Consider the following 57,671-nt stretch of genomic DNA (forward strand, 5'->3'; position numbering starts at 1 on the left):
TTAATCGATGCTTCTGGAAAAACCATTTTTACCAAAGATGTTACTGTAAAGTTTGATGCTAATAAAACAAACACAATCAGTTTCGCACAGAATGTCTCAAACCCCAAATTATGGAGCAGTGAAGCGCCAAATTTATACACATTGCTCCTTACTCTGAAAAATGAAAAAGGAAATATAATTGAATCTGTTTCTACCGAAATTGGTTTTAGAAAAGTAGAGTTGAAAAACGGTCAACTTCTGGTAAATGGTGTCAGAATAATGGTTCACGGAGTTAATATCCACGAGCATAATCCAGTGACCGGACATTATCAGACAGAAGATATGATGATGAAAGATATTAGGTTGATGAAACAGCTGAATATCAATTCAGTTCGTTGCAGTCATTATCCAAATAATATATTGTGGGTGAAATTGTGCAACAAATATGGAATTTTTCTCGTAGATGAAGCCAATATTGAAAGTCATGGTTATGGAGTTGAGCATAACGCCAATTTGAATAAAGCGGTACATCCCGGATATTTGCCAGAATGGAAAGCAGCGCATATGGACAGAATTATCAGTTTGGTCGAAAGAGACAAAAATCAACCTTCTGTGATTCTTTGGTCATTAGGAAATGAATGTTCAAATGGACCCGTTTTTCATGATGCTTATAAATGGATAAAAAACAGAGACAAAACGCGTCTTGTTCAGTTTGAACAGGCAAATGAAAATGAAAATACGGATATTATTTGCCCAATGTATCCCAAAATTGAGGAGATGAAGGAATATGCTTCGCGAAAAGAAGTTAGTCGTCCGTACATCATGTGTGAGTATTCACATGCAATGGGTAACAGTAGTGGGAATTTCCAAGAGTATTGGGATATCATTCGCGGAAGTAAAAATATGCAGGGCGGATTTATTTGGGATTGGGTTGATCAAGGATTTGAAGCTACTGATGCAGTTGGACGTAAGTACTGGGCTTATGGTGGTGATTTGGGGAGCCAAAATTATACAAACGATGAAAACTTTTGTCACAACGGATTGATTTGGCCAGACAGAACGCCACACCCAGGCGCATTTGAAGTAAAAAAAGTATATCAGGACATTTTATTCCAAGCTGTCGATGTTAAAAATGGAGTTATTCAGATTATAAACGATTTTGGTTTTACAAATTTGAATTCGTACAATTTCAAATATCAGGTATTAGAAAACGGAAAAGTGATCAAAGAAGGAGCAATTGCTGTTGATTTGGGTCCGAAATCTCAAAAACAGTTTAAAATTGATTTACCAAAATTGGAGCAAAAAGCGGGAGTAGAATATCTATTGAATGTTTTTGCTTATACCAAAACTGGTTCTGAAATAATGCCTCAAAATTTTGAAATCTCAAGAGAACAATTTGTTATTCAAAACGAAAATTATTTTGCTAAAAAAGAAGAAAGTGCTTCCTCAAAAGTTAAAGAAGAGAAAAATGAATTTGTTTTGAATGCTGGCGATGTTATAGTGAAAATTAGCAAAACGACAGGATTAATTACATACTACAGTTCAAAAGGAGCCGAATATTTTAAACAATATCCGGAGCCTAATTTTTGGAGGGCCCCAACGGATAATGATTTTGGGAATAAAATGCCTGAGCGCAACAATATATGGCGAACTGCTGGCAAAAATAGAACTTTGCAAAGTATTGAGGCTATTGAGGAAAACGGAAAAAGTTATGTTTTGGCTAAAATGAAGCTCAATGATATTTCTTCGGATTATTCAATTAAATATTCGCTAAGTAATGATGGCGCTTTAGAAGTGTTGCCTTCCTTCAAAAAAGGGAATAATGTATTACCAGATATGCCACGTTTCGGAATGATTTTTTCTCTTAAAAACAGCCAAGAAAATCTGGATTATTATGGACGCGGACCTTGGGAAAATTATCCCGACAGAAATACTTCATCAATAAAAGGGATTTATCAGAGTAAAGTAGCCGACCAATATGTGCCTTACACGCGACCTCAGGAAAACGGATATAAAACCGATATTCGCTGGTTTAAGCTTTCAGATAACAACGGAAAAGGGCTTGAAATAAAGGGAATACAGCCTATTTGTATGAGTGCTTTGAATAATTATCCAAGTGATTTTGATCCGGGCTTGTCCAAGAAAAATCAGCACATAAGTGATATTACACCACGAAATGAAGTTGTGGTATGTGTCGATCTAACTCAAAGAGGATTGGGCGGCGATAATAGCTGGGGCGAGTATCCACATGAACAATATCTATTAAAAGCAAGTGAATATAACTACGGTTTTGTTATAAAACCAATTAAATAATTAGTAGTGTTCAGTTTTTAGTGTTCAGTTCTTATAAGACTGAATACTAAAAACTGAATACTGAACACTAAAAAAACTGAATACAGAAAAACAAATGAGTGACAATACCAATAATGGAAGGTTAACTTCTTTAGATGCATTGAGAGGGTTCGTGATGTTTTGGATCATGAGCGGTGAACATATCATTCATGCTTTGGCTAAGGCAGCACCAATTCCTGTTTTTGTATGGATGTCGTCGCAATTGCATCATACAGAGTGGGATGGCATTACATTTTATGATATGATATTTCCAGTGTTTCTTTTTGTTGCTGGGGTTTCGATGCCATTTTCTTTTGAGAAGAAAGTGAAAGCAGCTGGAATAAATGTTCCAATGGAATTGCCATCAAAGGAAAAACAAAAAATATACGTTTCTATGTTAAAACGAACCTGTATTCTATTGGTTCTAGGATTTATAGTCAATGGATTATTGCGATTTGATGGATTCGATCAAACGCGTTTTGCAAGTGTATTGGGACGCATAGGACTGGCTTGGTTTTTTGCAGGCTTGATTTTTTTGAATTTTGATTTAGAAAAGCAAATATATTGGTTTATAGGTATTTTGGTTGGTTATTTTTTAGCAATGAAACTGATACCAGTTCCTGGTTTTGGAGCTGGTATCTTAACCAAAGAAGGTTCTCTAGAAGGTTACATTGATCGACTGTTTTTACCGGGACGATTGCATAGTCAAGTATACGATCCTGAGGGATTATTTTCGACTATACCAGCGATTGGAACAGCTTTACTCGGAATGTTTCTTGGAACTTTTTTAAAAGGAAAGAATGATTTTTCAGCAACTCAAAAAATATTGATGATGATTGCTTCGGCAATTATTTTGATAGTTATAGGGCTTCTGTGGGATTATAGTTTTCCAATTAATAAACATTTGTGGACAAGTTCATTTGTTTGTTTTGTGGGCGGATTTAGTATTTTATTTTTTGCTTTTTTTTACACTATAATTGATGTATTGCATTTTAATAAATGGGCATTTCCTTTAATCGTAATTGGCTCAAATTCGATTTTGATTTATATGGCCTCAGAAGGTTTAGTAGATTTCAAGTTTACAGCAAATTATTTGTTTGGAGGACTTATAAAATTCTCTTCAATAGATTGGCAACCTGTATTTACTACTATTTCAGTCACAGTTGTTCAGCTTGCTTTGCTTTATTTTTTATACAAAAAGAAATGGTTTCTAAAAGTCTAAAATGAACTGAATAAATTTTTAAAGATTAAAAAATTATGATGAATACAGTCTTTTAAAAAAAAGACAAAACTTTACTATACTAACCACAATCAACCACCAAAAGATGAATACATTAACAACTGCAGATTACATCGTTTTCCTCATATACTTTGTAATCGTTACTTCCTACGGCATCTATATTTACAGAAGCAAAAAAAATGCAGCAACAAGCTCAAATGATTATTTTTTAGCCGAAGGATCACTTACATGGTGGGCAATTGGAGCATCGTTAATTGCTTCTAATATTTCTGCAGAACATTTTATAGGCATGAGCGGATCAGGCTTTGCACTTGGTCTAGCAATTTCTTCTTATGAATGGATGTCGGCTGCTACATTAATTATCGTGGCTGTTTTTATTCTGCCCGTGTATCTTAAAAACAAGATATTTACTATGCCACAATTTTTGGCAAAAAGGTACAATGACACCGTAAGTACCATTATGGCGGTAATTTGGTTATTGATATATGTATTTGTAAATCTTACATCGATTATTTATTTAGGAGCTTTGGCCATTTCATCAATTGCACCGTTGAGTTTTGAATTTTGTATTATAGCGTTGAGCCTGTTCTCTGTCATAGTTACTTTAGGCGGAATGAAAGTTATTGGTTATACCGATATGTTTCAAGTTATAGTCTTGATATTAGGCGGTTTGGTGACAACTTATTTGGCTTTGACTTTGCTTTCAGAACAATTTGGTTTTGGCAAGGACATTCTAAAAGGATTGGCAATCATAAAAGACAAAGCGCCAGACCATTTGCAAATGATATTCAATAAATCGAATCCGCATTATGCTGAATTGCCTGGGACTTCGGTAATTATAGGAGGAATGCTAATCAATAATTTGGCATATTGGGGATGTAATCAGTACATTGTGCAAAGAGCATTGGGAGCCGACTTAAAAACGGCTCGTAAAGGAATTTTGTTTGCAGCCTTTTTAAAACTATTAGTTCCAGTTATTGCTGTTTTACCGGGAATTGCAATGTATGTAATGCATCAAAACGGAATGTTTCAGCATGAAATGCTTGATGCAACCGGAGTTTTAAAACCAGATCGTGCGTATCCAACATTAATGAATTTATTGCCTTCTGGATTAAAAGGAATTGCTTTAGCCGCTTTAACAGCAGCAATTGTGGCTTCTTTGGCTGGAAAAGCAAATAGTATTTCGACTATTTTTTCATTAGATATCTACAGAAAATATTTCAACAAAACTGCTTCTGAAAAAAAACTAGTACGTATTGGAAGAATCTGCGTAGTTGTCTGCATGTGTATTGCTGCTTTCGTAGCACCTGCTTTAAAATCATTAGATCAAGCTTATCAATTTATTCAAGAATATGTAGGTTTCTTTTCACCTGGTGTTCTTGCCGTATTTTTATTGGGAATGTTTTGGAAAAAGACTACTGCGACAGCAGGACTTGCCGGCGCATTGCTGACTGTGCCAATCGCTGCAGTTTTGAAATTTTTGCCAACTTTGACAAATGGGTCTTTTCCAGATTATCCATTTTTAGACAGAATGAGCATTACATTTATTGCTATTGTACTGATTATGGGAGCCATCAGTATTTTAAAACCAGAACCAATTTTAGAGCATGAAGCGCATAAAATTGAAGTTGATAAATCGATGTTTGGAGTATCTTCAGAGTTTGTTGTTGGATCATTTATCATTTGTGGAATCTTAATCGCATTGTACACTATTTTCTGGTAAACCTTTTTTGTAAAATTTCGATTTTATAAAAATTAAAAAATATTAAAATGATTAATAAAAGATTTTTAAAGAAAAGTTCTGCCATTTTGCTTTTTCTATTATGCTATAACATTGGAGTTTACGCAAAAGGAAAAGATTATTTGGTTACAGCTTATGGTGCTGTAGCCGATGGAAAAACATTAAATACAACAGCAATTCAAAAAGCAATTGATGTGGCGTTTAAAAATAAAGGTGGTAGAGTTATTTTTTCAAAAGGAAAATTTCTATCTGGAAGTATTGTATTAAAAGATAATGTTGAATTATTTTTTGAAGATGGTGCAGTACTTTTAGGAAGTATAGACCCAAACGATTACCCTAAATATGAAGGAATAAGAGCATTGGTTTTGGCTTATAATTCTAAAAATATTGCGATAACTGGAAAAGGAATTATTGATGGTCAAGGAAGAGAATTGGCATTAGCGGTCGACAGTTTACATCATTTTGGAATAAAAATCGATCCTAATTACAATTATAGAAGAATGCGTCCCTCAGATGGGAGAGGAAAATTAGTTTCTTTCGTAAAATGCGATTCAATAAAGATGACTGACATTACATTGAAAAATAGCTCAGGTTGGGTACAATGCTTTGAACAATCTAAAAATATTGTTGTTGATCGTATAAAAGTCGACAGCAGAGCGTATTGGAATAATGACGGAATCGATATAAACGGTTGCGAAAATGTAAGCGTAACGAATTGTGATGTAAACGCAGCAGACGACGGTATTTGTTTAAAATCAGATTCTCCGGGATTACAAAATAATAACATTTATATCGCAAATTGTACCGTGCGTTCAAGTGCAAGTGCAATTAAGTTTGGAACAGGTTCATATGGAAGCTTTAAAAATGTTACTATTGATAATATTCAGGTTTACGACACTTTCAGATCGGCAATCGCTATTGAATCTGTAGATGGTGCTGAAATTGAGAATGTTAAAGTATCAAACATAACTGCCGTAAATACAGGAAATGCAATTTTAATTCGCTTAGGACATCGAAATGGAGACAAACCGGGTTATATCAAAAATGTATCGATTAAAAATGTGAAAGCTCAAATTCCGTTTGGTCGTCCAGATATTGATTATGATTTGCGCGGACCAGAAGTTGATTATTTTCACAACCCTTTTCCGGCTGTGATTGCTGGAATTCCGGGATATTCTATTGAAAATGTAGTTTTAGAAAATATTGAAATTACGTATCCGGGACGAGCTTCAAAAGGAATGGCTTATTTGCCTTTGACCCGATTAAAAGATGTTCTTGAAAATGAGAAAGGATATCCTGAGTTTACCATGTTTGGAGAATTGCCTTCGTTTGGATTTTACGTTCGTCATATCAACGGAATTGAAATGAAAAATATCAAAGTAGTTCACGAAAAAGAAGATTTTCGTCCTGCATTTGTATTTGATGATGTAAAAGGACTTTCAATGGAAAAGATTGATGTTCCTTCTGATAAAATAAATCAAATTATTTTTAAAGATGTTCCGTCGAGCAAGCTGGATGCAAAGGCATTAAAGCGAAAAATTGAACCTGCGCAAAATACATTTGTATTGCCGGCTCATTAATCTAGATTGCAAGTTGACAGACTTTCGTGAAATATCGAAATTTTAAAAAGTTTTTAATTGGAAAAAAATGATAAAGAAATTTATAACCGCTATAGTTGTTTGTATTTCATTTACTATGAATGCGCAAAAAGTATATGATGTCAAAAAATTTGGAGCCAAAGGAGATGGCAAAACTAATGATGCAGCGGCGATTCAAAAAGCAATAGATGCTTGCAGCGCAACAGGAGGTCAAGTATTAATTCCTGCTCCGTTTACGTTTTTAGCAGGGCCTTTTAATGTAAAATCAAATGTGGATTTGCATATTGAAGGAGGCGCAAAGATTTTAGCAAGTCCAGACGAAAAATTATATACAGAAAGTGCTTTTCGCGAAAATAAAGGTGAAGGCACAGTTTGGATTGGAGGAAAGAATGTTGAGAATTTCACCATTAGCGGAAGCGGAAAAATTGACGGAAACGGAATTTCTTTCATGGGAGAAGAATTGCCAGATTCATATGTTTTGAAACCGTTTAATATTCTTGATCCAAGACCACACGTTTTGACTTTAATTGGAGGAAAAAATATCCGAATTAAAGACGTTCATATAGGAAATTCAGCCTATTGGACTGTTCATCTCGTAGGTTGCAATGATGTTGTTATTAGTGGGATTACTTTGCTGAACAGCTTAAAAGTTAGAAATAGTGACGGTATTGACATTGATCACTCAAAAAATGTTCGCATCAGTGATTGTTATATCGAAAGCGGTGATGATTGCATCTGCCTTAAAAACAGGAGAGAATTTGAGGAATTTGGTGCCTGCGAAAACATTACAGTAACAAATTGCACAATGACCAGCAGCAGTTGTGCGATCAAAATTGGATCTGAAAATATGGATGCAATCCGACAAGTAGTTTTCAATAATTGCATTATCAAAAACAGCAACCGTGGAGTCGGAATTCAAAATAGAGATGAAGGAACGGTGAGTGATGTGATTTTTTCTAATATTATTGTTGAAGGTCGTTTTACTACAGACACTTGGTGGGGAAAAGCAGAACCCATTTATGTAACAGCGTATAGTCGAGCAAGTGGCAATCATAAAGATGCAAACTGGCGTTTTCCTAAAGGAGCAACCGAAGGAAAAGTGGGCGCCATTAGTAATATTTATTTTACCAATATTCAATGTACTGGCGAGAATGGAGTTTATGTGAGCGGTGAAACTAGAGATAAAATAAAAAATATAGTTTTTGAAGGGGTGAATGTTTCGATTGATAAAACATCTAATTTTCCTGGAGGAATTTATGATCGCCGTCCGTCAAAAGTCGATGGTTTTGTTAAAGGAAGTACTTCAGGATTTTATTTTGATACAGCAGAAAATATTAAAGTTCAAAATTGCTTTGTGATTTGGGGAAACAATAAGCCGGATTATTTTAAATATGCAGTTGAAAGTAAAAATGTAACGGTTTTAAAAGTCAATAATTTAGACGGAGAAGCAGCTTTTCCAGATAAATATGAAGCGGTGAAAAAATAATATGATTAACCACAAGTTTTCGGATAGCCAGATAAATAAGAAGCAGTGAAAAAAAACAATAAACAGGGTAGGAAAGGATAGTTGGAATACAGGAAGTTTTTAAATTAGCAAATGAAGCATATTTCGACGCAACACATTTCAACGTAAAAAATAAATAATGAAGAACAACATAATTATAAAAATTATTATTGGCGGTTTGCTATTCAATAGCTTTTGTGGACATGCCCAAAAGACAGTTTTAGAAGTCGATGCCGCTAAAACCATTACCAAAATTAAGCCTACGATGTTCGGTCTGTTTTTTGAAGATATCAATTTTGCTGCTGATGGAGGTTTGTACGCCGAAATGATTAAAAACAGATCTTTTGAGTTTGACAAACCTTTGATGGGATGGGAGCAGCCGAATACAAAAAGATCTTCTTTAAATATGAATTCGGGGGTTGCTACGCCTATTAAAGTGTTGGAAAATAAAAACAATTCTAATTTTTGCCGAATCCTTGTAAACGATCCAAAAGGATATGAAATCATTAATGAAGGTTTTCGCGGAATGGGCGTCAAAAAAGATGCAAAATATAATCTTTCATTAAAAGCAGCCAACCATGAAGGTGGTATCAAAAAAATAATTATTCAGTTCATTGATAAAGACAAAAAGGTTATTGGCGAAACGAATATTATACCAACATCTAATGAATGGAAAAATTATTCGGCACAATTTACAGCAACTCAAACAGAAGTAAAAGCTAAACTAAGAATAACTTTTGAAGGAAGGGGAACTATTGATTTAGATATGATTTCAGTATTTCCAGAAGATACTTGGAAAAATAGAAAAAATGGTCTGAGAAAAGATATTGTACAACTTTTATACGATATGAAACCAGGATTTTTGCGCTTTCCGGGCGGTTGTATTGTTGAAGGAAGAACCTTAGCAGATCGTTATCAATGGAAAAAATCAGTAGGGGAAGTTGAGAATAGAAGAACAATGATTAACCGCTGGAATATGGAATTCAGCCATAAACAAACACCAGATTATTTTCAAAGCTTCGGACTTGGTTTTTATGAATATTTTCAGCTTTCAGAAGACATTGGCGCGACACCTTTGCCTATTTTAAGTTGCGGAATGGCGTGTCAGTATAATTCAGGAGAGTTAGCTTCAATGGAAGAATTAGATCCTTATGTGCAAGATGCGTTAGATTTAATTGAATTTGCAAATGGTTCTGTGAATACAGTTTGGGGAAAATTACGCTCAGATATGGGACATCCTAAACCATTTAACTTAAAGTTTATTGGTGTTGGAAATGAGCAATGGGGACCTGCTTATATTGAAAGGTTTGTAGTTTTTGAAAAAGCCATTAAAGTTAAATATCCAAATATTACGATTGTTTCAGGCAGCGGACCATCGCCAAATGGAGAGTTTTTTGAATTCGGAATGCAGGAACTAAAAAAATTAAATGCAGAATTGATTGATGAGCATTATTATGAAAGTCCAAAATGGTTTAGAGAAAATGCAACCCGTTACGATAAATACGATCGAAAAGGGCCTAAAATATTTGCCGGAGAATATGCAGCACAAAGTGTTTCAGGGGCTAATCCTAATAACAGAAACAATTGGGAATGTGCATTTTCTGAAGCTGCTTTTATGACGGGATTGGAAAGAAATGCCGAAGTAGTGAATATGACTTCATACGCTCCATTAATGGCTCACGAAGAAGCTTGGCAATGGACGCCGGATATGATTTGGTTTAATAATTTAACCGCATTTGGTTCTGCTAATTATTATGTACAGCAATTATTTTCAACAAATAAAGGAACCGATTTATTAGCTATTACAAAAGATGGAAAAGCAGTAACCGGTGAAAACAATTTATATGCATCTGCAGTAAAAGATGTCGATAAGAAAGAAGTAATTATAAAACTGGTAAATACATCAGCAGAAAAGCAAGAAGTTGAAGTTCTTTTGAAAGGCGAAAAATTAGCTTCAAAAGGTTCAATAATAACACTTTCAAGTCCGAATTCGCAAGATGAAAATACCTTTAGTGAACCTAAAAAAATAAGTCCAAAAGAAACAGAATATAAATTGAAAGGCGATAAAGCAATAGTAAATCTTCAGGCTTTTTCTGTAACAGTTTTGAAATTGAAGTTGGTTAATTAAAAGTAATAATAGTTTCAAGTTTTGTAGTGATTTTGTTTTTCTGTATTTTTCTATTAAGTTTATAATCAGATTGTTTTGAATGAATGTTCAAATAAAATGATTAAAAAAGAATGGGAAAATTTAATAGCTAGAAAATGAGAAAACTATTATTGATTGTTTTTTTTGCCACTATTTTAGGAAGCACAGCACAAAATTCTGCTTTAATAAAAAGGCTCGATGGAAGTACAATTTCTGCCGACAGCTTGACCAGAAAAATTGAATTATTAATGAAAAACGGCGATGTTAAAGGCTTAGGCATCGCCGTTTTTAATTCGAAGAAACCAGTTTACCTCAAAACTTTTGGTTACAGCGATGTCGAAAATAAAAAAGAACTGCAAATTACTACCAACATGTACGGCGCATCATTCAGCAAGGCTGTTTTTGCCGTTTTGGTTTTAAAACTTATTGAAGAAGGCGTTTTAGAATTGGATAGACCACTTCAAAGTTATCTTCCAAAACCAATTTATGAATATGAACATAAAGTCTGGCATGAAGATTACAAAGATTTGAAAGACAATCCGCAATACACAAAAATAACAGCCAGAATGTGCCTTGATCATACAACGGGATTCCCAAATTGGCGCTGGTTTGAACCCGATGAAAAACTCCGAATAAAATTTGAACCCGGAACCAGATACAGTTATTCTGGCGAAGGCTTGACGTATCTTCAAGTCGTAATAGAGAAAATTACAGGAAAGCCTTTAGAACAATTAGCTCAAGAAAAAATATTCAAACCGCTTGGCATGACTTCTTCAAGTTACAAATGGCAGCCACAATTTGAAAAAGATTACGCTTACGGCTACGATCCTGCGGGAAAGAGACAGGAAAAAGACAAAGACAATGCACCAAGAGGAGCTGGAACACTAGAAACTACGGTTGAAGATTACAGCAAGTTTATTGCTGCGATTTTGAATAAAAAGATTCTGAAACTAAAATCATATAAAGAAATGTTCAGTCCACAGATTCGTATTCGGTCCAAAAATCAATTTGGACCCGGAGCTTTAGAAGACGGAAACTGGAACGATGGAATCGAACTTTCGTACGGCTTAGGCTGGGGAGTATTAAAATCACCCTACGGAATTGCCGCTTTTAAAGAAGGACAGGGCTCTGGTTTTCAAAATTACAGTATAGTTTATCCAGACAAAGGCACGGCAATGTTGATAATGTCAAACAGCCATAATGCAGGAAGTATTATTAAATATTTGTTAGAAATTGGAATTGCAGATGTGTACACGCCGTGGGAGTGGGATCAATATATTCCGTATGATGTTAAAAACTAATCTTAATCATTAAACAGAAACACTATGCCTTGGAATCCTGAAGTATATAATAAATTTAAAGACATACGATTTAAGCCATTCGTTGATTTGATGGAATTTATAAAACCAATTAAATCTGGAAATGCTATTGATTTGGGCTGTGGAACAGGGGAGCAGTCTATTTTTTTAGCCGAAAAATTGAAGAAAGTAAATATTTTAGGCGTTGATTCTTCGGAAGAAATGCTGGAGAAATCAAAAGCTTTTGAAAGCAGTAATCTTCATTTTGAAAAAGCATCGATTGAAGAGATTGCCGGTTCTAATAAAAAATGGGATTTGGTTTTTAGCAATGCCGCATTGCAATGGTCGGACAATCATGATGTTTTATTTCCGAAATTGATTCATTCGCTAAATTCTGGTGGACAATTTGCTGTTCAAATGCCGGTTCAGAATCAAAATAAGCTCAACAAACTTTTGTATGAAACTGCAGATCAAGAACCTTTTAAAAGCTATTTGAAAGGCTGGAACAGAGATTCTCCAGTTTTGAACATGGATCAATATGCGCAAATCATGTTTGATGGCAATCTTGAAGGCATCCAAATTATGACAAAAGTATATCCCATAATAGCACAAGATCATGATGCGCTTTACGATTTTATTTCGGGTTCGGCATTGATTCCTTATATGGAGCTTTTGCAAGAAGATCAAAAGCAGTTTTTTGCCAATGAATTTAAAGAAAAAATAGCAGCCAATTTTGCGAAATTGCCTGCTATTTATGCTTTTAAAAGGATTTTTCTGTATGGTGTTAAAGCTTAAAATTATAATTTAGCCAACTCATCCATAGTGTAAAATTTGAGACCCTTGTTTTTGGCATATTTACAAAGATCTTCTAAAGCAGAAAGCGGGGTTTCTAGCTTTTCGTCGGCGTTTGAAACGGTTTTATGTCCATAAAAAATCACTATTTTGTTATGTGCTTTTGCATAATCCATTAGACTTTTATAGTAAGGAATATTAAACTGTTTGTAGTCGTCGTCAATTCCCAAGCCATATACGACTCTGCTGTCATCATAGTAGCAAAATTGTGATTCTGGCCTAATTTCCTCATAAGTTGTACCTCTTATGATGTCAAAATGTTTGAGTAATTCGGTATCCAATGCCGCATCTCGCGCGCCGTCAGGATAAGCAAAAGTATGTATATCGAATCCATCTTTTTTCATAGCAGCTTTCAAAGGCAAAATATCATCATTAATGTATTTTTCGATGCCAAATTCCTTTGAATATTTTAGCGCATTTAGATGATTATAACCGTGACCGGCAATTTCATGTCCTCGGTCTTGTAAATAATGAAGTTTCGATTTTTTTTCTTTATCCAAACTGGCATACCAGCAAACAAAAAAAGTTCCTTTCCAGTTGTAAGGATGCAATAATTGATCAGCTTCATACCAATCATCGATATAATCATCATCAAAAGTAAAAAGGACTCCGGGTGGATATGATTTTTTTAGTGGTTTTGGTGCAGAAGATTTTTCTTCTGAATACATTTTAAAGAATAAAACAAAAACGGCAATAGCTATACAAAGAGTTAGTGCTATTTTTTTAGAAAATAAGTGCTTCATAAAAAGGAAGTTCGATTAGTTTTTAACTGTAATTTGCTGTTTTTTTTCCTCTTCATCTTCTTTTGTTTGGTGCGATATAAAGGTAATTTTTAAAAGTTAAATTTATAAGTTTTCAATTTTCTTTTTTAAGAAATGAACAAATTTTTTATAATTCTTAATAAATTTTTAAAAGTAAATTAGACAGTGAATTGTTTTTTTTTAGTTTTGTAAACTCAATACTATTTTCAAAGATTTATTGGGTACAAATATAAAATCCTAAGGCATGAAATCGTATACGTCAATATTTTTATTTTTAGTGTTTGTCTGTTCAAATTCTTATGCGCAGCTTAGTTCAGATAAAATATTCGAAAGTTTTAAGCAAGGAGAACGCACAAACTGCTCATCTATTGCTTTTATTAAAGCTTCTTTAAATATTTATGGTCTAGACAACCTTTTTGTGACCGAAAAAATTGATGACAATCTGCAGAAAATAACATTAAAAAACAACGAATCTTTTAATCTGAATAATGAAGAAATTAGCAAAGCAAAAATCTCTGCCGATTTTGTTTGCATTAAAGACAATTGCGAAAACGAAAAAATCATTGAATACGCAATATTGACTTATGCTGTAATGGCAAAATACAAGCAGATTATTGATAAAGAAGATACATTTGATAAAGCGTTGGAAGATTTAGAAAGCGGTGAAGTTTATACACCAACGATTTACAAATATTTAGGTTTTCAAAAAGGCAAGCAAATCGAGAAATTAAAACGAGAATCTGGAAGTGAATTTTGCGGAGTTGTAGCATGGTCAACGGCGCATGCAGTATTTGTTTGCGAAGATTATATGGATTATTACGGCAACAAAAAAAGCATCTGGATAAAATACCCAGGCCGTTTTAGAATCATTAAATCGTAATCATTCAATTGATCATTTTGAGTAAAATGTAATATTTTACTTACATAAAAAATAAAAAGAAAAAAATATTGCAAAAAAGAAATTAATACAGTTGCAATTTAAGTTAAATTATATATTTTTGTTTCCATCCAACTAACCAAATCTACTAACAAATGAAGAGCAAGATTTTCTTACTAAGTTTCCTTTGCTTCATGGCAACTGTAGCTGTATCAGCACAGGCTAAAAATGCTCCAAGAAGTATTATCAGTACAACAGCGTTAATCCGTAAATACCACGATCAAAAAGAATTGAGCGGTATGCAAAAAGGAGAGCTTTTAGAATTGTACATCGAGCGTATTAAAGTATTAGTAAAAACATTGCCTTACATTGCTTTGGTTACAAAACCAGGAGTTACGATGGCAGATTTAGGTATTCCAGACGATAGTGAGCATAAAAAAGTATTAGATGCTCAAGCAGAAGGCACAACTACATTCTTAGATACTACAGTAGATTTCCAAAGAAAAATGATGCCTTACTCTGATAAAGGAAACCTTATTGCAGCAATTTTATTCTACGAAAGCACATTAAAATCTTTACACGAGTTCAATGACTTAAACGAAATGTAAGATTTAAAAAACACAATAAAAGAAACTCCAAAGTCATTTGATTTTGGAGTTTTTTGTTTGTTATAGCCCTAGAGCGTTGCCTTTCAGTAAATTAATGCTGACAGTCGCAGTATCGGCATCTGGAAATCTTCTAAAAAAGGATTTGTTTGGAAATAATCCGGCTTCGGCAGCAATTTTATTGAAAACATCAATTTCGACAATATATTGATCTGAAAAACCATGCGTTGCATCATAAGCAGTTGCGGGCGTTTTTCCGATGTTGCTAGCCGTTAGTTTTGGATTTATCGTATGCAGTTCAATCAACAGAAGACCAAATTTACGCACATAAGGCGACCATTTCTGCAAATGTTCTAATAGATTATCTTCCACTAAATTATTGCTGATTCTTCTTCCTCTAAAGACAAATGCGCCAGTAGAACTACTGATTCGGTTTATATCGATATGTTTTGGTTCTTCCCAAATTCGGTTGTGGTCTAAAAAAGTTCGAACGTTCAGCAAATCTCTGAGATCAATATTATAATTTTCTTTTAAGTCTTCAGAAAGCAGATCAGGACGACCAATATCGCCCCAAATTACTTTTGCCCAAATATCAGCTTTAATAAGATTAGCTCGAGTTACTTTCAAAGCCGCTTGATTATAATCGGCTCCAACTAAAAACAATGGATATTTATCGAGCATTTTGCCTCTTAAAGTTTGTCTGTCTATCACTTCAAAAATATGCTGCAGAAACGCGCCATTTCCACAGCCCATGTCTAATATTCCTTTTGGCTGTTCTTCAATTGGGAGATTAAAAAGCTTGACGATAATCTCATCTACAATTTTAAAATAGGTATCGTGAGCGCCGCCACTTCCCCAAACATTCATTTCGCGATCAACATGAATTTCGTTTTCGCTCTCATGGCTCCACAGAATATTTGGATTGCCAAAAATGAGTTCTTCAACTTTCGCAAATGTGGGCAAATAAGATACTGTAACGCCATAAGCGCTGGCTCTTTTAGCAAAAAACAATCCGATTTCTGTAAATTGATAATTCCCTTTTTTTTCTGTAAACCAACCAAGATGGACAAAAAAGTCTAATATTTTTTTGAAATTTTCAGGTGATTTATGAAACTCTTCTGGCTTAAAAGAGGTTTCCATGAAATATTTATGAAACATTCCCTTCATTGCTAAACGGACAATTGTGGGTCCAATTAAATAACCTTCAATATGTTTTAAAATCTGTTCTTGAATGGAATTTCGTAGAACATCATCAGAGGGTTGGATTCCGTAATTATTCTTGTATTTTTCAAAAATCAAATCGAGTTTTTCAAAAGGCGCATCTTCAAAAAGACGTGGATGAAAATGAGCGGAAAACTGAAGCAAATCGACAACATCCTCATAAAGATAAAAGAGTGAAAAGGCGATCTCGGTTTTTTCATTCACAGAAATCGTAATGATTTGTACATCATTATCAACTTCATAATCTAAAAATCCCTGTGATGCTAGAATCCTTAAACCCACATTCAAATAACCTTCATTTGCTTTAAAAACCACTATAAGTTCTGTAAGCTGTGTTTGCTTTTTCTTCAGAATAAACTCCAAAACAGCTTTGTTTTTCAATGCAATTGCGACGGGAGCAACCGCCAGTCCGTCGAGATGTCTGAATATGGAGCTTCGGAGTTGTGATGTATCGGTCATAGTAAAAGAATGAAGTTCGTTAAAAACTGTTTTTTAACTTGGGGCACTTTTGCTTTAAAGCTTTTATTATTTCTTTGTTTTTTTGACAGAAAGCCGTTTTGTTAATCTGCTCCGCCATCAACGCTGTCAAAAGTTTCTCTTTCTTTTGGACGAATACTGTATTTTACTGAAAACACGGGACCGTAATAAACATCAAATTGGGTTCCGTTGGTACGAAGCTGCATCTGACCAATTATACCGGCCAAGAAGTGGATATTCGGCGTAATTCCGGCACTATAATACGCTGACATTCTGAAAATATCAAAATGTTCTTCCGCATAATCTTTAGAAGCAAATTTCAGCATCAGCTCAGCATAATAACCAATATTTGGTGCTCGTGACAAAGGCTTTCCGTTTCCGTCTAAATAATGGTTAACACCAAATCTTGCACGCAGTCTGGGAACCGTTTGATGAGTTCCATTTCTGTCATCAAAAAACTTAGTTTCAAAACGCACTTGCTCAAAAATAGTTCCTTTGGGCATTTCCTGCGAAAAAGTTCCCATAACAATCAATCTTTGCTCAAGGGTTTCATAATTTCCGGCTTCTTCAACAGCATACTTTTGATTGTGCGCATAACCCAACCATAATTTTACGCTCTTAAAACCCGAATATTTCAGCCAAGGCCTAACAACCACGCGCTGCGTAAAAGCAAAAGGATTACTAGTTTCATAAGAGCCTTGCGTTACTAGTTGAAAATCGGCTTGACCGCTCAAATGCCATTTATCATACAAAGGAAATTCGACATCTCCTTCTGCAATAGATGCCGGAATAAAACCGATTGAATAGGGAGCATCCTGAGCATGTATAAATTGCAAGGTTAATATACTTAAAAATAGAAAAAATCTTTTTTTGTTTAGAGGCATATAATTTCAGATTAAAATGATTATTGTTATAATAAAAAATGAAGATTTACTTTGAAAATCAGACACATAAAGCAATTATTTATAAATTGTTAGGTGTAAAGATTTAGAGACTAATTTCGTTAATTTCTGCTATAATTAGATTTAAAACTTCGTTTCATATTATAACATGAAACAAAATTGAAGTGCATGGTGGCGTTTAAATTTATTCGGGGGTAATAACTTTGATATTCGTTTGAAATTTAACCATCTAAAACCACTTTGTATGAAAAAACTAGTTTATCTCTTTTTTCTGCTTACTGCTTTAGTAGGCTGTAAAAAAGAAACAGAAGGCACGAAAAATACTAATAGTGAGACTTCTTCGACGTCAGACTATGAATTTGTTGGAGGTTACCCTACAGAAGCAACAATCAAAAAAGCTTATGATGATGCCGACTTAACCCGCGCAATTCAAGCGTATAAGTTTTTCTATCCAACGGTTTCAGGAGAAGGATTGGTTAAAGGCAATGATAGCATAAAAATTGTTCCAAATAAATCATTCGGGACTTTAGATACTAAACCGGGACAAATTGGATTTACATTAAATTCGGACACACCTTACGGACCAATTCCGATAGATTTATCGACAGGTCCAATGATTATTGATATTCCAAAAGGCCCACTTATTGTGGTTGCAATGGATGTAAATCAGCGTTGGGTTGCTGACATGGGAATTCCGGGACCTGATGCCGGAAATGGAGGAAAACATCTTCTTCTTCCGCCAAATTATAAAGGTTCAGTGCCTGCTTCGGGTTATCATGTTTGGAAATCTTCTTCCAACAATTTAACAGTCGGCATACGTTCGCTTCCTGTGGCTGGTGACGTTAAAGCGGCGATGGAACGAATTAAAACCGTAAAAGTATATCCGTTAAATAAGCCAGCTGACTGGCTAGAACCAACTTGGCTGGAACTTACAGATAAACCGCAAAATACAACTCCGGTGGCTTGGGAAACCAATATAAAATATTGGGAAAGTCTAAACGATGTAATTCAGAGAGAACCGGCGTATGAAGGATATCGAAATTATTATGGAGAACTCGCTGTTTTAGGTATTAAAAAAGGACAACCATTTAAACCTGATGAAAGATTAAAAGCAATCCTTGAAAAAGCAGCTAAAATAGCCAATGCTCAAATGCGAGTTCAATCGTTTGCTGACCGCCGTCCGGACCGCGTTGTTTGGAAAGATCGTCAGTGGGAATGGGTAGGATTACGATTTGAAGATGGCGATTTCAATACGCCAAATTATGTTGATTTGGATGCGCGCGAAACATGGTTTTATCAGGCGATTGGCGCATCTCCTTCAATGTTTAGAAGAAAAGAAGGAGGGGGATCTTTGTACTGGCTCGGACTTAAAGACAATACAGGCAAGTATGTTGATGGAGGTAAAACGTATAAATTAACAATACCTACGCCAGTTCCTGCAAAGCTTTTTTGGTCCATTACCATTTATGATGCGCAAACTAGAAGTCAGGTTATTACTGATCAAAATAAAGCAGCACTTCGTTCTTTGTTTGAATTAAAAGATAAAATAGGAGGGCAGAGTGTAGACTTATATTTTGGGCCAAAAGCACCAGAAGGAAAAGAAGGACAGTGGATCAAAACTGTGTCTAACAGAGGATGGTTCGCTTACATTCGTATTTATGGTCCAGAAGCTGGCGCATTTAACGGAAGCTGGAAACCAGGAGATTTTGAAGAAGTTAATTAGTAACTCAAACTTAAAATTTAATCTTCAATGGACATCATTTGTAAAATGCAAAATATAAGTTTTGCGACGATTAATTTTTTAAACAAAATAAATTATAGTACTAATAATTAAATTTTAAAGCAATGAAGAAAAATACCTTACAATTAGTTTTTGCATGCTTGCTCTGTTTGGCGTTTGCCAGCTTTGTCAATGCACAGACAAAGAAAAAGCCAAACATCATAATGGTTATTTCTGATGATACTGGCTGGGGAGATTTAGGTGTGTACGGAGGAGGAGAAGGAAGAGGAATGCCGACACCAAATTTAGATAAAATGGCTAAAGAAGGAATGCAGTTTTGGAATTTCTACGGTCAGCCGAGTTGTACGCCTGGTAGAGCAGCAATGATTACAGGACGTATTCCTAACCGAAGCGGTATGACAACAGTAGCGTTTCAAGGTCAAGGAGGCGGACTTCCAGCACCAGAATGGACATTAGCCTCTGTATTAAAGAAAGCCAATTACAAAACGTATTTTTCAGGAAAATGGCACTTAGGTGAAGCAGATTATGCGATGCCGACAGCACATGGTTTTGATATTATGCAAAATGTAGTTTTGTATCACTTAAATGCTTATACGTATGCTTTTCCGTCATGGAATCCTGATATGACTCCAGAAATGCTTGCTTTCTTTAAAAAAGTAACAACAGGAATTCTTGAAGGTGAAGCAGGAGGAAAAGTTCGTGAAATATCTAAGGTAACTGAAGATAATATTGCAGAATTAGATATGATGATGACCGAAAATGTATTGAAGCAATTAGATACCTATGCAAAAGCCAAAGATCCGTTTTTTATGTGTGTGAATTTTGCTAAAAACCACCAGCCAAATTTACCTTCAAAACAATTTAAAGGAAAATCTCCAGGGGCAAGTAAATATGCAGACTGCGTTATGGAGATGGATTACAATGTTGGACGCGTAATGGATGAAATTAAAAAACTTGGAATTGCGGATAACACAATTGTAATTTACACAGTTGACAATGGCGCTTGGCAAGACGTTCATCCAGATGCAGGTTATACGCCATTTAGAGGTTCTAAAGGAACCGACAGAGAGGGAGGAAGCCGTGTGCCAGCAATCGCTTGGTGGCCAAGACAAATTGAAGCAGGAAGCCAAAATCACGACATTGTTGGCGGACTTGATTTAATGGCAACTTTTGCAGGTCTTGCTGGTGTTGAATTGCCTAAAAACGACCGAGAAGGTAAACCAATGGTTTTTGACAGTTATGATATGGCAAATGTTTTGTTCAAAAAAGGAAAACCGCTTCGTGACGCTTGGTACTACTTTACAGAATCAGAATTGTCTCCGGGTGCAGTTCGCGTGAGCCATTTTAAAGCAGTTTATAATACTAGAGGTGATAATGGAGCACAAGCGGGAAGCGATGCGCCAGGACAACAGCTTGGATGGAGAGGCGATGAGACTTATGTAGCGACAGTTCCTGCAATTTATGATTTGTGGCAGGATCCTCAAGAACGTTATGACTTGTTCATGAATAGCTTTACAGAAAAAACATGGACTCTTCCTATTTTCAATAAAGCAATTCAGGATTTGATGAAGACATATGTTCAATATCCGCCAAGACCATTGCAAGGAGAAGTTTATTTGGGTAATGAAACCATATCAAGGTTCAGAACTATTCAGGAAGCACAAAAAATGCTGGAATCAAAGGGTATGAAATTACCTGAGGATGTGAAATATTAGTAAAAAAGGATTGATTTACAAAAGGGCGAAACGTAATTTTCGCCCTTTTTTTTGTTGCCTCAAAAAATACAATTTATCCTCAAAAAGTTCAAATCAATATTATATCTTTATCGACAAGTATGGATAAATTTATAGAGATTTTTGGCGCAATTTTCGGCTTTTTGGCCGTTTATTTTACAATCAGACAAAACATTTGGTGTTGGTTTTTTGGTTTAATTCAGGTGATGTTGTATTGCTTTGTCTTTTATACCTCAAAATTATATTCTGATATGATTTTGCATATTATTTACATATTTCTTCAGGTATTTGGTTGGTACAGTTGGAAATACGGCGGTGCTAATCAGAGTACATTACAAATAACCCTCTTGACCAGAAAAATATTTTGGATTGGCTTGACGGTTGTTGGATCAATACTAGTGGGCTATTTTATGGACACAAGAACTGATGCGGCTTGCCCTTACATCGATGCTTTTATAATGGTTGCGAGCTTGGTTGCTCAATATTTAATGATTATAAAAGTGTTGGAATCTTGGTTCTTTTGGATCATAGTCGATGTTGTAGCAATTGGCATCTATAGCTATAAAGAGTTGTATTTCACTTCAGTATTATATGTGCTTTTTTTGATCATGGCAATAGTTGGTTACTTGGAATGGAAAAAAGCATACAATCAAGAATTTATTTATGAGCGTTAAACCCACACTCGGACTCACATTAGGAAAATTTGCGCCCTTTCATAAAGGCCACCAATTGTTAATAGAAACTGCTATGAACGAAGTGGACGAAGTGATCGTTTTGGTTTATGATGATCCGATTATTAATATTCCTTTATCCGTGCGAGCGGGCTGGATCCGAGAAATTTATCCAAAAATTACTGTTATAGAAGGTACAAATTCACCAAACGATAGCGGTTATACAGCCGAGATAATGAAAATTCAGGAAAATTATGTTCTGAAAATTCTGGATGGCCGTGTAGTTTCTCATTTTTATTCCAGCGAACCTTACGGCGAACACATGAGTATTGCCTTAAAAGCATTGAACAGACAGGTTGATATTAGCCGACATCAGATTCCAATATCGGCGACGAAAATCAGAAATGATTCTTTTAAAAATAAAGAGTTTTTACATCCAAAAGTGTATAAAGATTTGATTACGAAAGTGGTTTTGCTTGGTGCGCCATCAACAGGAAAAACGACTTTGGCAGAAAAACTAGCGATTCATTTTGACACACAATGGATGCCGGAATACGGAAGAGAATATTGGGAGAAGCACCAAGTCAATAAAAGGCTGACTTTAGAAGATCTTTTGAAAATTGCTGAAGGTCATATTGAAAGAGAAGATGCTCTTGTGTTAAAGTCAAACCAAATTTTATTCTCTGATACCAATGCCATTACGACGTATTTGTTTTCATTAGATTATCATGGAAAAGCGCTGCCAGCTTTGGAAAATTTAGCCAAAACAGCCGAAAACAGACACGATATTATTTTTGTTTGTGATACCGATATTCCTTACGACGATACTTGGGACCGATCTGGCGATGTGAAAAGAAAAGAATTTCAAGAAAGAATAATTGACGATTTAAACGCAAGAAATCTTAAATATCATATGCTTCGAGGCACTATTGAAGAAAGAATTGAACAAGTGTCAAAAGTATTATTTGCTAAAGAAAATGATAAATTTAATCTAACATAGAAACCAAATATAACCATGTCTGACTTAATAAATAAAACCATGGGATTTTTCAAGAAAGTCCCAGAATCGCCTACAAATCCTCAAGAAACTCATAAAACAACTAAATTTCAGATTGAAGATCTTTACTCAAGCGATACAGATCAAAATGACTTGAAAGATGCTGTGACATTGGATGAAAAATTGCGTCAAGCGTATTTTTGGATCACAAATACAGCCGTTATTAGTCCGTATTATGATATCGAATTCAATGATGGCGACCCTAAAAAGTTTTTATTTGGAGACAGCAAAGTGCCCGTTTACTTGCCAACAGATCAAAGTTATTCGAGTTTTGTTTTGATGCCTTTACTGAATCTCGCATCATTAGGAAAATGTCTTATTGTTGGTGGCCCAGGCCGCGGAAAAACAGCAACTTCCGTATTGATGGGATTGTTGGCGGGTTATGAGAAAAAGGATGTAATGCGTGCCATTCAGCACGGTCAGCCACAAATGACGATTTCAGATTTGTTGGGTCATCCATTGCCTTCAGACATGGTAAAAGCTGAGAAAACTTCAGACATCAGAATTGCTTGGCGAAAATGGCTCGGAATGCGAGTGAAAATCATTGATGAATACAACCGAATTCCAACCAGAACTCAGTCGGCTTTATTAACCGTTTTAGCAGATAATTACGCTGAAATCTTCGATCAGATTTATGAATGTCCGGAAGGCGCATGGTATTTGACTGCCAATGATGATGCGGGTGGGGGTACATACCAAGTGATTGAAGCCTTAAAAGACAGAATCGATATTGTCATTAGAGCGATGCATTTTAACACCAGATTTATTGACGATTTATTGCAGCGTATCGAACTCAACTTTAAACCTGAATCGATAATTCCGGAAGAAATTATTTTTACTGAAGAGGAGCTAAATACAATAAACAAACAAATTAGAGGTATAAAAATCGAACCCGAATTGCGCAAACGCATCGAGTTTTTTTGCCGTCAGTTTGAGTTTTTTGAACCTGCATCGAACCGATTGGAGTATATGACAAAAGACACGGCAAAATTGTCGGGAATTGATATGCGTTCACTTTTCAGAAAAGAGACAGGAAAAGATCCAGTCAAAGATTTAGGTTCGCAGGCAAAAAACGGTTTATCAGTTAGAAAAATAATGACTTTACTGATGTTCTCTAAGGCGATGGCTTATTTTAGAGGCAATAAAAGAGTAGAATTAGAAGACGTGAGACAAGTTTTGCCATTTGTTTTACACGATAGTTTAACACCGCATTTAGAATCTCCATTTTTCGATCAAACTGGGAACGAAGTGTATCGAGTTGACCGAATTGTGTGGCTTCGCGAATTGTTTGATTTGTCTTGTGATGAATATGTGAGCCAAGATTTAGACCGAAATGATCCGGTAGATAATTTTGAAGCCGAATTTAAAAAAGGACTCGAAAACATCTCTTCAAAAGAAATTGACAACCGACTTTTAAATATCGAAAAGCAGCTTCAGCTATGGTCGCAGGAGAAAAAACTTTATGGCTACAGAGCAGATGATATTTTGAAATTGAAATATTTGCATCAACGTTATACTAACTACAAAAGATGGTTGCAATGGAAAAAATAACTTTTGAGCCACTCATTGCAGCATTAAGCGATCATAGTGCATTGTACAATCAATGGTACAATGAAAGTGAAATAAAATTTGGCAGTTTGGATGCGCACGTTATCGCCAATTGGATGGTCGAAGTCATTGAACCGATCGTTAAAGCCGTTGTTGCCGAAAATACGGCTCCAGAAAAAATTCATGAAGTTGTAAAAGCACTTTACTTGGAATCATTGAAACTAATTGGAAGTGGTATGGCAATTCGGTATAAAGACGAATATAAAGAAGCTTGGTTATTATTGTCCAAAATACCAAATCTTGCTTTAAAATTTCCACTAAAAACCATTTCATTGCTCCATGATGTACTTTTGAATCTTGAAGTTTATGCTCCAGATAAAACTTTGCAATGGTGCAAACTTGTTGAAGTTAGCAGCGCTGAGATCAAAACAATTGAAGATTTTAAAATAGTTGGACGTATTTATGCGTGGAAATGTGGTTTGGCGCATTTAAGAGTTCGTTTGAAAGCAGATTTTGAAACGCTTTCCGAAAATCTGCAGCAAACAATTATAAAAGCCATCGGTAATCCTGTAAAATCAAATCAGTTATTTGAAAATCCATGGGCAAATAATAGTACTAAATTTGAAGGCGTTCAAGGTGGTTTCAAAGGAATGACTGGTTTTTTTGAAGAACCGCCAGTACTAGCACAAATTGGAGAATATATATTTGCAACCGATTCAAATAGTAGTTATGCATTATTTGCAGATCAATTTGGCAAGGTCTTAATTCCTGCTAATACTGTTGATACAGTAGATATTACGTCAAATTCTAAGCGAATTACAAACGTAGAAAAATGGCTCGGAAAAGAAGCCAATGAAATCGATACAACGGCAATTTCATCTGTTGTTGCAACACAAGATACGTTGGTTTTTACTTTGCAGAATTCCTATTTTATATATTTATACAGCCTTGGAAATGAATAATCAAGCCAAAATAGAAGAAACGCTCGCACTATGGAAATCACATTGGCAACAGGCAAAGTTGGAGTGGAATCCTATGTTGCGTTTGCAAGAACCTATTTGGTGTTTATCAAACGAAGACGCTTATAAAGAAGGACTTACAGGCAGTTTTGCAATGATTCGGTTAACCGATCATCGCATCGTGATTAATTTAGAAGAAATTGTAGAACGCAATATTATTGATTATCCACTTGAAGTGCTGGCGCATGAAATTGGACATCATATTTTTACGCCTGCCAATTTATATGACAATGCAGTTTTGTTAAACAGAATTCGTTTTGGTTTGCCCGGAATTGAAGATCGGGCGCCAATGGTTGCTAATTTATACGCTGATTTTTTAATAAATGATAAATTACAGCGCATCAATAAATTAAGAATGTCAGAGGTTTATCAAGCGATTAATTCAGAAGATAGTTTTTCTGAGTTTTGGACGTTGATGATGCGAACTTACGAATACTTATGGCGATTGAATAGGGGAGAATTGGCAACAAAATCATCTCTTCATAGCAAAAAAATAGATTCTGATGCTTCGTTATTAGCCTCTTTGATAAGAAGTTATTCTAAAAATTGGATTCATGGCGGTGGCCGTTTTGCTGTAATGGTATATCCTTATTTGATGGATGACAAAAAATTTCAAGATGCACGCAAAAAGATTTTAGTGCTATTGGACGCCGAAGATGCTGGAAAAGGAGCAATGGATATTTCTGGTATGACCAAACTCGATTTAGAAGGTTATGACGAAATTATTGATATGCGAAAAGAAGCTATTGATTCGAAAGAAGAAAATGGCGATAAAAGTAAAAAGGAAAGTTTAGGTTTTGAAAAGAATGATTTTGGCGGACACGGACCAAGAGAAGGCTATATGGGGCCGGGAAATTACATTGATTTGATGCAGCAAGCTAATCCAAATGCTGATGAACAACGTTTGATCAATACTTATTACAAAGAAATTGCTTTGCCGTATTTAATTGATTTTCCGGTAGAAATTTCTGAAAATGTATCTTTCGATTTACCGGAAGGACTAGAAACTTGGGATATTGGCGATGCTATCGAAGAAGTCGATTGGCTTCAATCTGCCATTTTATCGCCAGAACTTATTCCGGGATTAACGACTCAAAAGAGAACGTTTGGTTCAGATTCAGATAATTCTATTTCGAAAAAACCGCTAAATGTTTACCTCGGTATCGATTGTTCAGGTTCGATGGGAAATCCAAGACACAACTTTTCATGGCCAATTTTGGCAGCCACAATTATAGGATTATCTGCTTTGCGTGCAGGAGCCTCTGTTATGGGATGTCTTTCTGGCGAGCCTGGAAGTTATTTGGAAACAGATGGTTTTATTACAGATGAAACCGATTTGCTGACTACCTTGACTTCCTATTTAGGAACTGGTTACGCCTACGGAATTGAACGATTGCGAAAGCCTTTCGAAACAAAACCAGATAAAAAGTCACATATTGTCATTGTTACAGATAATGATATTTTCAGCATGTTGGCCGCTGATACAGGAACAAAACAATCCAATTGGGAACTAGCTGAAATTGCATTAAAAAATGCTGGCGGACACGGAACAATGGTCTTGCATTCTCCACCTGATTATAATAAGGATTTGGTACTTAGGTTGGTAAAAATGGGATGGAATGTTTACTATGTTACAAACGAGGCCGAACTTTTGAAGTTTGCGGCAGAATTTTCACAACAAAATTATGCTTATGTCTAAATATGATGTTTTTGAACTGGTTGCGCATTTAAGGAAATGCCCAGATTCTTATTTAAAACCTTCTGATTTTTTTGCCGAAGACGGGCTAAATTCCCTTGCTTTGATTGCTGATACATACAGGATTATAAGTAATAATTTTTTGAAAAAGGATTTTAAAAATCCAACAAATTTCGACTTAAAACTAATTGACGATAATCATTGGCGCGCCATTCATATTTCGACTTGGCTGTTATGCCATACTGATTTTAAAAATAATCCTCAAATAGAAAACAAATTGCAAAAATTTTGGTTTGAGGAACTGCTTACGACAACAGTTTACGTAAAATACAATGATTGGATTTCTGACGACGAACGTGCCGAGGAAATGGTGCGATTGCTTTTATATTGCTGTGAAGTCATGCCTTTCGGCGAAAGCCATAACGAAGCCGCCGATAAATTAGCATCAATAAACAGCGCAGAAAGATATAAAGTTTTAAAAGAATCCTACGAAGCGCACGAACGAATAATGAACATTAAAAGAGAAATGGCTGAAAAAGCAGCACGTGAAGCCGCAAATGTGTATGGACGCGAATAATGGCCCACAAATAGCATTGACCGACAAGGAACGTTTTCCTTTGCTTGATGATTTAAGTTTTTTAAATGAACTTAGACAAGATGCTTTTGCGCCAAAATTTAATTTTAAAAGTGGTGACCGGTTAAATGCAGAACAGCTTTTAAGAGTTAACTCGTATAAAAATAAATATTACGATAAAAAAGTATTTTGGAACGAAGGGCAAGTTCCAACTTGGTTAGAAACTTACTTTAAATGGTGTATTCAAACAGTGCCTTTTTATCAGAATAAAGGAAATGACTTCGATTCTTTTTTAACGATTTCTCGCGAAGATATTCGGAAATTTCCTTATTTGTTTGTTTCGAATGAGGCTAATTTAAAGGAACTTTTGGTTTATCATACTTCTGGTTCAACTGGCTCAAAATTAGACGTACTTTTTGATTCGGTTTCGCAGGCAAGTTGGTTGCCACAAATAGAATCGGTTCTTGCGGAGTTTAATATTTCTATAACCAAAAGCAATAAATCAGCCGCAATTGCTTTGATTTGTGCGCAGGAAAAAACGTTGACATACGCTTCATTATCAACATATTTAGAGGGCGCTGGAGTTTTAAAAATAAATTTGAATCCAACTGAGTGGAACCATCCTGACGATGCTAAAAAATACCTCGAAAAATACAATCCAGAAATATTGACAGGCGACCCAATTGCATTTTTGGCTTTGTTAGATCTAAAACCGCAATTAGCTCCAAAAGCACTTGTATCTTCAGCAATGAAGTTGACAAAAGGCGCGAAAAACAAATTGGAAGCGTATTTTAAATGCCCTGTTATTGATCTTTATTCAATGACAGAATGCAGAAATATTGCTTATGCGACTGAAAACGGACATAAAGTAATTCGTCCCGATTTGTACTTGGAAATTTTTGATGAACATACAGATGTCAAACTTCCTTATGGCGAAAGAGGCGAACTCGTTGTGACCGGAGGAAGCAATCCGTTTATTCCTTTAATTCGGTATCGAACGGGTGATTTTTGCAGTTTGAAAATTGAAGATGGTGTTCCGTTTTTGGTTGATTTAGAAGCTCGAAATCCAATAGTTTTTGTGACAAAATCAGATTTGAAAATTAATAATATTGATATTTCGAATCGTTTGTCTGAGTTTCCGTTGGCTGGTTTCAAAATGCATCAAAGAAAAGATAAATCAATTGAGTTTGTTGGCTATTCGAATGAAATCACATCGAAAGAAATTGTCGATGCATTGAGTGTAATTTTTAAAAACGACATTGAAATTGAGGCAGAAATTCAAAAGATAGGTCAAGATAATTCGGTAGAAAAAACGAAGTATTCTTCAGATTTTATTTAGATATTTTTTATCTCTTTTCCAACCTTTTCAAAGTTTAAAGCATCTATAGTTATAGGAATAATTGCCAAAGAATAGCCAAAATAGATATAATCCAGAAACAAATGAAACACGCCAAACCACTTTTTATAATTTTTACATTTCTATTTTTTACTAATTTCTTACTTGCGCAAACGGAAGAAGGATATACTAAAATTCCCGATTCAAATTTTGAACAATGGCTGATTGACAACAAATACGACTCGGGCAAAATAGATGGTAAAGTACTTACAACTAATATTGTACATATAAAGACAATGGATATTTCAAAGCAAAAGATAGCAAGTTTGTCAGGAATTCAAGATTTTTTAGCATTGACAAATTTATATTGTGATGAAAACAAGTTGAAAAAAATTGATGTAAGCAAAAATGTAAACTTGGAATATTTGAATTGTTCAAATAACAAGTTAAAAATTTTGAAATTAAAAGAGAATAAGGCTTTATCTATTTTGCAATGCTACAATAATAAAATATCCAACTTAGATTTGACGGCAAATACGAATTTAATTCAGTTGAATTGTTTCGAAAACAAATTAGAAAAACTTGATTTAAGTAAAAATCAAAATATGCAAATGTTGCAATGCAGTAATAATTTTTTGAACGATTTGAATGTAGCTCAAAGTTCTGAATTAGAATATTTAGAATGCGATCAGAATCAATTTGCTTCTTTGGATATAACTAAAAATCTAAAACTGACTACGCTAAAATGTTCGAAGAACAATTTAAGAACTTTGAACATTAGCCAAAATAAGGTTTTGACATCTGTAGAATGTTCTGAAAATCAGTTGACACATATTTCTTTTTCAAAAAACGGTGCTTTAAAGTATTTAAATTGCGCTCACAATCAATTTACGGTTTTGAATGTGAGTGAAATCAAAGACTTAAAAGAATTGTCATGTGATTATAATTTTTTGGAAAAATTAGATTTCTCAAATAATACAGAATTGAAAGGATTTGATTGTTCTTATAATAAATTGAAATCCCTAAATATTAAAAATTGCACGAAACTGAGTTATTTTTATGCTGATGAAAACTCGGATTTAAATTGCATCAATGCTGATTTTGATGGAAAAACGCGTCCAGAAAGCGGTTTGGTAGATTTTTCTAAATGCAGGATTTTATGCGTCAATTAAATCCAGAAAACGAAGATCTTTTTACTATCATTCTAAATACTGCCATGAATTTATGTTAAATTCGGGCAGTATTTTTTTTGTACGCGTTATAAGTGTTTATTTTGCATATTTTTGGATAAAATCTTAAGAATTTTCAAACATAATGACACGATTACTCTCTTTTTTCTTCGTTTTTTCATCTTTTCTTCTTCATTCGCAAACATCAACAAAAGAAATGATTGATCGTTTAAATACGATTGACAACCATGAACAGAAAGTTGAATTATGTCTTAAAATTGCTGAAAAACTACAACATTCAGATTGGGAAAGAGCGATAAAATATGTTGAATCGGCAGAGACAGAAGCAAAGAAAACTGAAAATCCAGATCTTGCTTTGGCCAAAGTCTATGTCGCCACAGCCGATTTATACAATTCAAAAGATGTTATAGATGTTACGCTTCAATATTATCTAAAAGCGTATGAAATTTATAAAAGCAATAAGAATATTCCAGAAGCTTCTAAAGTTGAAAATAATTTGGCCATTATTTATGCAAAAAGCAATAACGAAGAAAAAGCGTTGCAATATTTTTTACATGTTTATCACTACCAAAAGTCTAAAAATGAACCTGACAAGCTTGTAAAAATATTAAACAACATTGGTACAACGTATTTGGGCAAAAGCTTGGACTCGTCGTTGTATTATTATCACAAAGCCGATGCAATTGCTTCATCATTAAAGGATAATTCACTTAAAACTTATGTTTACACCAATTTAGCACGTGCATATGGTATCAAAAAAGACAATAAAAAGGCCGATTTTTATTTTGAAAAAGCACTTTCGTTTGTAAATTCTCCAATTGATAATTCATTAAAAACCTTTGTTTATGAATCGTTGTCGGATTACAGCTTAGGGCAAAACAAATTCGATCAAGCAATTGCAAATGCCAAGCAAGCTTTAGAATTATCAAAAGAAAACGAATTTGGTTTTTCGGCGCTTCGGTTAAATAAAATTTTATATCATGCGTATTTGAGTAAAGAAGATTATAAAAATGCGGTTCATTATTTTCAGAAATACAACGAAATCAGCGACAGCATCAATATTGAACAGAAAGCTGTAAATCTTGAACGAATTCGTCTGGAACAAGATTATAAAGTGCGAACGCAGATTCAGGAACTTGTTGAAGAGAAAACAAGATTTAAATATTATGTTATTGGCTTGATATTGGTTATCGGTATTTTGACTTTGATTATTTTATTGATCCGTTATCGAAATAAAAACATCAAGAATCAGCTTGAAAAAGAAAAATTAAAGGCCAAAGAGCAAGAATTGAAGCAAAGCCTAGAATCCAAAAATATGGTTTTGATCGGAAAGGCAATGTCTGAAATTCATCGAACCGATAACATCAACGAAATCTTGACCGATCTTAAAAAGATAAAACTCAAAACGGCCAACAAAGAAATGCAGCAGGCAATTGATATTGTTTTGAAGCGATTGGAAAAAGATTTAAATACCGATATCTGGAAAGAATTTGAATTGAGTTTTGAACAGGTTCATAAATCGTTCTTTGATAAACTTACTGTTGATTATCCTTCACTAACTCCAAAAGACCGCAGATTATGTGCTCTTTTGTATCTTGATTTAACTACAAAAGAGATTTCTCAAATTACTGGACAATCGTTTAAATCAATCGAAAATGCACGAACAAGGCTTCGTAAAAAGTTCGATTTAACGAACGAAAAAGTAAATCTTTCTACTTATTTGAACACTTTCAAAGGTGATTCAATGTAAAATTATTATTAAGCTAATGTTTTGATTTAGTTAATGTTGTATTTAAAAGAGTGTTTTTTTGGCAGCACTTTTTTACCGCCGAGTGTTTTTGCAATAGTCCTTTTTTTTATTGGCGCCTGCTTCGCCTTCTATATTTACCAAAAAAATATCAGAAGTTAATTTTAAATGAATGCGAAGAAAAAGAATGTACCTCTCAAAAGTTTAGAAGAACTTTTAGAGGAAACTCAAACAAAAAAAAGCGCGCTCTTAAAAATTCTACAAAAAATTACGAAACCAGATTCTAAAGATCAACCGCCCAATTGATTTAGAAGAAGCTTTTTTATGCTTTTGTACGAAGAACTAAAGTGCACTCTTATTAACAATGCAACCTTAATACTAATTTAAATTTTTAAAAATGAACCAAACCTACTTTAAGTCCAGGTATTTGTTTCTTTTGCTGAGTTTCTTAGTCTGTTCCTTCGGAATGGCTCAGTCTCCGCTGAAAAAAACAAATCAGGCTAATGTTCAAACGGCAATTCAAATGCCAGGCACAATTGCCACAAAGGATCAAGTTTCTAAAAAAACGACTGATCCAAATGCTATTCCGGAAACGGATGCCGACAATCCCTTTCTTCAAAAAGAACAGGATATAAATGGCACAAAACTTTCGCAGGAAGAAAGCGCGGCAGTGACCAGACAAGCGCAGGAAAGTCAAAAACTTTTTGGGCAAAACGCAAGTTCTTCAACAAATAAAAGAATTGTTCAGGACAGTACAAAGGTTAAAACGTTTGCAAAAACAGGAAATTTAACCTCAAAAAATGTCTTTGAAGTTAAAAAAGAAGCTTTTGGATTGGCTAGTTCAGACAAAATGCAATTAAAATCTTTTTCAGATAAGCATGGCCGAACTTTGGCTACTTATCAGCAATTGCACAATTCTATTCCGGTTGAAGGATCAATTTACAAGGTTAGAGAAAACAAAACTAAGATTGATGCTTTTGGTGAAATCAGAAAAAAATTACCAGAAAGCGGCAGCTACAAAATGAATGCTTCGCAAGGTCTTGAAAGTGCTCTTAGAACTGTAAATGCTAAAGAATATGTTTGGCAAAGCAAAAAAATGAGTGCTTTGGTAAACAAAAATATTAGCAAAAAACCTGAAGGCGAATTGGTTTATGTTGGACCAGATTTTTCTTCTCAATTGAAAGAATATCATTTAGCTTGGAAATATGATATTTACGCTACAAATCCGCAATCGAGCCAAACTATTTATGTTGATGCAAATACTGGTAAAACAATTTTAAAAATTGATTTAAGCAGAGATCTTCGTTCGGCTGCTGATGCTGACGGAAGACCAGCTATTGGTAAAGGAAAAGCAAGATTTGCTGGAGATGTAACTTTTGGAACCACTCAATATGCAGATGGTTATAGATTGGAAAGCTTGGTAGGAAAATACAAAGTGCCAATGTATACTTTAAATATGAATCATGCCGAGCATGCATCTGACGATGTGCTTACAGAATATATCGATGAAGATAACAACTGGAATGATTTGTATAATAAAGACCATGATGAAGCTGCAATTGATATTCATTGGGGAATGCAAACAACCTTGAACTATTATGAAGAAAAATTTGATCGTAATAGTGTTGATGACAAAGGAATGACCATTTTTGCACTGGCACACTTAGGAACTAATGTTGAAAATGCTTCTTGGACAGGAGGATGGGCGCAATTTGGAGATGGTATTGACCAGCCTTTTGTAAGTTTGGGAATTACTGGACACGAAATGACGCATGCTATAACACAGTTTTCTGCTGGATTGATTTATCAGGGAGAATCTGGAGCAATGAATGAATCTTTCAGTGATATTTTTGGAATTTCTATTGAGCTTTATGCTGGAAAAGATTCAAAAAGTGACATTTGGATGTTAGGTGACGAATTATACAAACACGGAAGTTTAAGAAGTATGGCCGACCCAAAAGCGGCTGGCCAGCCTGATACTTACGGAGGAGAATATTGGGCAGATCCAGCAGCTAGTTCTGACAATGGTGGTGTGCACCAAAACAGCGGAATTACCAATTACTGGTATTATCTTTTAGTTGAAGGCGGAAAAGGGGTAAATGACCTTAATAATAGTTATGATATTAAAGGTATTGGTTTAGAAAAAGCGGAGAAAATCGCTTATGTAACGCTTACAGAGTATTTATCGCCTTCTTCAAATTTTAGAGATATGCGTAACGCCTCTTTAATGGCAACAGAAGATTTATACGGTCTTGGATCTGAAGAATACAAACAAGTTACAAATGCTTGGTATGCAATTGGTGTTGGTGCCCCTTATTCAGATAAACAGTTGTCAATTGTTTCGGTACAAAATCCGTCTTTGCCATGTGGGCAATTGAAAGGTGACGAACCTTTTTATATAACTTTTGAAAATACAGGATCTACTCCAATTAAAGCATATGAAGTTTTAAATTACAAATTGAGAGCAATGGCAAGTGCTTTAGGCCGACTTATTGTTTTCTATTCTAATGATGGTAAAATTTATTTCCCTAAAGATTTAGCTCCTGGCGAAAAAGTGACTTTAGAGCTTAGAGACAAAATACCATATCAGACAGGAGGACCTACAAATTACATAGAAGTAAAATTAGATCTTAATCCAATTACTGATTTTGGTCAAAAAGATGGTTATACTTTTACTTCACAAATCGTTGTTCCTGTAGCTCAAAAAGATTTTGATATTAAAGTAACAAATCTTGAAATTCCAGATTATAATGGAGGAGTACAGCCTGCAAACCATACTTTAGCAATTTCGCTTTATAATTTAGGTTGTCAGGATATTCCAGCAGGAACTAAATTAAAAATTGGATATGCTGATACAACACTAGGAAGCGTTACAGTTTGGAAAGATATTATTTTAGAAACTGCTTTTAAAGGAAAATCAGAAATCAAAATTCCTTTTGACGGAACCATCGATTTATCTGGGCTAGGTTTGCATACCTACGAAGCTTATGTAACATACGACAAAGATCCTGTTACAACAAACAACAGTATTTTGAACGCTGCTTACAGTGGTGTTATAACGCAATTTCCATATGTTCAAGGTTTTGAAAGAACGCCGGGAGGATGGAATACAAAATCGTTAAACACAACAAATCAAAAGTTTATATTTCAAAATTATCCTGCAGCATTTAGAACTGTTAAATCGCAATATATGTGGGGAATGGTAGATTTTAAATCAAATGATAGACCGGCTCTTAATTCAGATTTTGTATTAGAATCGCCAATCTTTGACTTTACAAATGTTGTTTCTCCTTATGCTGAATTCGATTTATATTATTTATTCCACAAAGGATATGACGGACTTATAGTTGAATATTCTGAGGATAAAGGTAAAAACTGGAAAAAAGTTGAAGACGTAAATTATCCTGAAACAGTACATGCTAGTGATTTGTTTGACGGAGGTTGGTTTACAGGAGTAAATACGGTTCTTAAAAAAGATCCTTATCAAATACGCTTAAATGCTCTTGCAGGAAAAAAAGTAGCACTTCGTTTTCATGTTAAAACAGATGATTATAATGATGGTTTCTTAGGAGGATTTTTAGACAACATTCTTGTGGGTGATGCTCCTTATGATTTAGAAATACTTGCTGCAAAATTAGATGCTGGCAAATGTACAATTGACAACACTAATACTACGGTGACTGCTAAAATTACCAATAATTTTGCAACAACAAGCCAAGTAGTAAATGTTACTACTAAAGTTTTAGATGCGGCAAAAAATGTGGTTTTTTCTCAAGTAGAGAAAAGAACTTTGGCTTTTGCTAAATTCAAAGACACCATTTCAATCAGTGTTCCAAATATCAATTTAAAAACTGCAGGAGAGCATACTGTAACAGTTTCAGTTTTCCCAGAAGATATGTTGCAAGATGTTAAGCTGGCCAATAATTCTTATGTATTTACATACGACAATTGGAACAATGAAGATATGAAAGTAGCTGTACTTCCATACAAAATGGATTTTGAAGATGCGTCTAAATACAAAGGCTGGAGAACTTCAGAAAATAGAGGTTCAGCAGGCTGGAAACAAGGACTGAATACGGATTTAGGTTCACCTGGTTGGCCAATCCTTACAGATCATACCAAATTTATGGCGAGTAATGATGATAAATGTAACTGTGACGAAGCAAACGATATGCTAGTTTCGCCAGTATTTGATTTGACAAATTATAAAGAAGCACATTTATCATTTGAAGGTCTTGGTGATAGTCAACATCTTTCTGACGGCTATGTAAAAGTAAGTACAGATGGAGGTGAGACGTGGAAAGAAGTATTCCACATGCCATATTATGGATCTTGGTGGGAATATGGTGTAGATTTAACAGAATATGCCGGAAAATCGTGTGTAATGATAGCATTCGTACACAATGATAATGGATTATTTGCGAACGGTTTCGCAGTAGATAATATCGAAATTAAAGGAGCTAAATCGAATTTGAGACCTTCTAATTTAGTTGTTCCAGAAACGGTTTATGAGGATGTACCTTCGCACGAGTTTAATGTAAACTTTAGAAATTCAGCTTACACGGCATTAGATAAATTTACAATTGAATATCAGATTTCTCAAAACGGAACTGCAGTTGGAAGTCCTATTTTAATTGAAAAAACAGGAGAAATATTAGTAGGACAAACTATTACATATAAAATCGATAATTTACCACAGTTGGCTGTAGGTAAATATGATATTGCGGTAAAAGCCTATACCGCTACTGAACCAAAAGATCAGGCTCAGGTTATAAAAGGATCTTTTGAAGTTATTGCAAAAGCACCAGATTTTAGTGTAGAAACTTTCTCAACTATTCCAAGTGGTTCATTATTTGGTCAAAAAGGTTTTGTTTCTAGTTTAAGTGATGATAATTATCCTTGGAGAGTTGTAGCTACTGCGGACAACGTTAACTTGACACTTCCTAAAAAAGACCATACAGGTGGAACTAATCCGAATATGCTTTATAGCCAGTTAGAGAATTTATCTTACTATAGCGAGTTAGTTTCTCCAATGTATAAATTGGGAGATAATGCAAGTGCTCTTGAATTTTACTACGCTATGCAAAGTAATGTTAATGACATTTTCCTTGTAGATATTAAAACTGTTGGAGGTGCTTGGACAGAATTATGGAGAGCAAACAAAGAAGGTTCTTTTGTTGATACGGAGTGGAAGAAAGTCGATTTGAATATTATGAAATACAAAGGTAAATCAGTAATGTTCCGTTTCAGACACTCTAAAGCAGCAGGATACTCTTATATGGTTATGGATGATTTAAAAATCTATAATGAAGCCGTTACAGATATCTCTATGCAAATTTTGTCACCAAAAGATGTTTGCGGAAGCGAAGAATACAAAGTAAGATTGACTAATGAAGGTCAAATTGCTATTAAAGAAAATTCTATTCAGGTAAATGTAGAGTATCAAAATACTTCAGAGAAAATCTCAGAAGCGGTTGCTGCAGGAATTCCTGTAGGCGAAAGTATCGAATATACTTTTAAAACAACACCTAAATTAGTTGATGGAGATTCTCACGTATTTAATTTTAGTGCAATTGTAGAAAATGACATCATTACTCAAAATAATACAATCGAAGATTACACGTATCAAGGAGTATCTGGAGATTTCAAATTATTTGACAATACATCAATTCACGGTTATGCAGGCAAAAGCGTTTATCTTAATGCTCAATCTAATTTGTTAAGCAAAGAAGTTGATGCAGACTCATTTATCTGGAATACTGGTGAAACTACAAATGCTATCGTAGTAACGAAACCTGGAGATTATATTGTAACAGCGGTTTTGAAAAATGGCTGTTCAATTACAGGGAAAGTAAAAGTAACATTTGATACTTTCAATTCTGAATTAGTAAGTGGTAATGTTTGTGGACCAGAAGTAGTTTTGAATCCAGGAAATTATGCTACATACGAATGGTTTGACGGATCGACAAATCCGACTTTCACAGCAACAGAAAGTGGTGAATATTATGTAACCGTTTATAACGAAGACGGATTGGGTAAAATTTTCAATACAAGTATTACAGTTCTTGAAAACAATAAACCATCGATTGGAGTTTTAGATGACAAGAAAATTGTAGCTTCAGATGATGCGACAGCATATCAATGGTATTTGAACGGTAAACCGATTCCAAATGCGACAGAAAAAGCAGTTGCAACAATCTGGGAAGGTACGTATAGCCTAAGAGCAACAAATAGCAACGGATGTGATAGCATGTCTGATGAATACGAGTCAAAAGGTTTGATTATTGGAAAATTGACAAATGCTTTCAGAGTTTTCCCGAATCCAGCAGTTGACAATGTAAATATTTTCTTGGCAGATAAAGTAGAAGGCCAAACTGAACTTAAGATCTACTCAATGAACGGAAATGCAATTTGGAGCAAAACATACAGCAGTTTACCTTCAAATATAAGTGTAAGCGAATTAACAACAGGAGTTTACATTTTAGATTGTACGGTTCAAGGTAAAAAGTATTCAGCTAAGATTATCAAGAACTAATAGAAATTAGAGATAGAATTGGTGGCTTTTATTTTGAGAGTCACCATTCTTAAAACAATAAAAATTATGAAAAAATCCATGCTCGTTTTATGTACACTTTTTATGTGTGCAGCAGTTACAGCCCAAACCGAAAAGGTAAAGCTGGGAGTAAAAGCAGGTTTAAATATTTCCAATCTTACTTTTGATGAAAACGCAGTGAATTCATCAAGCAGAACTGGCTTTGCAGCTGGTTTGATGGCCGAAATTCCTTTAGCGAAAAACTTTGCAATCCAGCCGGAGTTATTATACAGTCAGCAAGGAATGAAGTTTTCGTATTCAGATCCAGATGTTACAAATTCAGATTACAAAAGCACAGTTAAACTAAACTATTTAAACATTCCTGTAATGTTGAAATATTATGTCGCAAAAGGATTCAGTCTTCAGGCAGGACCTCAAATTGGGATACTTTTAAAAGCCAATAATGAATATCAGGATAATTTTTTAGGTTACGAAAACCGCGAAACGCTTAACTTATCTGATTATTCGACTGGTATTGATACCGCAGTAAATTTCGGATTAGGTTATCAATTTCAGAATAAATTTTATGCAGATGCCAGATATACGATTTCGTATTCAAACGTTTTTAAAGACGCAATTTCAAGCGGCAATTATGTTATAAACAGCGATATGAAGAATAGAGTTTTTCAAGTAACATTAGGTTATTTTTTTAATTAGAGTTAGTATATTTCATATCTTTCTAAAACCACTCTTAACGGAGTGGTTTTTTATTATTTGGCAAGTCAATAAAAGATTTTACGAGCTTTCAAAAATGAAGTTCGGTTTACTATAAAGCCAAATGATACAAAAATTTGTTTCAAATTATAATTTGCAACATCTTTTAAAAAATAAAGTAAACTCATGTTTGTAAATTAGTGCTCACCGCTAAATTTATACATATGAAATCGTTTACTAGCCCAAAATTCCTATTGATTTTGGCAGTGTTTTTTTTCAGCTGCAATCAATCAAAACAAACTGATACGGTAACAGAAACAAATACTTCGGGAGATTTAGACCGAACAATATTGCCAATTCCAGAGCCACCTTTTGGCGGTAAAATTGGAAAAACGTACAAAGAATCTAAAGAAGAATGGCCAAAATTGGTTACGCCTCCGCAAGGTGCGCCAAATGTCATCATTATTATGCTCGATGATGTTGGTTTTGGGCAAGTAAGCACTTTTGGAGGACCTGTTCCAACACCTGAATTGGACAAACTTGCCGCAAATGGATTAAAATACAATCGTTTTCATACGACTGCAATTTGTGGTCCTTCGCGAGCAGCTTTGTTAACTGGAAGAAACCATCACAATGCTGGTTCAGGCTTTTTGGCAGAATGGGCGACAGGATATCCGAGTTACAATTGTATGATTCCGAAAAGTACAGCAACTTCTGGCAGAATTTTGAAAGGCAACGGATACAGCACAAGCTGGTTTGGTAAAAATCACAATACACCAGACTGGGAAAGTAGTGTTGCTGGACCATTTGACCGCTGGCCGACAGGTTTAGGCTTCGATTATTTTTATGGATTTATTGGCGGTGAAACACATCAATACTATCCTGTTCTTTTTGAAAACACGAAAGCAGTAGAACCAGATAAATCGCCAGAACAAGGTTATCATTTTATGACCGATATGACGGATAGAGCTATTAATTGGCTGCAATACAGCAAATCTGTCGCGCCTCAAAAACCAGTTATGATGTATTTTGCACCTGGAGCTGCGCACGCTCCGCATCATGCACCAAAAGAATGGCGTGATAAATTCAAAGGACAATTTGATAAAGGTTGGGATGTTGTGAGACAAGAAACCTATGAGCGTCAGTTGAAAATGGGAATTATTCCTCCGGGAACAAAATTAACTCCAAGACCTGACTGGGTTACGCCTTGGGACAAACTTTCGGCAGATCAGAAAAAACTTTTTGCACGTTTGATGGAAAATTATGCAGGATATCTTTCGTTTGCAGATCATGAAACAGGACGACTTTTAGATGCGATCAGTAAACTCCCAGATGCTGACAATACGCTGATATTTTATATTGTTGGAGATAATGGGGCAAGTTCAGAAGGAGGAATGGAAGGAACAGTCAACGAGATAAAAGCATTGAGCGGTATTTCAACTCCATTGGCAGATAATTTAAAACATCTTGATGAAATTGGCGGTCCAAATACCGAACCACATTATCCTGTAGGATGGGCATGGGCAGGAAATGCTCCTTTTCAATGGGTAAAACAAGTAGCTTCTCACTTTGGCGGAAGCCGAAACCCAATGGTTGTGAGCTGGCCAAAAGTGATAAAAGACAAAGGCGGTATGCGAAGTCAGTTTATTCATTTGATTGATGTACTTCCTACTGTTTTAGATGCTTCTCATCTTCCGGCTCCAAAAACGGTTGATGGCGTTGAACAAAAACCAATGGACGGCGTTTCGTTCTTGTCCACTTTTACAGATAAAAATGCTAAACCTGTTAGAACCAGACAATATTTTGAGATATTTAGTAATAGGGCTATTTATGATAATGGCTGGGTTGCAGCTGCACAGCATACTTACCCGTGGAGACAGGATTTTGCGCCTGGAAACTGGGATAAAGACAAATGGGAACTTTATAATATCGATGAAGATTATAGTGAATCAGTGGATTTGGCTAAAAAATATCCTGAAAAATTAGAAGAACTGAAAGCCATTTTTGATGAAGAAGCCAAAAAATATAATGTTTATCCGTTAGACGATAGAGGTACAGGACGATTGATTTCACCAAAACCTACGCCGTCAGATCCTAAACGCAAACATTTCACTTTTTATGCTGGAGCAATACGATTGGCTGAAACAGCTTCGCCAAATACTAAAAATAAATCGCACAGCATTACGGCTGAAATTGAGCTGAAATCAAAATCAGACAGCGGAATTATTGTCGCTTCGGGTGGAAGTTCAGCAGGATTTGCATTGTATGTGCAAAACGGAAAATTGGTGTATCACTATAATTATTTTGATGATGCGCGTTATGTGATTACTTCAAAAGAAGCGCTTCCGATTGGAAAAAGCACCGTACGATTTGATTTTGCTTATGATGGCGGCGGAACCGGAAAAGGCGGAACAGGAAAACTTTTCATTAATGATAAATTAGTCGGTGAAGGACGAATTGACAAAACAGTAGCAGCCCGTTTTGGAATTGATACTTTCGGAATTGGCGAAGATTCGGGTTCACCAGTCGCAAAATCCTATAAACCTCCATTCAAGTTTACGGGAATAATTGACAAAGTCGATATTGACTTGAAGTAATTGTGAATGGTGAATGGTGAATTGTTAATTGTGAATTGTGAATTGTGAAATGTGAATTATCAATTATCAATTATCAATTATCCATTATCCATTATCCATTATCAATTAACCATTATAAAATCTGAATTTTAGTTTTAAATAAATAATTATGAAAAAGTACTTTGTTTTATTAGCCGTTTTAGCTTTTGTTGCTGAAATTAATGCGCAGCAAACTTATTTTAATCCAACAGTTAGGGTGAAAGAATATTTGGAACCTGCAATTCCGCATCCGGATCAGGATAAAGAAATGAAAGATAAAATGAGCAAGCTGAAAAAGAAACCTAATATTTTGATCATCCTAATTGATGATATGGGATATGGAGATATTGGTGTTTATGGTGGAGGTGTTGCGATTGGTGCGCCAACTCCTAATATTGACAAAGTATCGCACGAAGGATTACAGCTTACATCGACGTACGCACAGCCAACTTGTACGCCAAGCCGCGCTGCAATTATGACGGGGAGAATTCCAGCAAGATCCGGATTGACAAGGCCAACTTTAACAGGTGAAAATCCTAAAGTAAATCCGTGGGCTTCTGAAAATACTACGGCCAAAATACTTTCACAAAATGGTTACAAAACCGCTATTTCAGGAAAATGGCATTTGGGCGAAAGCAAAGGAAGTCTTCCTAACGATGTGGGTTACGACGAATGGCTTGGTTTTGGTTCGGTTCAATCAGAATATGCGCAGTTTGTCAACGAATGGATTTACCCTGATTTGATCAACAAGCCAGAACGTTTGGCAGCGATGAAAAAATTGGTTGATCAGAATATCTTAACAGGTAAAAAAGGTGGTGAAAACAAAATTGTGCAACCAATTTCAAATATCGAAGAATTGTCTAAAGTTGATCAAGTTTTTGCTAATTACAGTGAAGATTTCATCAGACGTTCGGTTAAAGAAGACAAACCTTTTTATTTGATTCATTCTTTTTCTAAAGTGCACAATGACAATTACGTGTCTGAAGGTTACAAAGGAAAAAGCCCAGCTGCTTTCCCTTACAAAGATGCTGTAGTTGAAGTTGATGATATCGTTGGCCGACTAATGAAACTTTTACAAGATTTAAAAATAGATGAAAACACATTAGTTTTCATTACTTCAGACAATGGACCAAACGAAGATGTTTGGCCAGATAGTGGTTACACACCATTTAGAGGAGGAAAAGGAACAACTTGGGAAGGCGGTGTAAGAGTACCAGGAATTGCGTACTGGAAAGGCATGATTGCACCGGGACGCATCAGCGATGGATTATTTGATATTTGCGATATGTTTAATACTTCTCTTTCAGCAGCAGGGGTTTTAGATAAAATTCCTTCTACCAATTATATTGATGGAGTAGATCAGTTATCATTTTTTTTGTCAGATAAAGGGGTGTCGAATCGAAACGCCGTTTTTATGTATTCTGAAACCAAATTCATGGCGGTGAGATGGCAGGAATACAAGGTGCATATGAATGTTTTCAATACATCGGCAGAGCGAAGAAATCTGGATCAATCTACAATTCAAAGCATCGGTATGAGTCCGTGGGTTTACAATCTATATACAGATCCAAAAGAACAAGTGAGTTCAGGACACCGTTTCTTCGAATGGGGAATTCCGGGTGTAATGGGACTTATTTCGGCACATTTGGCAACGTATCAAAAATATCCAATGAAAGACATCGGTTTGAAGAAACCGGGCGCTGAATAAAATATTTTCAGAAATTAATAAAAACAGAAACTCCTCAATTTTGAGGAGTTTTTTGTTTTTAGAAACAGGAATTTTGCAAACCATTCAAATGATTAAATATCAAATCTACTGGGAATTTTGTAACATCCGACTGAAATTAAATACTTCTGACGATCAGCTCATTTGTACCTTTAATTGAACATAAAAACTATTATAAAATCAAAAAATACGTTATGGCAGAAATTAAGATTGAGAAGAGAAAGCCTATATGGCCGTGGATTATAGCACTGCTGATCATTGGAGGAATAATCTATTATATTTATTGTGTAGACCACGATGTTAAAGGTGAAAGAAATGTAGAAATCCAAGATACTACAGCAGTAGATAATACAGTAGATACAACTGCGGTAAATACAGTTGATACTACAACCGTGAAATAAAGAACAAGTTTTAGAAAATTCGAAAACTATTAAAAACGAAATTATGGAAAAGAATCGAAATTTATATAAATTGGACGAACTATCAGATTATAAAATTGCATCAAATTACTCAGATGTAAGAGGTTGGAAAATAGTTGATTCCGATAACCGAACTATTGGCACGATTGATAATCTGTGGGTAAATAAAGACATGAAGCGCGTTGTTTATTTGGATGTAAAAGTTGCCAAAGAATTACTTGAAGACAATCACAAGGAATTGCATGATGTTATCGAAAATGATAATGGAAAAGAATATATTTATAAAGAAGGAGACAGTCATATTATTATACCAATTGGGTCTGTAAGCATTAATAAAGACACTAAAATTGTAATGGCAAACAGTATTGGCTACGATACTTTTAGAAATACAAGCAGGTACCATAGACAGCACCAGTTTGACAGAGATTATGAGCGAAAAGTCATGAAATCGTATTATCCTGAAAATGATCCTGATTCCACTTATTACAGCGACGATGACACTTTTTATGACCGCAGAGAATTTGACGACAGGTAATAATTTTATCAAAATTTCTTCGTAAATTTTCTTCGTAAATTGTTTAATTAATTTTTGGAGATAATTATGGAAACACAAATTATTGAACTGGAGAAAAAATATTGGCAAGCAATGCAGAATCATGATTATGAAACCGTTAAAAAGCTTACTTTTTTTCCCTGCATGATTGCCGGCAAAAGCGGGTTGCAAAGCGTAGACGAATCTATGTTTAAAAAGATGTTTGACTCTGTTGAAAGCGGCAAAATAAAAGTATTGAATATTTCTGATGTGGATGAAAAGCCAATTAGTGAAAATACCACAGTACTTGGATATTTGATAACATTAGAAATGGCCGACGACAAACAAAATTCGCCAATGAAATGTGTGTGTACTTCTACTTGGATTAAAAAAAATAATAATTGGGTTTGTGCACTGCATACAGAAACAGAATTGTCTCAGTAATAAAACAGTGAAGATTAAAAAAGCTCTAATTGATATGAATTAGAGCTTTTTTATTTTTAAATAATACTTATATTTTCCAATTAACCTTTGTTAAAACCTATTGTATCTCTATACAATTGAGGCGAAATATCGGTTTTGCCTTTAAATACTCGGCTGAAATAATATTCATCATCATACCCAAGTTCGTAGGCAATCTCTTTTACGGTTTTGTCTGTTAGATACAATTCTCTTTTGGCTTCAACAATGATTCTTTCTGTTATTAAATCAGAAAGTGTCATATTGAAATGATTTTTTGCTGTTCTTGCAAGCACAACCGATGTTACATGCAGTATTTCAGCATAATCGCTTGCAGAATGTTTGGTTCGGAAATTATCTTCAATTGCATTTCGTAAGTTTTGTACAATGAAAAGCTGTTTGTCATTTGCCTTTATTTCCTTGATTGATTGCTGTTCCAATTTTATTCGCGTAGCAAGAACTAAGAATATTTTAAGATACGAAACAAGAACTTCATCTTTTCGCAGCGCTTCCATTTTTAGCTCATTGACAATTTCTCTGATGATATTCATTAGCGTTTGTTTATTATTTTGATCCAAATAAATAAACGGCTGTTGATAGACATTATTGAACAAGATTCCGTTTGCGGCAATTTCTTTATGATGTCTGTAAATGCAGAAAAACTCGTGGTGAAACTGAATAGAAATACCCGTTATAGGTTGTTCTGAAGCCAGCATAAAAGGTTGATACGGATAAAAAGCAAACAAAGTATTTTCTTTGAAAGCATATTCGGAAAGATCCACTTTGGCTATTCCTTCGCCCGAAGTAATCAAGATTAAAGTAAAATAATTATTTCGTTGAATATGATCAAAATAACTTGTATTGTCAAATTCAAAAACTTTAAATGACAAGTTTCCATTTTGTTGATTAACAAGCGTATGTACAGATTGTGATAACATCGATATTATGATTTGCCTAATAATTCTAAAAATTGTGCATTAAGTTTCTGGCAATCGGCTTCACATACATTGCCGATAATTGTTGGTTTATTTCCCCATTTAGGAACATCTTCAGCACTAAGAATTTTATAATTTGAAGTAAAACCGCCAACATTAGGAACTGCAATCCCAAAAATGATTTCAGCTATTTTGTGATGCCGAATCATATACGAACACATAATGCACGGTTCATGAGTTGTGTACATTTTTGCGAGATGCAATTTATCTGAAAACCCATTTTTTACGGCATCTCTTACAGCTAATATTTCTGCATGATTCGTAATATCTCCAGTTGATTTTCCAGATTCAATTCCCGTACCGATTATCTTTCCATCAATCACAATCAGCGCACCTACAGGTGGATTTCCGGCTTTAAGAGCAGTTTTGGCAAGCTCTAAACATTGATGCATATAATGTTGAAATTCTTCTTGCATAATGAATTAAATTTGAATTTATGAAAATATCCATTTCCTGCTAAATTACTCAAAAAGCAGCTGTTTTCGATAACTGTTTATCGTGCTAAAAATTCGATAACATTTAAAAAACTGCCCTCGTATAAAATAGAGAGCAGTTTTTAGTTTTGGTTTAGAAAATCAAAATATCGTAACCTTCTTTTTTTAGGTTGACAAAACTCGGAAGTCCTGGAGTTCCTGGCACTTCGTTGTCATTTAATAATTCATAACCAGAAACTTCAGTGCCAAATACAGCAACACAGCCTTTAGAAAGTCCGTGAACATGATCTTTTACTTCTTTATAAAGAGCATTTACGGGATGCTCTGGTTTTTCAAGCTGTTCTGGCCATCTTATGCCTGTGCCTTGAAAAATAATTTTCACATCTTCACCTTCGTGCTTGAATTCATATGCCGATGCTAAAGCATTGAATACACGTCCTAGCGCTTCTTCTGAACCCGCTTTTGGATCAGAAAGAATAATAATAACTGTTTTTTTCATTTGAATAAATTTTTAATAACATCGCAAAGATCTGACAGCGATATCGGCTAGAGAATGGAGGAAATTTACTTTATAATGGAGAATTTTTTGCGTCTAAATTCAGGTTCAAAACCTCCATTATAAAGTAAAAATCATCCATTTTTCACAAGAGTAGTTCGTGGCAACTTTGCATCAGATAAAATTGATTTAAGTAGAACATTAAAAAATAAACAAAATGGCAGTTTCTGATTTATTCAAACCGCTTACCTTGCTGCATGGTCCAGCAATGAGAAACCGTTTTATGCTTGCGCCTTTGACGAGCCAACAAAGTGATTTTGATGGTACAGCATCTGAATATGATCAATATTGGATGAAACAACTTGCGCAGGGCGGTTACGGATTAATTCAAACCAGTGCCGCAACGGTAGAAGCAGGAGGTATCGCGTTTGAACGCCAACTAGGAATTCACAGCGACGATCATTTATCGGGTCTAACTGAAATGGCTTCGGTAATTCGTAAAGGTGGCGCGTTATCGGCAGTACAATTGTATCATGCAGGACATCGGGCAAAACCATCAATAGGAGGAATCCCGGCACCGGCTTCAAGCAAAACTTTGGAAGGAATAAAAGCAATTACAACGGAAGAAGTAGAGAGAATTCGGGACAATTTTATAGCTGCCGCAAAAAGAGCACAATTAGCAGGATTTGACGGAATCTCAGTTCACGGAGCTTTTGGATGGATTCTTTCCGAATTTATGTCACCAAATTTGAACGATCGCACAGATAAATATGGAGGAAGTCTTGAAAATCGAGCTCGTTTTACGATTGAAGTTATTGAAGGAATTCGCAAAGCTTGTGGTCATAATTTCCAGATTGGCTGGAGATTATCGATTGAACGCTACGGACTTCTTCTGGAAGAATTACGAGAAGTGACAGCCGATATTTTCGATCGAGAATTGATTGATTATTTGGATTTAGCACTTTGGGATTCGACACAAATTGTTCGTGAGGGAACTTTTAAAGGAAAAACCATGCTCAGCGTTTTTACAGAACTTCCGCGAAAAGGTGTTCGTTTAGGCGCAGCAGGAAAAATAATGAGTGCCCAACGTGCCGGAGAACTTCTTGATGAAGGCTGTGATTTTGTACTTATTGCTCGAGCGGCAATTTTGCAGCGTGATTTTCCGCTTCAGGTAAAAGCAAATCCAATGTACGATAGTCCGCAATTGCCTGTCGTGGCTGACTATCTTCGTCAAGGCGGACTCAGCGAACGTTTCATTGAAACCATGCGTGGTTGGCAGACTTTCGTAAAAGCCGGTTCGCTGTAGATAATTATACAAAAAGATTCCTGAAAAATAGTTTCAGGAATCTTTTTTTATGAAAAGGATGCTAAGCCTATTTTGATAAAATGTCTTTTAAAAGCTTGGTCAATTCTGCTGGTCTAGAGATAAACGGGCTATGTCCAGAATCGATTGTGTACGTATTTGTAATGCCTGCTGCTTTTGCCATTTCTTGCTGAAAATTGTACGTAATCGTGTGATCTTCTATTGTGAAGATGTAGTATTTTTTGCCTCCCAAATTATAATCTTCTGTTTTGTAGTTCAATGGAGTTCCAAGTGGAATTGTTGGCTCGGCTTTGTAACGTGCCACAAGAAATTGTTTTTGAGCAACTGTAGCATCTTGAGAAAATATTTTTGGAAGATTAACTTCTGGATTTACGATTCCTGCCAAAGTCTGATCCTCAGATAATTGTAAAGATGCCGGCAAAAGTGATGCTTTATCCATTTGAGAATAATCCAAAACGCTTTTTCCGCTTTGTGGAATAAAGCCAGCCACATAAACCAACTTTTTGATTTTTTGAGGAACCTCAGCAGCAGTTTGAGTAATTACAGCGCCGCCTAAACTATGTCCAATTAAAATTACCGGTTCATTATAAGAATCGATTGCTTTTTTAACCTCATCAACATACGCTTTAAAAGAAACTTGATAAGCGGGAGTTGCATCCTCTCCATGTCCAGGCAATTTGACAACAGAAACCGTATAGCCCGCAGCTTTTAAATCGGCTTCGGTTTGATCCCAAACGTAAGATGCTTGCCATGCGCCGTGTACGAGTACGACAGGAGATTTTTTTGCAGAAACAACTGTATTTTCGTCGTTTGAACATGACGCAGTTGAAATGGTTGTAAACAATAGCAAGAATAGTTTTGAAATTGTTTTTAAAGAGTTTTGCGAATTAATTTTTGATTTTTTCATTGTTTTTAAAATTTATTATTTGTGTTGTTTTTTATAAAAATTGGACGTCTTTTTCAATTTATGGAAGAACATCAAAACCATTTAAAACTGTAGCAAGAAGTGTATAAGCGCCAACTAAAAAGATGAGTTCGGCGAGAGTCTCTTGCCCTAAAATTTCCTTTGCAAGATTGTAAGAAGCGTCAGGAACAATTCGTCCTTTTGCTAGAATAGAAGCGATTTCATAAGCTATGGCTTCTTCCTGATTTAATTCAACAGGACGAAATCCGGCTGCGAGTGACGCCACCGCGGTTGCAGAAAAGCCAAAATGTTTTGCCATAATTTCGTGTGCATAAAGTTCGAAACGCGCACCAAATGCTGTACCAACAGTGAGAATCGCAACTTCGCGGACTTTTTTAGGAAGCGTAGCATAATTATCCAATGAGCGTACAAAACTCAAAGCCGGAATTCCAAATTGAGGAAAAGCAAGCATCGGCGGAAAAGGTCCTGTCAAAGCACCTTCGTTATTCGTCATTACAACTGGGCCTTGGCTGTTTGTAATCAGTTTAAAAACTTCATCATGAACATATCGAACTTCGTCGTTCATTGTTTCTGGGTTTATCGGATTTACTCGCATTACAATTGTTTTTAAGATTTAGCGAAGATTTTCTTCAAATTCTCCATCAATTAAAACAAAGACAACACGACATACTTTTCCAGATTTATTGCTCCAAGCATGATTTGTTCCTCTTTGCACGATAATGTCGCCGGCTTTTGCAGTCGTTTCGCCTTCGTCAACGATCAAGGTCAATTCGCCATCGAGAACAATTCCGTAATCAATTGTTTCGGTTTTATGCATTAAAGGATGTGGTGCATTTCCGCCAGCTTTTGAAGCATGCTCGCCGCTCATGGTTTTAAAATGTTCAAAAGCCTGTTCTTTGGTAAGATTTCGAATTTCATCACTTTCTGGCGGAAAATCAATAACTCGTATTCTTGTTCCGTGTTTTGGAGGTCCCAGAATAAGTCCGTTTTCTTCTGGATCTTGAGAAATGCTGCCTATTAAAGCAGGAGTTTGTTTTGTGTTCCAAACCTCATGGAATTTGGCTCCGTTTGGCCCGCCTACCATATAAGTTCTTGCTGGAATTTCGTCTGAAACAATAATGGCTTTGCCTTCTGGATTATGTCCTGTCACAATTCGTCTAAATGTTGTAGTAGTTTCCATGATTTCTTAGTTTTTGATTTTATTTTTCCCGAATACAAATACACCTAAATAGTGAAAAAGAACTCCAATTGCCCAAGCTGCTGTAGACCATATTGGCCAAGGATAAGTTGTGTCTGTCAAATACCAAATAATAAAGATTACTGGTGTAGCTAGTAAAAAGACAAGAAGGTGAATTTTGAATCCTAATTCTGAATTTTTGTGTGCTTTTCTGTCGATGTTGAATCTAGTTTTCATGATTAAGTTTTTTAATTATTAGTAATAGTTTTTTAAAAGAAATGTTTTTAATTGTTTGATTATCAATTTATTTACATGACAAAGGTAGAGTCGTTATGTCGATAACATCATTGACTTTGGTTAAGAAAGAATTTTGTATTTAGCAGAATAAAATCTAATTTTAGGGAAGTTATTTTCTCTTAATGTATTGCTATGGACGCTATTAAAAATGTCATAACCTCATTTGTTCCCATGTCTGATGAAGAGTATAATTCGATGCTTCCAATTATCGAAAGAAGGGAAGTGCCAAAGGATACTGATTTACTTCAGCAGGGCGAAATCTGCCGACATATTTATTTTATCGAAAGTGGTTTTTTTAGAATGTTTTATGTAGATTATAAAGGAAACGAGATCAATTGCAGATTTGCGAAACCAAATGATTTTTTGGTTGATTTCGCTAGTTTTATTACGCAAAGAACAGCTCAATATTATTGCAGAGCGATGGAAGACTCGCAAGTAATTGCTTTAGAATATGAAAAAGTCGAAAGTTTGTACAATAGCTCGGCTAATTGGTCAAAATTTGGACGATTAATAGCTGAATCTGCTTACCTGATTATTATCGAAAGAGAAGAAATGCTGCATTTTCAAACTCCCGAAGAACGATATAAAACTATATTAAAAAAAGAACCTCATCTTTTTCAGATGGTATCGCAGAATCAGCTTTCATCGTATATTGGCATTAAACCAGAATCCTTAAGCAGACTTCGCAAAAGAATGATTGGCAAGTAAACGATTTTTTTTTTTTAGCGGAAAACAAAATTGCATTCCGCTATTTGCAGATTGTAAATGAAGAAATTATTTTTTTGCCAACCAGCTTTCAACTGCTTTTGAAAAATCGGCAACATCAATAGGGTGTCGGCTTGTAATAATATTTGCATCTACTACAACTGGCTGATCAGAAACGATTCCGCCTGCATTTTTAAGATCGCTCTGAATGTTCCAGTATCCAGTAAGTTTTCTTCCTTTCAGAATTTCGGCAGAAGCCAATACAACCGGCGCATGACAAATAGCAGCAATCAATTTTCCAGATTTATTAAAATCCTTAATGAATTTTATAACATCTTTGTCATAACGAAGATTATCTGGATTCCAAGCACCTCCCGGAATAAACACAGCATCATAATCGCTCACTTTGATCTGATCTGCTGTTTTATCAAATTTGATCCACCCAACAGGTTGCAAATATTGAATTGCCATAATATGCGTCTGCGCCATTTCGGGACTGCTCAAGCCATATCGCGCCGGAGCAGGGTTGTATTTTGGAGCGACAATATCAACCTGAGCGCCCAGTTCTCTAAAATACCAAACAGGTCCAGTTAACTCTATTTCTTCAAAACCGTCGGCGGCAAGAACTGCGATTTTTTTGCCTTTCAAAACGGTTTTGTCTTTTACAGGAGTAAAAAAGAAGTCTCTTAAGGCTTCATTTCCAGGAGCATTCAATAATTGTGAAACGGGCATTACGGAAACATGGGAAGGCGTTGCCAATTGGTTCATTACATCAAGCTGATGATCTTTAACCTGTGCATTTAATGCTGTTGTGCCGATGACACCTGCTGCGATAATTTGTTTTAAATTTTTCATGATTTCTAAGTTTTAAAATATTTATAATTGTTTTTTAGGAATGAAATCCCGTGGATTATTCTCTTGTAAGTGGTGCGAATTCAATTAGGTTATGAATTCCGTTTTGAAAAGGCGGTTTCTTTATGTTAGTTTCTAGATATTCGATTACTGGTTGAATAGGAGGAAAATTGAGATGATAGTGAAAAGCTTCTTGGCTTCTGAATTTTTCATAGGTTACAAACTGTGTTCCATCTCCTTCAATTTCAGAAAGCTGATAAGTTACCACGCCAGGTTCGTTTCGAAATTGAGGCATTGCAATATCATACGTGTCTTTAAAATTTTGTTCGGTACCTTTTTTTCCGTCCACAAAAAGCATTATAACCAGCTGATTATCTTCTTTTTTAGAGGTTTTTCGCCATTGTTCTTTCGTTAAAGGTTCAAGATCATTGACGTAATAGATTTTCGGAACTATTTTTAATTTTTCAGTTAAAGATTGCAGTGCTTTTGCTTCTTTACTTTTACTGAAGCTTTCCAATTGTTTTTTTCCATTCCATCGTTCAATCAGCCAGAGAATATTGTTTTTGTCTTGTTCAAAAAAAGCTTCTGCCATAATATTTTCTTTTGATGAAAGTGAAGCCGTAACATATTCTGTCATTGCTTTTCGAAACTGTGAAACATATTGTTCTTCTACTTCATATTTCGTCAGTTTAGACGTTGTTTCGCTTAAAACTTCTGTTTTTATTCTGATGGAATTTTGAGCTTTTACATTGCCTGTTATAAGTGTAAAAGCGGACACGGCTATTGCGAGTCCTGTTTTAGAAATTGATTTATACGCTGTTGTTTTCATAATTTTCTTTTTAATTATTTGAATGTGTTAGACTGTTAGCATTTTGAAAAAGCTAATAATTTAGATGATTTTACGAGGCAAAATTAGGTTGGCAATTCCTGAGGAATCATTGACTTGGGTTAAGAAAGATTTTTTCCTGTTTTGAAGTGAAGAAATAGAATGTTGCAGAAAAATTTTAAAATTTCGAGTTTAGATTTTTGAGTTTTCGGCATCAATAATCGATTTTAGATCATGATAGATATTGTCGCTGTTTTCGAAAATGCTTTTAATAATACCGTTTTTGTCAATCACAAAACTTGTCGGAAAATAGAAAATCTTATACTTGTTGTTTATTTCTCCTGCATTTGGTAATTGAGTGTAATTAAAATCATGTTTTTTTAGAAAAGCTTCTACATGTAGTGCTGTGTTGTACGTAAGTCCAAGAAAAACTACCTCTTTATTTTTATATTCGTCTACTAATTTATTGAGTTCCGGAATTTCCTTTATACATGGAGCGCAAGACGTAAACCAGAAATTTAGTACCACCGTTTTTCCGCGAAGTTCTTTTAAAGACCAAATTTTGCCTTCAAGATCTTTGAGTTCAAATTCGGGAGCAGGATTGTTAAGCATTTCTGCTAATGCTTTTTTGCTTTTAATTTCGTTATCGCTAAATTCAGATGTTTTTTTTACAAGATGCATTATACCGTTTTTATCATCTTCTTCACTATGTCTAAATAAGATCTGATTTTTGCCCCAAGCATTTTCAAGACTGTCAAGATTTTTAAGAGTTTCGCCATTTGGCAAAACAAATCGAATTGTGTTTTGGGCTTTCATGCTGATAAAAAGAAAACAGGAGGCCACACAGATTGAAATTTTTCTATTGTTCATTGTTTCAGTTGTTTAAGTTGTACATGTCAAAAGTATATTTAAACTTTTTCGTATAGGTTAAAGCCCTCTTAACCAATGTTAACTAGTGTTAACTGAGTTATTCGATTATCAAAATGAGATATATTTGTATATTATAATTTGTTATGAAAAATCAGTTTAAAATTATTTTGATTACCTCTATCACTGTTTGCAGTATTTTGCTTTTTCAACTTTTTTGGGTGTACAGAACCTATGAAGAAAGTCGGGAGAATTTTCAAGGGAAAGTAAAAAACGCATTACAGCGAAGCGTCGATTTGTTCTTTCTGGAAAAAGTTAGAACTCCTATGAGTTTATCTAATGAAAGCCCTTATTTGTCGATAGTAAGCGAGGTTACCGATGAAAAGAAAGAAAAATTAAACTTACAAGGAGATTTTTCGAAATCGGGAGGGCCAATCAAAATCGGAATGCAACCTTTAAAAATTGATACAGCAAATTTAGAAAGCGTACGTCTTTTTTTGGTAAAACTAATTGCTTCGTCAAATAAGCAAAATGTTGATTTGAGGATGGTTAATGAAGATTTCAGAAAAGAACTCAACAAACAAGGAATTTTTATTGACTATAAATTGGCAGTGAAAAAAAAGGCAGTTCCTGATTGTAAAGAAGTTGTGAGCGTTCCGCTAGGCACAAACAACAAAAACTGGGTAATTGAAGCGCAGCTTTTTAAAACAGGAAAATTTCTGCTTTCAAAAAACATCATTCCGGTTTCGATATCAATAATTTTGGTAATTCTGACAGGTGGAAGTCTTTGGTATCTTGGTTTGATCATTTACAGACAGAAACAGCTGGATTATAAAAAGAACAATTTTATAAGCAACATTACACACGAATTGCGAACGCCAATATCAATTTTGAAATCAACAAATGAGGCTTTATTGCAATTTGGAGAAGTTTCTAATCCAGAGAAAACAAAACGTTATTTAGAAATTAATGCCGATGTTTTAAATAAACTCGATTATAACATAGATCGCCTTTTGGACATAACAAGATACGAATTAGGAGTAAAATACGTAAATTTAACCGATGTAAATATTAACGAATTAGTAAGAAGTATAGTTGACAAATTTCAGGTAAATGATCACAATCAGATTTCAGTTTTTATTCAATTAGAAAATGAAATCATTCGCACAGACAAAGATATGATTGACGGGATATTGACAAATCTTATCGATAATGGCCTAAAGTACAGTTCTAATTCTGCTGAACTTATAGTGAAAGTCTTCAGTACATCAAAATATTGGCAGTTGGAAGTTCAGGATAATGGAAGCGGTATAAGCGAGGAGAACCTTCCATTGATTTTTGACAAATTCTACCGAATTACATCTGGAGATTTGCACGATGTAAAAGGTTATGGAATAGGATTGAGTTATGTAAAAGAACTAGTTAGTTTGCTTTCGGGCGACATAATCGTAAACAGTAATCTAGGATCAGGTACAACCTTTATTATTAAATTTCCGTTATGAGTGATATAATTCATGTTTTATTGGTAGAAGATGAAGAAGTACTTTCAACTATCATAAAAGAGACTCTTGAATTGAGAGGGTTTAGTTTTACAATTGCCAAAAATGGAGTGGAAGGCTGGGAACAATTTCAGAAGAAAAAACCAGATATATGCGTAATTGATATCATGATGCCCAGAAAAGATGGATATTCACTTGTAGAAGATATTCGCATAATAGATCACTTGACTCCAATAATTTTTCTTACTGCAAAAAATGAAATCACCGATGTTTTAAAAGGACTAAAAATTGGTGCCGATGATTATATGAAAAAGCCTTTTAGCATGGAAGAGCTGATCTTGCGCATACAGAAACTCGTAAGACGAACGTATAACTATTCTGATGATGAGACTTCTGCAACATCTGATAAAAATATCAAAGTTGGAAATTTTCAGTTCAATCTTCATAGGCTGGAATTAACGATTGAAGGGAAATCGGTCAATCTTTCGCAGCGTGAATCTGAATTGTTGGATTTGCTCGTTCAAAATAAAAATCAATTATTAGATCGAAATAAAGCTTTGTTGCTGCTTTGGGGCGATAGCAATCCGTTTACGGCGCGAAGCATGGATGTTTATATTACACGTCTCCGTAAATATTTGAGCGCTGATCCAGCTGTAGAAATCCTGAGCGTCAGAAATAAAGGATTTAAGTTAATTGATTGAAAGATTTGATGCAATTCATTCTATGTAATAGCAGCAGAATTAGGGTTTAAAGAAGAATAAAAGCTCAGTTCGCTTACTAAACAACAAAAAATAGTGTTAAATTTCTGTTATCAACAAATTTGGAAAAGAAAAGTCAAGATTTGTGCTACTCAATTGTGTTACAACCCCACTAATTTTGCGAGTATACAAGGAACAATTCTCTAATAATTGAAATCTTCTCGATGAAGTTAGCTTATATTTTATTCTTACAAATTTGCCTACTAACTATTTCCAATAGTTATAGTAATGGCATTGTAAATAAAATAAATAATCATACAGCAACTGAATCAGTAATTGAAACGCTAACTCCGAATAAGACCTTTATTAATAAAGCACTTTCTGATCCCGATGAGTTAAAATTTGTTTTATTAGAGAATACTTTTGAAACGGAAAAATGCAACAGCTCTTTACCTGTTTCTCCGCTTAATTTAAATTTCAAGGATTTAAAGGACTACAGTTTTGTTTATGTAGAAAATATAAAATTGAACAGTCAAGGACTATGGGAACGAAACACAGTTCCTTTTAGAAACATGTCACGAAATATCCTATTCCATAGTCTTAAAATCCACATTTAATTCTTTCTCTTACTAGTTGCTCAATTGAAATTCAGCACGTTATGTTCATGGTGAAAATCTATATTTTATCATGAGTGAAAAAGCATGCCAGTATTTTAATGTAAAAATGAAAAGACACTTAATCCTATAAGCAGTCATTGCATTTTGCAATAGATAAGAGTACATATATTCTCCTATAAAAAAATACCACAAAATTTACCCAAATAGAATCCTATTTGGAATGGGCAATTATTGCCTTGACTTTCATTCATTTTTATCCCTTAAAATAAATCATTATTGATCAAAGAGATCAGTTATGCGGATCTCTATATTTTAAACATAACCTAAAAAAATTATTATGCATTTAACACCAAGAGAAGTCGAGAAGCTAATGCTGCATATAGCTGGAGAATTGGCTCAAAAAAGAAAAGCCCGTGGCTTAAAATTAAATTATCCTGAAACTATTGCTCTTATTAGCAGTGAACTGATGGAACGTGCGCGAGACGGCAAGACTGTAGCCGAATTAATGCAATATGGCGCAACACTGCTTCGTAAAGAAGATGTGATGGAAGGAGTTGCGGAAATGATTCATGACATACAGATTGAAGCTACATTTCCCGATGGAACTAAATTAGTAACAGTGCACAATCCTGTGCGATAACCCTAAAAAAAAACAGCAATGATTCCGGGAGAAATTATATTAAAAAACAGCCCTATTATTTGTAATGATAGCCGTAAAACGTTAACGATAAAAGTTACAAATACAGGAGACAGACCAATTCAAGTAGGTTCACATTTTCATTTTTTTGAAGTGAACAGAATGATGTCTTTTGACAGAGAAAAAGCATTCGGAATGCGATTAAATATTATTGCCAGTACAGCAGTGAGATTTGAGCCAGGAGAAGAGAAAGAAGTTGAATTGACTGAATTTGGGGGAAACCAGCGTCTTTTTGGACACAACAATTTAGTAGATGGAGACTTATCTCCGCATAATAAAGCTGTTGCATTAGAACGTTTAGAGGAAGGAAAATTTAAAAATGTGAAATCATGAGTTTAGAAGTAACTAGAAAAAATTATACAAGTATTTTTGGTCCAACTGTAGGTGATCAAATACGTTTAGGAGATACAAATCTTATTAT

Annotated in this window: 49 protein-coding genes (2 of these 49 running past the window's edge); 36 read left to right on the forward strand and 13 right to left on the reverse strand. The window is 34.9% G+C overall.

The features are described 5' to 3' along the window. From FND99_RS00625 to FND99_RS00660, 8 genes are all read left to right on the forward strand, one after another. A protein-coding gene (locus FND99_RS00625) for a glycoside hydrolase family 2 TIM barrel-domain containing protein (protein ID WP_144336068.1) crosses the window boundary here: on the forward strand, positions 1 to 2,292 show its 3' portion. The gene continues 846 nt to the left of window position 1, outside the view; the window shows 2,292 of its 3,138 coding nt (coding positions 847-3,138); its start codon lies beyond the left edge, outside the window; its stop codon occupies positions 2,290 to 2,292. A gap of 94 nt (positions 2,293 to 2,386) precedes the next feature. Continuing rightward, complete coding sequence (locus tag FND99_RS00630; protein WP_144336069.1) at positions 2,387 to 3,532, forward strand: acyltransferase family protein; 1,146 nt, start codon at positions 2,387 to 2,389, stop codon at positions 3,530 to 3,532. 103 nt (positions 3,533 to 3,635) lie between these two features. Next, positions 3,636 to 5,273, forward strand: coding sequence for a sodium:solute symporter family transporter (locus tag FND99_RS00635; RefSeq protein ID WP_144336070.1), 1,638 nt, complete (start codon positions 3,636 to 3,638; stop codon positions 5,271 to 5,273). Positions 5,274 to 5,320: 47 nt separating this feature from the next. Beyond that, positions 5,321 to 6,871 carry a glycoside hydrolase family 28 protein gene (locus tag FND99_RS00640; RefSeq protein ID WP_144336071.1) on the forward strand — a complete coding sequence of 517 codons (1,551 nt, stop codon included), beginning with the start codon at positions 5,321 to 5,323 and terminating at the stop codon, positions 6,869 to 6,871. A gap of 67 nt (positions 6,872 to 6,938) precedes the next feature. Further along, complete coding sequence (locus tag FND99_RS00645; RefSeq protein WP_144336072.1) at positions 6,939 to 8,375, forward strand: glycoside hydrolase family 28 protein; 1,437 nt, start codon at positions 6,939 to 6,941, stop codon at positions 8,373 to 8,375. Positions 8,376 to 8,532: 157 nt separating this feature from the next. Further along, complete coding sequence (locus tag FND99_RS00650; RefSeq protein ID WP_144336073.1) at positions 8,533 to 10,521, forward strand: alpha-L-arabinofuranosidase C-terminal domain-containing protein; 1,989 nt, start codon at positions 8,533 to 8,535, stop codon at positions 10,519 to 10,521. Positions 10,522 to 10,655: 134 nt separating this feature from the next. Next, the gene (locus FND99_RS00655; RefSeq protein ID WP_144336074.1) at positions 10,656 to 11,840 is read left to right on the forward strand and encodes a serine hydrolase domain-containing protein; all 1,185 of its coding nucleotides are present in this window, start codon (positions 10,656 to 10,658) and stop codon (positions 11,838 to 11,840) included. Between the two features lie 24 nt (positions 11,841 to 11,864). Then, complete coding sequence (locus FND99_RS00660) at positions 11,865 to 12,632, forward strand: methyltransferase domain-containing protein (RefSeq protein WP_144336075.1); 768 nt, start codon at positions 11,865 to 11,867, stop codon at positions 12,630 to 12,632. Between the two features lie 2 nt (positions 12,633 to 12,634). Here the strand turns inward: FND99_RS00660 and FND99_RS00665 are convergent, their stop codons facing one another. After that, positions 12,635 to 13,357, reverse strand: coding sequence for a polysaccharide deacetylase family protein (locus FND99_RS00665; RefSeq protein WP_162615520.1), 723 nt, complete (start codon positions 13,355 to 13,357; stop codon positions 12,635 to 12,637). 337 nt (positions 13,358 to 13,694) lie between these two features. Between FND99_RS00665 and FND99_RS00670 the strand changes: the two genes are divergently transcribed. Beyond that, positions 13,695 to 14,330, forward strand: a complete 636-nt coding sequence (locus tag FND99_RS00670) for a hypothetical protein (RefSeq protein WP_144336077.1) — start codon at positions 13,695 to 13,697, stop codon at positions 14,328 to 14,330. A 152-nt stretch (positions 14,331 to 14,482) separates the two neighbouring features. Then, positions 14,483 to 14,935, forward strand: coding sequence for a hypothetical protein (locus tag FND99_RS00675; RefSeq protein WP_144336078.1), 453 nt, complete (start codon positions 14,483 to 14,485; stop codon positions 14,933 to 14,935). A 60-nt stretch (positions 14,936 to 14,995) separates the two neighbouring features. Here the strand turns inward: FND99_RS00675 and FND99_RS00680 are convergent, their stop codons facing one another. Beyond that, on the reverse strand, positions 14,996 to 16,612 hold the full coding sequence (locus FND99_RS00680) for a class I SAM-dependent methyltransferase (protein ID WP_144336079.1): 1,617 nt from the start codon (positions 16,610 to 16,612) through the stop codon (positions 14,996 to 14,998). A gap of 101 nt (positions 16,613 to 16,713) precedes the next feature. After that, positions 16,714 to 17,466, reverse strand: coding sequence for a DUF2490 domain-containing protein (locus tag FND99_RS00685; RefSeq protein ID WP_246074143.1), 753 nt, complete (start codon positions 17,464 to 17,466; stop codon positions 16,714 to 16,716). A gap of 310 nt (positions 17,467 to 17,776) precedes the next feature. Here FND99_RS00685 and FND99_RS00690 point away from each other — a divergent pair, with 310 nt between their 5' ends. The 18 genes from FND99_RS00690 to FND99_RS00775 all read left to right on the forward strand — a co-directional run bounded on the left by FND99_RS00690 (position 17,777) and on the right by FND99_RS00775 (position 44,826). Continuing rightward, entirely contained in the window at positions 17,777 to 19,255 is a 1,479-nt protein-coding gene (locus tag FND99_RS00690; RefSeq protein ID WP_144336081.1) for a DUF1254 domain-containing protein, read from the forward strand. A gap of 122 nt (positions 19,256 to 19,377) precedes the next feature. Then, positions 19,378 to 20,988 carry an arylsulfatase gene (locus FND99_RS00695; protein ID WP_144336082.1) on the forward strand — a complete coding sequence of 537 codons (1,611 nt, stop codon included), beginning with the start codon at positions 19,378 to 19,380 and terminating at the stop codon, positions 20,986 to 20,988. A 119-nt stretch (positions 20,989 to 21,107) separates the two neighbouring features. Continuing rightward, entirely contained in the window at positions 21,108 to 21,680 is a 573-nt protein-coding gene (pnuC, locus tag FND99_RS00700; RefSeq protein WP_144336083.1) for a nicotinamide riboside transporter PnuC, read from the forward strand. Then, positions 21,670 to 22,677, forward strand: a complete 1,008-nt coding sequence (locus tag FND99_RS00705) for an AAA family ATPase (RefSeq protein ID WP_144336084.1) — start codon at positions 21,670 to 21,672, stop codon at positions 22,675 to 22,677. The genes pnuC and FND99_RS00705 overlap by 11 nt, the downstream gene beginning before the upstream one ends. A 15-nt stretch (positions 22,678 to 22,692) precedes the next feature. Next, positions 22,693 to 24,285 (forward strand): AAA family ATPase, encoded by a 1,593-nt coding sequence (locus FND99_RS00710; protein WP_211356611.1) that lies wholly within the window; start codon positions 22,693 to 22,695, stop codon positions 24,283 to 24,285. Beyond that, entirely contained in the window at positions 24,273 to 25,244 is a 972-nt protein-coding gene (locus FND99_RS00715) for a hypothetical protein (RefSeq protein WP_144336085.1), read from the forward strand. The genes FND99_RS00710 and FND99_RS00715 overlap by 13 nt, the downstream gene beginning before the upstream one ends. Continuing rightward, positions 25,237 to 27,000 carry a DUF58 domain-containing protein gene (locus tag FND99_RS00720; protein WP_144336086.1) on the forward strand — a complete coding sequence of 588 codons (1,764 nt, stop codon included), beginning with the start codon at positions 25,237 to 25,239 and terminating at the stop codon, positions 26,998 to 27,000. The genes FND99_RS00715 and FND99_RS00720 overlap by 8 nt, the downstream gene beginning before the upstream one ends. Further along, on the forward strand, positions 26,993 to 27,574 hold the full coding sequence (locus FND99_RS00725) for a hypothetical protein (RefSeq protein ID WP_144336087.1): 582 nt from the start codon (positions 26,993 to 26,995) through the stop codon (positions 27,572 to 27,574). The genes FND99_RS00720 and FND99_RS00725 overlap by 8 nt, the downstream gene beginning before the upstream one ends. Further along, the gene (locus FND99_RS00730) at positions 27,561 to 28,910 is read left to right on the forward strand and encodes an AMP-binding protein (protein ID WP_162615521.1); all 1,350 of its coding nucleotides are present in this window, start codon (positions 27,561 to 27,563) and stop codon (positions 28,908 to 28,910) included. The genes FND99_RS00725 and FND99_RS00730 overlap by 14 nt, the downstream gene beginning before the upstream one ends. Positions 28,911 to 29,011: 101 nt before the next feature. Continuing rightward, on the forward strand, positions 29,012 to 30,079 hold the full coding sequence (locus FND99_RS00735) for a leucine-rich repeat domain-containing protein (protein ID WP_144336089.1): 1,068 nt from the start codon (positions 29,012 to 29,014) through the stop codon (positions 30,077 to 30,079). 142 nt (positions 30,080 to 30,221) lie between these two features. Further along, the gene (locus FND99_RS00740) at positions 30,222 to 31,847 is read left to right on the forward strand and encodes a tetratricopeptide repeat protein (RefSeq protein ID WP_144336090.1); all 1,626 of its coding nucleotides are present in this window, start codon (positions 30,222 to 30,224) and stop codon (positions 31,845 to 31,847) included. A 394-nt stretch (positions 31,848 to 32,241) separates the two neighbouring features. Beyond that, positions 32,242 to 38,379, forward strand: a complete 6,138-nt coding sequence (locus FND99_RS00745) for a M4 family metallopeptidase (RefSeq protein WP_144336091.1) — start codon at positions 32,242 to 32,244, stop codon at positions 38,377 to 38,379. A 66-nt stretch (positions 38,380 to 38,445) separates the two neighbouring features. Next, complete coding sequence (locus FND99_RS00750; RefSeq protein ID WP_144336092.1) at positions 38,446 to 39,093, forward strand: porin family protein; 648 nt, start codon at positions 38,446 to 38,448, stop codon at positions 39,091 to 39,093. Between the two features lie 221 nt (positions 39,094 to 39,314). After that, positions 39,315 to 41,687: an arylsulfatase gene (locus FND99_RS00755; protein WP_144336093.1), complete on the forward strand. Its 2,373-nt coding sequence runs from the start codon at positions 39,315 to 39,317 to the stop codon at positions 41,685 to 41,687. Positions 41,688 to 41,835: 148 nt separating this feature from the next. Continuing rightward, entirely contained in the window at positions 41,836 to 43,413 is a 1,578-nt protein-coding gene (locus tag FND99_RS00760; RefSeq protein ID WP_144336094.1) for an arylsulfatase, read from the forward strand. Between the two features lie 212 nt (positions 43,414 to 43,625). Further along, positions 43,626 to 43,832: a hypothetical protein gene (locus tag FND99_RS00765; RefSeq protein ID WP_144336095.1), complete on the forward strand. Its 207-nt coding sequence runs from the start codon at positions 43,626 to 43,628 to the stop codon at positions 43,830 to 43,832. A 43-nt stretch (positions 43,833 to 43,875) separates the two neighbouring features. Further along, entirely contained in the window at positions 43,876 to 44,385 is a 510-nt protein-coding gene (locus FND99_RS00770) for a PRC-barrel domain-containing protein (RefSeq protein WP_246074144.1), read from the forward strand. A 66-nt stretch (positions 44,386 to 44,451) separates the two neighbouring features. Continuing rightward, positions 44,452 to 44,826 carry a nuclear transport factor 2 family protein gene (locus FND99_RS00775; protein ID WP_144336097.1) on the forward strand — a complete coding sequence of 125 codons (375 nt, stop codon included), beginning with the start codon at positions 44,452 to 44,454 and terminating at the stop codon, positions 44,824 to 44,826. 80 nt (positions 44,827 to 44,906) lie between these two features. On the opposite strand, the gene FND99_RS00780 is transcribed toward FND99_RS00775, so the two are convergent. The 3 genes from FND99_RS00780 to FND99_RS00790 form a co-directional block, all read right to left on the reverse strand. Then, complete coding sequence (locus FND99_RS00780) at positions 44,907 to 45,779, reverse strand: helix-turn-helix domain-containing protein (protein WP_144336098.1); 873 nt, start codon at positions 45,777 to 45,779, stop codon at positions 44,907 to 44,909. A gap of 5 nt (positions 45,780 to 45,784) precedes the next feature. Next, positions 45,785 to 46,252: a nucleoside deaminase gene (locus FND99_RS00785; protein WP_144336099.1), complete on the reverse strand. Its 468-nt coding sequence runs from the start codon at positions 46,250 to 46,252 to the stop codon at positions 45,785 to 45,787. Positions 46,253 to 46,403: 151 nt separating this feature from the next. Further along, positions 46,404 to 46,769: a DsrE family protein gene (locus FND99_RS00790; protein ID WP_144336100.1), complete on the reverse strand. Its 366-nt coding sequence runs from the start codon at positions 46,767 to 46,769 to the stop codon at positions 46,404 to 46,406. Between the two features lie 214 nt (positions 46,770 to 46,983). Between FND99_RS00790 and FND99_RS00795 the strand changes: the two genes are divergently transcribed. Beyond that, positions 46,984 to 48,072 carry an NADH:flavin oxidoreductase gene (locus FND99_RS00795; RefSeq protein ID WP_144336101.1) on the forward strand — a complete coding sequence of 363 codons (1,089 nt, stop codon included), beginning with the start codon at positions 46,984 to 46,986 and terminating at the stop codon, positions 48,070 to 48,072. A 67-nt stretch (positions 48,073 to 48,139) separates the two neighbouring features. Here FND99_RS00795 and FND99_RS00800 read toward each other — a convergent pair whose 3' ends face one another. From FND99_RS00800 to FND99_RS00815, 4 genes are read right to left on the reverse strand one after another with little or no spacing between them, the layout of a single operon-like run. Further along, a complete protein-coding gene (locus FND99_RS00800; RefSeq protein ID WP_144336102.1) occupies positions 48,140 to 48,997 on the reverse strand; it encodes an alpha/beta fold hydrolase in 858 nt (285 codons plus the stop codon). A gap of 58 nt (positions 48,998 to 49,055) precedes the next feature. Beyond that, complete coding sequence (locus tag FND99_RS00805; RefSeq protein WP_144336103.1) at positions 49,056 to 49,610, reverse strand: carboxymuconolactone decarboxylase family protein; 555 nt, start codon at positions 49,608 to 49,610, stop codon at positions 49,056 to 49,058. A gap of 18 nt (positions 49,611 to 49,628) precedes the next feature. Beyond that, a complete protein-coding gene (locus FND99_RS00810; protein ID WP_144336104.1) occupies positions 49,629 to 50,195 on the reverse strand; it encodes a cupin domain-containing protein in 567 nt (188 codons plus the stop codon). Between the two features lie 6 nt (positions 50,196 to 50,201). Further along, complete coding sequence (locus FND99_RS00815) at positions 50,202 to 50,429, reverse strand: 2TM domain-containing protein (protein WP_144336105.1); 228 nt, start codon at positions 50,427 to 50,429, stop codon at positions 50,202 to 50,204. A 192-nt stretch (positions 50,430 to 50,621) separates the two neighbouring features. On the opposite strand from FND99_RS00815, the gene FND99_RS00820 reads away from it, so the two are divergent. After that, positions 50,622 to 51,197, forward strand: coding sequence for a Crp/Fnr family transcriptional regulator (locus tag FND99_RS00820; RefSeq protein ID WP_144336106.1), 576 nt, complete (start codon positions 50,622 to 50,624; stop codon positions 51,195 to 51,197). Positions 51,198 to 51,263: 66 nt separating this feature from the next. On the opposite strand, the gene FND99_RS00825 is transcribed toward FND99_RS00820, so the two are convergent. From FND99_RS00825 to FND99_RS00835, 3 genes are all read right to left on the reverse strand, one after another. After that, a complete protein-coding gene (locus FND99_RS00825) occupies positions 51,264 to 52,049 on the reverse strand; it encodes a DJ-1/PfpI/YhbO family deglycase/protease (protein WP_144336107.1) in 786 nt (261 codons plus the stop codon). 55 nt (positions 52,050 to 52,104) lie between these two features. Then, positions 52,105 to 52,875 carry a putative quinol monooxygenase gene (locus FND99_RS00830; protein ID WP_144336108.1) on the reverse strand — a complete coding sequence of 257 codons (771 nt, stop codon included), beginning with the start codon at positions 52,873 to 52,875 and terminating at the stop codon, positions 52,105 to 52,107. Between the two features lie 189 nt (positions 52,876 to 53,064). Continuing rightward, positions 53,065 to 53,742 carry a peroxiredoxin family protein gene (locus FND99_RS00835; RefSeq protein ID WP_144336109.1) on the reverse strand — a complete coding sequence of 226 codons (678 nt, stop codon included), beginning with the start codon at positions 53,740 to 53,742 and terminating at the stop codon, positions 53,065 to 53,067. A gap of 143 nt (positions 53,743 to 53,885) precedes the next feature. On the opposite strand from FND99_RS00835, the gene FND99_RS00840 reads away from it, so the two are divergent. From FND99_RS00840 to ureC, 6 genes are all read left to right on the forward strand, one after another. Next, the gene (locus FND99_RS00840; protein WP_144336110.1) at positions 53,886 to 55,241 is read left to right on the forward strand and encodes a sensor histidine kinase; all 1,356 of its coding nucleotides are present in this window, start codon (positions 53,886 to 53,888) and stop codon (positions 55,239 to 55,241) included. Further along, on the forward strand, positions 55,238 to 55,939 hold the full coding sequence (locus tag FND99_RS00845; protein ID WP_144336111.1) for a response regulator transcription factor: 702 nt from the start codon (positions 55,238 to 55,240) through the stop codon (positions 55,937 to 55,939). Before FND99_RS00840 ends, FND99_RS00845 begins: the two co-directional genes overlap by 4 nt. 221 nt (positions 55,940 to 56,160) lie before the next feature. Continuing rightward, the gene (locus tag FND99_RS00850) at positions 56,161 to 56,553 is read left to right on the forward strand and encodes a hypothetical protein (protein WP_144336112.1); all 393 of its coding nucleotides are present in this window, start codon (positions 56,161 to 56,163) and stop codon (positions 56,551 to 56,553) included. A gap of 337 nt (positions 56,554 to 56,890) precedes the next feature. Further along, positions 56,891 to 57,193 carry an urease subunit gamma gene (ureA, locus tag FND99_RS00855; protein ID WP_144336113.1) on the forward strand — a complete coding sequence of 101 codons (303 nt, stop codon included), beginning with the start codon at positions 56,891 to 56,893 and terminating at the stop codon, positions 57,191 to 57,193. 18 nt (positions 57,194 to 57,211) lie between these two features. After that, a complete protein-coding gene (gene ureB / locus FND99_RS00860) occupies positions 57,212 to 57,583 on the forward strand; it encodes an urease subunit beta (RefSeq protein WP_144336114.1) in 372 nt (123 codons plus the stop codon). Further along, a protein-coding gene (gene ureC, locus FND99_RS00865) for an urease subunit alpha (protein WP_144336115.1) crosses the window boundary here: on the forward strand, positions 57,580 to 57,671 show its 5' portion. 1,630 nt of this gene lie beyond the right edge of the window; only the first 92 of its 1,722 coding nucleotides appear in the window; the start codon lies at positions 57,580 to 57,582; its stop codon lies beyond the right edge, outside the window. The genes ureB and ureC overlap by 4 nt, the downstream gene beginning before the upstream one ends.

Origin of the sequence: Flavobacterium daemonense, from assembly GCF_007341385.1 — a bacterium.
Lineage (GTDB): Bacteria > Bacteroidota > Bacteroidia > Flavobacteriales > Flavobacteriaceae > Flavobacterium > Flavobacterium daemonense.

What these genes read in the sequence shown, in the direction of transcription:
- FND99_RS00850 (WP_144336112.1), top strand. Translation starts at nt 56,161, where the DNA reads ATGAAGTTAGCTTATATTTTATTCTTACAAATTTGCCTACTAACTATT.
- FND99_RS00665 (WP_162615520.1), bottom strand. Translation starts at nt 13,357, where the DNA reads ATGTATTCAGAAGAAAAATCTTCTGCACCAAAACCACTAAAAAAATCA.
- FND99_RS00770 (WP_246074144.1), top strand. Translation starts at nt 43,876, where the DNA reads ATGGAAAAGAATCGAAATTTATATAAATTGGACGAACTATCAGATTAT.
- FND99_RS00735 (WP_144336089.1), top strand. Translation starts at nt 29,012, where the DNA reads ATGAAACACGCCAAACCACTTTTTATAATTTTTACATTTCTATTTTTT.
- FND99_RS00795 (WP_144336101.1), top strand. Translation starts at nt 46,984, where the DNA reads ATGGCAGTTTCTGATTTATTCAAACCGCTTACCTTGCTGCATGGTCCA.
- FND99_RS00840 (WP_144336110.1), top strand. Translation starts at nt 53,886, where the DNA reads ATGAAAAATCAGTTTAAAATTATTTTGATTACCTCTATCACTGTTTGC.
- FND99_RS00740 (WP_144336090.1), top strand. Translation starts at nt 30,222, where the DNA reads ATGACACGATTACTCTCTTTTTTCTTCGTTTTTTCATCTTTTCTTCTT.
- FND99_RS00670 (WP_144336077.1), top strand. Translation starts at nt 13,695, where the DNA reads ATGAAATCGTATACGTCAATATTTTTATTTTTAGTGTTTGTCTGTTCA.
- FND99_RS00775 (WP_144336097.1), top strand. Translation starts at nt 44,452, where the DNA reads ATGGAAACACAAATTATTGAACTGGAGAAAAAATATTGGCAAGCAATG.
- ureA (WP_144336113.1), top strand. Translation starts at nt 56,891, where the DNA reads ATGCATTTAACACCAAGAGAAGTCGAGAAGCTAATGCTGCATATAGCT.
- FND99_RS00785 (WP_144336099.1), bottom strand. Translation starts at nt 46,252, where the DNA reads ATGCAAGAAGAATTTCAACATTATATGCATCAATGTTTAGAGCTTGCC.
- FND99_RS00655 (WP_144336074.1), top strand. Translation starts at nt 10,656, where the DNA reads ATGAGAAAACTATTATTGATTGTTTTTTTTGCCACTATTTTAGGAAGC.
- FND99_RS00720 (WP_144336086.1), top strand. Translation starts at nt 25,237, where the DNA reads ATGAATAATCAAGCCAAAATAGAAGAAACGCTCGCACTATGGAAATCA.
- ureB (WP_144336114.1), top strand. Translation starts at nt 57,212, where the DNA reads ATGATTCCGGGAGAAATTATATTAAAAAACAGCCCTATTATTTGTAAT.
- FND99_RS00690 (WP_144336081.1), top strand. Translation starts at nt 17,777, where the DNA reads ATGAAAAAACTAGTTTATCTCTTTTTTCTGCTTACTGCTTTAGTAGGC.
- FND99_RS00630 (WP_144336069.1), top strand. Translation starts at nt 2,387, where the DNA reads ATGAGTGACAATACCAATAATGGAAGGTTAACTTCTTTAGATGCATTG.
- FND99_RS00835 (WP_144336109.1), bottom strand. Translation starts at nt 53,742, where the DNA reads ATGAACAATAGAAAAATTTCAATCTGTGTGGCCTCCTGTTTTCTTTTT.
- FND99_RS00750 (WP_144336092.1), top strand. Translation starts at nt 38,446, where the DNA reads ATGAAAAAATCCATGCTCGTTTTATGTACACTTTTTATGTGTGCAGCA.
- pnuC (WP_144336083.1), top strand. Translation starts at nt 21,108, where the DNA reads ATGGATAAATTTATAGAGATTTTTGGCGCAATTTTCGGCTTTTTGGCC.
- FND99_RS00830 (WP_144336108.1), bottom strand. Translation starts at nt 52,875, where the DNA reads ATGAAAACAACAGCGTATAAATCAATTTCTAAAACAGGACTCGCAATA.
- FND99_RS00805 (WP_144336103.1), bottom strand. Translation starts at nt 49,610, where the DNA reads ATGCGAGTAAATCCGATAAACCCAGAAACAATGAACGACGAAGTTCGA.
- FND99_RS00845 (WP_144336111.1), top strand. Translation starts at nt 55,238, where the DNA reads ATGAGTGATATAATTCATGTTTTATTGGTAGAAGATGAAGAAGTACTT.
- FND99_RS00725 (WP_144336087.1), top strand. Translation starts at nt 26,993, where the DNA reads ATGTCTAAATATGATGTTTTTGAACTGGTTGCGCATTTAAGGAAATGC.
- FND99_RS00680 (WP_144336079.1), bottom strand. Translation starts at nt 16,612, where the DNA reads ATGACCGATACATCACAACTCCGAAGCTCCATATTCAGACATCTCGAC.
- FND99_RS00640 (WP_144336071.1), top strand. Translation starts at nt 5,321, where the DNA reads ATGATTAATAAAAGATTTTTAAAGAAAAGTTCTGCCATTTTGCTTTTT.
- FND99_RS00635 (WP_144336070.1), top strand. Translation starts at nt 3,636, where the DNA reads ATGAATACATTAACAACTGCAGATTACATCGTTTTCCTCATATACTTT.
- FND99_RS00710 (WP_211356611.1), top strand. Translation starts at nt 22,693, where the DNA reads ATGTCTGACTTAATAAATAAAACCATGGGATTTTTCAAGAAAGTCCCA.
- FND99_RS00645 (WP_144336072.1), top strand. Translation starts at nt 6,939, where the DNA reads ATGATAAAGAAATTTATAACCGCTATAGTTGTTTGTATTTCATTTACT.
- FND99_RS00715 (WP_144336085.1), top strand. Translation starts at nt 24,273, where the DNA reads ATGGAAAAAATAACTTTTGAGCCACTCATTGCAGCATTAAGCGATCAT.
- FND99_RS00760 (WP_144336094.1), top strand. Translation starts at nt 41,836, where the DNA reads ATGAAAAAGTACTTTGTTTTATTAGCCGTTTTAGCTTTTGTTGCTGAA.
- FND99_RS00765 (WP_144336095.1), top strand. Translation starts at nt 43,626, where the DNA reads ATGGCAGAAATTAAGATTGAGAAGAGAAAGCCTATATGGCCGTGGATT.
- FND99_RS00675 (WP_144336078.1), top strand. Translation starts at nt 14,483, where the DNA reads ATGAAGAGCAAGATTTTCTTACTAAGTTTCCTTTGCTTCATGGCAACT.
- FND99_RS00705 (WP_144336084.1), top strand. Translation starts at nt 21,670, where the DNA reads ATGAGCGTTAAACCCACACTCGGACTCACATTAGGAAAATTTGCGCCC.
- FND99_RS00780 (WP_144336098.1), bottom strand. Translation starts at nt 45,779, where the DNA reads ATGTTATCACAATCTGTACATACGCTTGTTAATCAACAAAATGGAAAC.
- FND99_RS00800 (WP_144336102.1), bottom strand. Translation starts at nt 48,997, where the DNA reads ATGAAAAAATCAAAAATTAATTCGCAAAACTCTTTAAAAACAATTTCA.
- FND99_RS00695 (WP_144336082.1), top strand. Translation starts at nt 19,378, where the DNA reads ATGAAGAAAAATACCTTACAATTAGTTTTTGCATGCTTGCTCTGTTTG.
- FND99_RS00660 (WP_144336075.1), top strand. Translation starts at nt 11,865, where the DNA reads ATGCCTTGGAATCCTGAAGTATATAATAAATTTAAAGACATACGATTT.
- FND99_RS00755 (WP_144336093.1), top strand. Translation starts at nt 39,315, where the DNA reads ATGAAATCGTTTACTAGCCCAAAATTCCTATTGATTTTGGCAGTGTTT.
- FND99_RS00730 (WP_162615521.1), top strand. Translation starts at nt 27,561, where the DNA reads ATGGACGCGAATAATGGCCCACAAATAGCATTGACCGACAAGGAACGT.
- FND99_RS00745 (WP_144336091.1), top strand. Translation starts at nt 32,242, where the DNA reads ATGAACCAAACCTACTTTAAGTCCAGGTATTTGTTTCTTTTGCTGAGT.
- FND99_RS00825 (WP_144336107.1), bottom strand. Translation starts at nt 52,049, where the DNA reads ATGAAAAATTTAAAACAAATTATCGCAGCAGGTGTCATCGGCACAACA.
- FND99_RS00790 (WP_144336100.1), bottom strand. Translation starts at nt 46,769, where the DNA reads ATGAAAAAAACAGTTATTATTATTCTTTCTGATCCAAAAGCGGGTTCA.
- FND99_RS00820 (WP_144336106.1), top strand. Translation starts at nt 50,622, where the DNA reads ATGGACGCTATTAAAAATGTCATAACCTCATTTGTTCCCATGTCTGAT.
- FND99_RS00815 (WP_144336105.1), bottom strand. Translation starts at nt 50,429, where the DNA reads ATGAAAACTAGATTCAACATCGACAGAAAAGCACACAAAAATTCAGAA.
- FND99_RS00650 (WP_144336073.1), top strand. Translation starts at nt 8,533, where the DNA reads ATGAAGAACAACATAATTATAAAAATTATTATTGGCGGTTTGCTATTC.
- FND99_RS00810 (WP_144336104.1), bottom strand. Translation starts at nt 50,195, where the DNA reads ATGGAAACTACTACAACATTTAGACGAATTGTGACAGGACATAATCCA.